The organism is Enterococcus pallens ATCC BAA-351 (genome assembly GCF_000407485.1).
GTDB lineage: Bacteria > Bacillota > Bacilli > Lactobacillales > Enterococcaceae > Enterococcus_A > Enterococcus_A pallens.
The window spans coordinates 172,472-229,340 of the sequence record NZ_ASWD01000001.1 but is presented as its reverse complement, the minus strand read 5'-3'; the positions used below and the strand labels follow the sequence as shown (position 1 = coordinate 229,340).

General features: G+C 40.0%; 63 protein-coding genes, 1 riboswitch and 1 other annotated feature (1 of these 65 only partly in view). Of the genes, 22 read left to right on the top strand and 41 right to left on the bottom strand.

Features of this window, described 5'->3' with window-relative positions; genetic code table 11:
• Positions 1-25: 25 nt before the first annotated feature.
• Positions 26-265, bottom strand: coding sequence for a hypothetical protein (locus I588_RS01175; protein ID WP_010757098.1), 240 nt, complete (start codon positions 263-265; stop codon positions 26-28).
• 213 nt (positions 266-478) lie between these two features.
• Here I588_RS01175 and I588_RS01170 point away from each other — a divergent pair, with 213 nt between their 5' ends.
• From I588_RS01170 to I588_RS01145, 6 genes are all read left to right on the top strand, one after another.
• Positions 479-910, top strand: a complete 432-nt coding sequence (locus tag I588_RS01170) for a GNAT family N-acetyltransferase (protein ID WP_010757097.1) — start codon at positions 479-481, stop codon at positions 908-910.
• 139 nt (positions 911-1,049) lie between these two features.
• On the top strand, positions 1,050-2,648 hold the full coding sequence (gene aspD / locus I588_RS01165; protein ID WP_010757096.1) for an aspartate 4-decarboxylase: 1,599 nt from the start codon (positions 1,050-1,052) through the stop codon (positions 2,646-2,648).
• A 125-nt stretch (positions 2,649-2,773) separates the two neighbouring features.
• The gene (thiD, locus tag I588_RS01160) at positions 2,774-3,595 is read left to right on the top strand and encodes a bifunctional hydroxymethylpyrimidine kinase/phosphomethylpyrimidine kinase (protein WP_010757095.1); all 822 of its coding nucleotides are present in this window, start codon (positions 2,774-2,776) and stop codon (positions 3,593-3,595) included.
• Positions 3,588-4,148, top strand: a complete 561-nt coding sequence (locus I588_RS01155) for an ECF transporter S component (protein ID WP_010757094.1) — start codon at positions 3,588-3,590, stop codon at positions 4,146-4,148. Before thiD (I588_RS01160) ends, I588_RS01155 begins: the two co-directional genes overlap by 8 nt.
• Positions 4,149-4,210: 62 nt before the next feature.
• Positions 4,211-4,879, top strand: coding sequence for an HAD family hydrolase (locus tag I588_RS01150; protein WP_010757093.1), 669 nt, complete (start codon positions 4,211-4,213; stop codon positions 4,877-4,879).
• 123 nt (positions 4,880-5,002) lie between these two features.
• Entirely contained in the window at positions 5,003-5,776 is a 774-nt protein-coding gene (locus tag I588_RS01145; RefSeq protein ID WP_010757092.1) for a DeoR/GlpR family DNA-binding transcription regulator, read from the top strand.
• A gap of 72 nt (positions 5,777-5,848) precedes the next feature.
• Here the strand turns inward: I588_RS01145 and I588_RS01140 are convergent, their stop codons facing one another.
• Together I588_RS01140 and I588_RS01135 are read right to left on the bottom strand one after the other, a co-directional pair.
• Positions 5,849-6,562 (bottom strand): DUF5131 family protein, encoded by a 714-nt coding sequence (locus I588_RS01140; RefSeq protein WP_010757091.1) that lies wholly within the window; start codon positions 6,560-6,562, stop codon positions 5,849-5,851.
• Between the two features lie 2 nt (positions 6,563-6,564).
• Entirely contained in the window at positions 6,565-7,143 is a 579-nt protein-coding gene (locus I588_RS01135) for a DUF6434 domain-containing protein (RefSeq protein ID WP_010757090.1), read from the bottom strand.
• A 208-nt stretch (positions 7,144-7,351) separates the two neighbouring features.
• Between I588_RS01135 and I588_RS01130 the strand changes: the two genes are divergently transcribed.
• The 6 genes from I588_RS01130 to I588_RS27535 all read left to right on the top strand — a co-directional run bounded on the left by I588_RS01130 (position 7,352) and on the right by I588_RS27535 (position 11,057).
• Positions 7,352-7,861, top strand: coding sequence for a hypothetical protein (locus I588_RS01130; RefSeq protein ID WP_010757089.1), 510 nt, complete (start codon positions 7,352-7,354; stop codon positions 7,859-7,861).
• Entirely contained in the window at positions 7,858-9,177 is a 1,320-nt protein-coding gene (locus I588_RS01125) for a glycosyltransferase family 2 protein (RefSeq protein ID WP_010757088.1), read from the top strand. The genes I588_RS01130 and I588_RS01125 overlap by 4 nt, the downstream gene beginning before the upstream one ends.
• A 133-nt stretch (positions 9,178-9,310) precedes the next feature.
• Positions 9,311-9,799, top strand: coding sequence for a prolyl-tRNA synthetase associated domain-containing protein (locus tag I588_RS01120; RefSeq protein WP_010757087.1), 489 nt, complete (start codon positions 9,311-9,313; stop codon positions 9,797-9,799).
• 208 nt (positions 9,800-10,007) lie between these two features.
• Positions 10,008-10,331, top strand: a complete 324-nt coding sequence (locus I588_RS01115; RefSeq protein ID WP_010757086.1) for a PadR family transcriptional regulator — start codon at positions 10,008-10,010, stop codon at positions 10,329-10,331.
• Positions 10,318-10,902, top strand: a complete 585-nt coding sequence (locus I588_RS01110; RefSeq protein ID WP_010757085.1) for a DUF1700 domain-containing protein — start codon at positions 10,318-10,320, stop codon at positions 10,900-10,902. The genes I588_RS01115 and I588_RS01110 overlap by 14 nt, the downstream gene beginning before the upstream one ends.
• Positions 10,899-11,057 (top strand): hypothetical protein, encoded by a 159-nt coding sequence (locus I588_RS27535; RefSeq protein WP_010757084.1) that lies wholly within the window; start codon positions 10,899-10,901, stop codon positions 11,055-11,057. The genes I588_RS01110 and I588_RS27535 overlap by 4 nt, the downstream gene beginning before the upstream one ends.
• Positions 11,058-11,186: 129 nt before the next feature.
• Here I588_RS27535 and I588_RS01105 read toward each other — a convergent pair whose 3' ends face one another.
• The gene (locus tag I588_RS01105) at positions 11,187-12,143 is read right to left on the bottom strand and encodes a Gfo/Idh/MocA family protein (protein ID WP_010757083.1); all 957 of its coding nucleotides are present in this window, start codon (positions 12,141-12,143) and stop codon (positions 11,187-11,189) included.
• Between the two features lie 11 nt (positions 12,144-12,154).
• Complete coding sequence (locus tag I588_RS01100; protein ID WP_010757082.1) at positions 12,155-13,180, bottom strand: Gfo/Idh/MocA family oxidoreductase; 1,026 nt, start codon at positions 13,178-13,180, stop codon at positions 12,155-12,157.
• Positions 13,181-13,344: 164 nt separating this feature from the next.
• On the opposite strand from I588_RS01100, the gene I588_RS01095 reads away from it, so the two are divergent.
• Positions 13,345-14,211 (top strand): MurR/RpiR family transcriptional regulator, encoded by an 867-nt coding sequence (locus I588_RS01095; protein ID WP_010757081.1) that lies wholly within the window; start codon positions 13,345-13,347, stop codon positions 14,209-14,211.
• Between the two features lie 50 nt (positions 14,212-14,261).
• On the opposite strand, the gene I588_RS01090 is transcribed toward I588_RS01095, so the two are convergent.
• Positions 14,262-15,146 (bottom strand): hypothetical protein, encoded by an 885-nt coding sequence (locus I588_RS01090; protein WP_034693265.1) that lies wholly within the window; start codon positions 15,144-15,146, stop codon positions 14,262-14,264.
• A gap of 531 nt (positions 15,147-15,677) precedes the next feature.
• Between I588_RS01090 and I588_RS26685 the strand changes: the two genes are divergently transcribed.
• Positions 15,678-16,205: a DUF2922 domain-containing protein gene (locus tag I588_RS26685; RefSeq protein ID WP_010757079.1), complete on the top strand. Its 528-nt coding sequence runs from the start codon at positions 15,678-15,680 to the stop codon at positions 16,203-16,205.
• 101 nt (positions 16,206-16,306) lie between these two features.
• Here the strand turns inward: I588_RS26685 and I588_RS01080 are convergent, their stop codons facing one another.
• The 13 genes from I588_RS01080 to I588_RS01015 form a co-directional block, all read right to left on the bottom strand.
• Positions 16,307-17,236 carry an ABC transporter substrate-binding protein gene (locus I588_RS01080; RefSeq protein ID WP_010757078.1) on the bottom strand — a complete coding sequence of 310 codons (930 nt, stop codon included), beginning with the start codon at positions 17,234-17,236 and terminating at the stop codon, positions 16,307-16,309.
• 11 nt (positions 17,237-17,247) lie between these two features.
• Entirely contained in the window at positions 17,248-18,036 is a 789-nt protein-coding gene (locus I588_RS01075; protein WP_010757077.1) for an ABC transporter ATP-binding protein, read from the bottom strand.
• Between the two features lie 9 nt (positions 18,037-18,045).
• Positions 18,046-19,128 carry a FecCD family ABC transporter permease gene (locus tag I588_RS01070; RefSeq protein WP_010757076.1) on the bottom strand — a complete coding sequence of 361 codons (1,083 nt, stop codon included), beginning with the start codon at positions 19,126-19,128 and terminating at the stop codon, positions 18,046-18,048.
• A gap of 6 nt (positions 19,129-19,134) precedes the next feature.
• A complete protein-coding gene (locus tag I588_RS01065; RefSeq protein WP_010757075.1) occupies positions 19,135-20,049 on the bottom strand; it encodes an urea transporter in 915 nt (304 codons plus the stop codon).
• A 13-nt stretch (positions 20,050-20,062) separates the two neighbouring features.
• Entirely contained in the window at positions 20,063-20,887 is an 825-nt protein-coding gene (locus I588_RS01060) for an urease accessory protein UreD (protein WP_010757074.1), read from the bottom strand.
• 2 nt (positions 20,888-20,889) lie between these two features.
• Complete coding sequence (gene ureG, locus I588_RS01055) at positions 20,890-21,501, bottom strand: urease accessory protein UreG (protein ID WP_211219392.1); 612 nt, start codon at positions 21,499-21,501, stop codon at positions 20,890-20,892.
• Between the two features lie 14 nt (positions 21,502-21,515).
• A complete protein-coding gene (locus tag I588_RS01050; RefSeq protein ID WP_010757072.1) occupies positions 21,516-22,199 on the bottom strand; it encodes an urease accessory protein UreF in 684 nt (227 codons plus the stop codon).
• Positions 22,189-22,641 (bottom strand): urease accessory protein UreE, encoded by a 453-nt coding sequence (locus I588_RS01045; protein WP_010757071.1) that lies wholly within the window; start codon positions 22,639-22,641, stop codon positions 22,189-22,191. The genes I588_RS01050 and I588_RS01045 overlap by 11 nt, the downstream gene beginning before the upstream one ends.
• An 11-nt stretch (positions 22,642-22,652) precedes the next feature.
• Positions 22,653-24,365, bottom strand: coding sequence for an urease subunit alpha (gene ureC / locus I588_RS01040; RefSeq protein WP_010757070.1), 1,713 nt, complete (start codon positions 24,363-24,365; stop codon positions 22,653-22,655).
• On the bottom strand, positions 24,366-24,686 hold the full coding sequence (locus I588_RS01035; RefSeq protein WP_010757069.1) for an urease subunit beta: 321 nt from the start codon (positions 24,684-24,686) through the stop codon (positions 24,366-24,368).
• Positions 24,687-24,754: 68 nt separating this feature from the next.
• Entirely contained in the window at positions 24,755-25,057 is a 303-nt protein-coding gene (locus I588_RS01030; RefSeq protein ID WP_010757068.1) for an urease subunit gamma, read from the bottom strand.
• Positions 25,058-25,350: 293 nt separating this feature from the next.
• Positions 25,351-26,856: a ribosomal protection-like ABC-F family protein gene (gene abc-f, locus I588_RS01025; RefSeq protein ID WP_010757067.1), complete on the bottom strand. Its 1,506-nt coding sequence runs from the start codon at positions 26,854-26,856 to the stop codon at positions 25,351-25,353.
• An 847-nt stretch (positions 26,857-27,703) separates the two neighbouring features.
• A complete protein-coding gene (locus I588_RS01015; protein ID WP_010757066.1) occupies positions 27,704-28,387 on the bottom strand; it encodes a beta/alpha barrel domain-containing protein in 684 nt (227 codons plus the stop codon).
• A gap of 382 nt (positions 28,388-28,769) precedes the next feature.
• On the opposite strand from I588_RS01015, the gene I588_RS01010 reads away from it, so the two are divergent.
• From I588_RS01010 to I588_RS01005, 3 genes are all read left to right on the top strand, one after another.
• Complete coding sequence (locus tag I588_RS01010) at positions 28,770-30,119, top strand: ATP-binding protein (protein ID WP_010757065.1); 1,350 nt, start codon at positions 28,770-28,772, stop codon at positions 30,117-30,119.
• Between the two features lie 411 nt (positions 30,120-30,530).
• A complete protein-coding gene (locus I588_RS27790; RefSeq protein WP_245569584.1) occupies positions 30,531-30,758 on the top strand; it encodes a helix-turn-helix domain-containing protein in 228 nt (75 codons plus the stop codon).
• The gene (locus tag I588_RS01005) at positions 30,679-32,097 is read left to right on the top strand and encodes an AcpB/EbpR/MafR family transcriptional regulator (RefSeq protein ID WP_010757064.1); all 1,419 of its coding nucleotides are present in this window, start codon (positions 30,679-30,681) and stop codon (positions 32,095-32,097) included. Before I588_RS27790 ends, I588_RS01005 begins: the two co-directional genes overlap by 80 nt.
• A 93-nt stretch (positions 32,098-32,190) precedes the next feature.
• Here I588_RS01005 and I588_RS26305 read toward each other — a convergent pair whose 3' ends face one another.
• Complete coding sequence (locus I588_RS26305) at positions 32,191-33,036, bottom strand: class F sortase (RefSeq protein WP_010757063.1); 846 nt, start codon at positions 33,034-33,036, stop codon at positions 32,191-32,193.
• A gap of 724 nt (positions 33,037-33,760) precedes the next feature.
• A complete protein-coding gene (locus tag I588_RS00995; protein ID WP_034693501.1) occupies positions 33,761-34,231 on the bottom strand; it encodes a TspO/MBR family protein in 471 nt (156 codons plus the stop codon).
• Between the two features lie 163 nt (positions 34,232-34,394).
• Here I588_RS00995 and I588_RS00990 point away from each other — a divergent pair, with 163 nt between their 5' ends.
• A complete protein-coding gene (locus tag I588_RS00990) occupies positions 34,395-34,991 on the top strand; it encodes an ATP-dependent Clp protease proteolytic subunit (protein ID WP_010757061.1) in 597 nt (198 codons plus the stop codon).
• An 80-nt stretch (positions 34,992-35,071) separates the two neighbouring features.
• Positions 35,072-35,169: riboswitch (TPP riboswitch) on the top strand.
• 63 nt (positions 35,170-35,232) lie between these two features.
• Positions 35,233-36,033, top strand: a complete 801-nt coding sequence (thiD, locus tag I588_RS00985; protein WP_010757060.1) for a bifunctional hydroxymethylpyrimidine kinase/phosphomethylpyrimidine kinase — start codon at positions 35,233-35,235, stop codon at positions 36,031-36,033.
• Positions 36,034-36,174: 141 nt separating this feature from the next.
• Here the strand turns inward: thiD (I588_RS00985) and I588_RS00980 are convergent, their stop codons facing one another.
• Both I588_RS00980 and I588_RS00975 read right to left on the bottom strand, forming a co-directional pair.
• Entirely contained in the window at positions 36,175-36,801 is a 627-nt protein-coding gene (locus tag I588_RS00980) for a class I SAM-dependent methyltransferase (protein WP_010757059.1), read from the bottom strand.
• Positions 36,798-37,448, bottom strand: coding sequence for a TetR/AcrR family transcriptional regulator (locus tag I588_RS00975; RefSeq protein WP_010757058.1), 651 nt, complete (start codon positions 37,446-37,448; stop codon positions 36,798-36,800). The genes I588_RS00980 and I588_RS00975 overlap by 4 nt, the downstream gene beginning before the upstream one ends.
• 137 nt (positions 37,449-37,585) lie before the next feature.
• Between I588_RS00975 and I588_RS00970 the strand changes: the two genes are divergently transcribed.
• Both I588_RS00970 and I588_RS00965 read left to right on the top strand, forming a co-directional pair.
• Positions 37,586-37,999 (top strand): GFA family protein, encoded by a 414-nt coding sequence (locus tag I588_RS00970; protein ID WP_010757057.1) that lies wholly within the window; start codon positions 37,586-37,588, stop codon positions 37,997-37,999.
• A gap of 520 nt (positions 38,000-38,519) precedes the next feature.
• Positions 38,520-39,527 (top strand): C45 family autoproteolytic acyltransferase/hydrolase, encoded by a 1,008-nt coding sequence (locus I588_RS00965; protein WP_010757056.1) that lies wholly within the window; start codon positions 38,520-38,522, stop codon positions 39,525-39,527.
• Positions 39,528-39,628: 101 nt separating this feature from the next.
• On the opposite strand, the gene I588_RS00960 is transcribed toward I588_RS00965, so the two are convergent.
• The gene (locus I588_RS00960; RefSeq protein WP_010757055.1) at positions 39,629-39,820 is read right to left on the bottom strand and encodes a DUF6440 family protein; all 192 of its coding nucleotides are present in this window, start codon (positions 39,818-39,820) and stop codon (positions 39,629-39,631) included.
• 354 nt (positions 39,821-40,174) lie between these two features.
• Here I588_RS00960 and I588_RS00955 point away from each other — a divergent pair, with 354 nt between their 5' ends.
• On the top strand, positions 40,175-40,693 hold the full coding sequence (locus I588_RS00955) for a hypothetical protein (RefSeq protein WP_010757054.1): 519 nt from the start codon (positions 40,175-40,177) through the stop codon (positions 40,691-40,693).
• Positions 40,694-40,730: 37 nt separating this feature from the next.
• Here I588_RS00955 and I588_RS00950 read toward each other — a convergent pair whose 3' ends face one another.
• The 17 genes from I588_RS00950 to yidA form a co-directional block, all read right to left on the bottom strand.
• Positions 40,731-42,149, bottom strand: a complete 1,419-nt coding sequence (locus tag I588_RS00950) for a C69 family dipeptidase (RefSeq protein WP_010757053.1) — start codon at positions 42,147-42,149, stop codon at positions 40,731-40,733.
• A 78-nt stretch (positions 42,150-42,227) separates the two neighbouring features.
• Positions 42,228-42,884 (bottom strand): methionine ABC transporter permease, encoded by a 657-nt coding sequence (locus tag I588_RS00945; RefSeq protein ID WP_010757052.1) that lies wholly within the window; start codon positions 42,882-42,884, stop codon positions 42,228-42,230.
• On the bottom strand, positions 42,877-43,848 hold the full coding sequence (locus I588_RS00940; RefSeq protein ID WP_010757051.1) for a methionine ABC transporter ATP-binding protein: 972 nt from the start codon (positions 43,846-43,848) through the stop codon (positions 42,877-42,879). Before I588_RS00940 ends, I588_RS00945 begins: the two co-directional genes overlap by 8 nt.
• The gene (locus I588_RS00935; RefSeq protein WP_174316928.1) at positions 43,835-44,659 is read right to left on the bottom strand and encodes a DUF169 domain-containing protein; all 825 of its coding nucleotides are present in this window, start codon (positions 44,657-44,659) and stop codon (positions 43,835-43,837) included. The genes I588_RS00940 and I588_RS00935 overlap by 14 nt, the downstream gene beginning before the upstream one ends.
• Positions 44,652-45,458 carry a MetQ/NlpA family ABC transporter substrate-binding protein gene (locus I588_RS00930; RefSeq protein ID WP_010757049.1) on the bottom strand — a complete coding sequence of 269 codons (807 nt, stop codon included), beginning with the start codon at positions 45,456-45,458 and terminating at the stop codon, positions 44,652-44,654. Before I588_RS00930 ends, I588_RS00935 begins: the two co-directional genes overlap by 8 nt.
• A 343-nt stretch (positions 45,459-45,801) precedes the next feature.
• Positions 45,802-46,044, bottom strand: coding sequence for a hypothetical protein (locus I588_RS00925; protein WP_010757048.1), 243 nt, complete (start codon positions 46,042-46,044; stop codon positions 45,802-45,804).
• 174 nt (positions 46,045-46,218) lie between these two features.
• Positions 46,219-47,361: an IS200/IS605 family element RNA-guided endonuclease TnpB gene (tnpB, locus tag I588_RS00920; RefSeq protein ID WP_010757047.1), complete on the bottom strand. Its 1,143-nt coding sequence runs from the start codon at positions 47,359-47,361 to the stop codon at positions 46,219-46,221.
• Positions 47,362-47,759: 398 nt separating this feature from the next.
• Positions 47,760-48,545: a tryptophan synthase subunit alpha gene (gene trpA, locus I588_RS00915; protein ID WP_010757046.1), complete on the bottom strand. Its 786-nt coding sequence runs from the start codon at positions 48,543-48,545 to the stop codon at positions 47,760-47,762.
• Positions 48,542-49,735: a tryptophan synthase subunit beta gene (gene trpB / locus I588_RS00910; protein WP_010757045.1), complete on the bottom strand. Its 1,194-nt coding sequence runs from the start codon at positions 49,733-49,735 to the stop codon at positions 48,542-48,544. Before trpB ends, trpA begins: the two co-directional genes overlap by 4 nt.
• Positions 49,713-50,330 carry a phosphoribosylanthranilate isomerase gene (locus I588_RS00905; protein ID WP_010757044.1) on the bottom strand — a complete coding sequence of 206 codons (618 nt, stop codon included), beginning with the start codon at positions 50,328-50,330 and terminating at the stop codon, positions 49,713-49,715. The genes trpB and I588_RS00905 overlap by 23 nt, the downstream gene beginning before the upstream one ends.
• Entirely contained in the window at positions 50,327-51,085 is a 759-nt protein-coding gene (gene trpC, locus I588_RS00900; protein WP_010757043.1) for an indole-3-glycerol phosphate synthase TrpC, read from the bottom strand. Before trpC ends, I588_RS00905 begins: the two co-directional genes overlap by 4 nt.
• Complete coding sequence (trpD, locus tag I588_RS00895) at positions 51,085-52,098, bottom strand: anthranilate phosphoribosyltransferase (RefSeq protein ID WP_010757042.1); 1,014 nt, start codon at positions 52,096-52,098, stop codon at positions 51,085-51,087. The genes trpC and trpD overlap by 1 nt, the downstream gene beginning before the upstream one ends.
• Positions 52,082-52,657 carry an anthranilate synthase component II gene (locus I588_RS00890; RefSeq protein WP_010757041.1) on the bottom strand — a complete coding sequence of 192 codons (576 nt, stop codon included), beginning with the start codon at positions 52,655-52,657 and terminating at the stop codon, positions 52,082-52,084. Before I588_RS00890 ends, trpD begins: the two co-directional genes overlap by 17 nt.
• Positions 52,654-54,015 carry an anthranilate synthase component I gene (gene trpE, locus I588_RS00885; protein ID WP_010757040.1) on the bottom strand — a complete coding sequence of 454 codons (1,362 nt, stop codon included), beginning with the start codon at positions 54,013-54,015 and terminating at the stop codon, positions 52,654-52,656. Before trpE ends, I588_RS00890 begins: the two co-directional genes overlap by 4 nt.
• A 322-nt stretch (positions 54,016-54,337) precedes the next feature.
• Positions 54,338-54,566, bottom strand: a binding site (T-box leader).
• 67 nt (positions 54,567-54,633) lie between these two features.
• Positions 54,634-55,737: an NADH-dependent flavin oxidoreductase gene (locus I588_RS00880; RefSeq protein ID WP_010757039.1), complete on the bottom strand. Its 1,104-nt coding sequence runs from the start codon at positions 55,735-55,737 to the stop codon at positions 54,634-54,636.
• 97 nt (positions 55,738-55,834) lie between these two features.
• Positions 55,835-56,173, bottom strand: a complete 339-nt coding sequence (locus tag I588_RS00875) for an iron-sulfur cluster biosynthesis family protein (protein ID WP_010757038.1) — start codon at positions 56,171-56,173, stop codon at positions 55,835-55,837.
• A gap of 68 nt (positions 56,174-56,241) precedes the next feature.
• Positions 56,242-56,869, bottom strand: partial view of a sugar-phosphatase gene (gene yidA, locus I588_RS00870; protein ID WP_010757037.1) — the 3' portion only. The gene runs 185 nt beyond the window's last position; only the last 628 of its 813 coding nucleotides appear in the window; its start codon lies beyond the right edge, outside the window; the stop codon is at positions 56,242-56,244.

Below are 56,869 nucleotides of genomic sequence, written 5' to 3'. Positions count from 1 at the left end.
GAATTCGGATTCTTCAAGCTTAAGCTTAAATAAATCCGATAACCTTTTGCCATAAGTTGCCTACAAAATCTGTTGCCTGCTGCCATAATCCGCCTAAATTAGGTGAAGCCAAAAAAGATTGAATGTTAGTAATCATTTGGTCCTTATAAGTGTATAAAAGGAACAGTAAAAATAAAACTCCGGCAATACGCCACAAGAACGAGCCAACTTTAACAACAAAATAGACTAATAAGCCAATAAATACTAAAGCAATTATTTGATCCATGACGATCCCTCCTACAAGAACTATTATCGCTGTTTTCCCATTTTTTCTCATGGGTCCTGCGCCCGATTTGTTCTAAGTCTTTCATCAGTCTCACTAGTTTATGCTGAAAAAGTGAATTTTCCTAGAAATCCAGCTTGGTTTTTCCTTAGAATGTTTTCGGCTGGTTTGATAGCAAGCTTTGTGAGAAAATGAAGCACGGAAAGGATGATATATATGTATTACCGGTTAGCAGAAAAAGAAGATTATCCTGTTTTGGTTGAATTATGGGAAAAGTCTGTTCGCGCTTCTCATACCTTTTTAAATGAACAGGATTTATTGGCAATCAAGCAAGAACTGCCCACGTATTTCCCGCAGGTTACTTTAAAAATTTGGTATGATTATGATCAATTGGTTGGTTTTAGCGGAACTACGGAGCATCATTTAGAAATGCTGTTTTTGGCTCCTCAGCATCGGCAAAAAGGATTAGGCAGTCAAATTCTTCAGCAATTAATTGAAAAAGATCATATTCGTTCAGTGGATGTGAACACTCAAAATGAAGCTGGCTTGCATTTTTATCTTAAACAAGGGTTTCTAGTGACTGGAGAAAGTCCCTTAGACGGTCAAGGACGTCCCTACCCTCTCACCCATTTAACCTTAAAAAAATAAGTAAAAATACGCAAAGAAAAACAAATTATTTATGAGAATTCCTTCACCTAGATTCTTTGGAAGCTCTTAGTAGATTAACGGTATTTTTCAAAACTAAGGGTTTATTATAAAAGTATAAATCGTAAAGTGAGGAGAAATTATGCCCATCGCTACCGAGAAAAACCTAGAAGAATTAAGTCCTTTTGAATTAAGTTTATTTTTAGAGAAAAAGGTTCATGAAGAAAATAAAGGCAAAAACTTATTGAACGCTGGTCGCGGGAATCCTAACTGGACGGCTCCAACGCCTCGTGAAGCATTCTTTTTATTAGGACAGTTCGCTACACAAGAAACGCTTCATGACAATGGCGAACTAACCGCTGGTATGATTACAGCTAAAGAAGGTCGCAGCCAAAGATTTATCGACTTTTTGACTGCACATCCTGGTAAAGGCAGTAATTTTTTAAAAAAAGTCTGGTATTCTGATAACAATTACTTAGGACTGCCTAAAGAGGATTGGCTAACTGAAATGTTAGACCACATTATTGGCGATAACTATCCTAATCCAGTACGCTGTCTAACAGCCTGTGAAGGACCAATTAAAGCATATTTGAACCAAGAATTATTTGCAGACTCTACAATCCCCTTTGATATTTTCGCAGTAGAAGGTGGAACTGCGGGCATCTGTTATATGTTTGATACGTTGATGAACAATTTTCTGTTGCATCAGGGAGACAAAATTGCGTTGATGCTGCCAACCTTCGCACCTTATTTGGAAATTCCTGAATTGCCGCAGTACGATTTTGATGTGGTGAAAATTCAAGCCCAACAAACCGTACTAGATGGTAAATCTAGTTACCAGTTCCCTGACAGCGAAATCAATAAGCTGCGGGATACTACTATCAAAGCTGTTTTTGTAGTAAATCCCAGCAATCCAACAGCAAATGCGATTTGTCAGCCAACAATTGACTTAATTAAAGAAATTGTTGCGACTGATCATAAAGATTTAATGATTTTGACCGATGATGTTTACGGGACCTTTGTACCTACGTTTAAATCCTTGTTTGCGGAATTACCTTACAATACTGCTTGTATTTATTCTTACTCTAAATATTTTGGTGCCACCGGTTGGCGAGTTGGAACGATTGCCGTGGCAAGAGACTCGATTTTTGATCAATTGATTGCGAAACTGCCAGATGAATCTACCGCTAAATTAGCTGCGCGATATGCTTCTGTGTCCAGCGATCCTGGTTCGATTCCTTTTATTGATCGAATTGTTGCTGACAGCAGAGACGTGGCATTGAACCATGCCGCGGGATTATCTTCTCCGCAACAGGTTATGATGACTTTATTCAGCCTATATTCTTTGATGGATGAAGGACAAGCCTACAAAGATGAAGTAATGGCAATCTGTCATGAGCGGGAAAAATTATTGTTCCACACACTCGGCCTAGAAGAACCCTTAGCTTCTTTAGATACCGCCTATTATTGTGAAATTGATTTTGAGGAGTGGGTCCGCAAGCGTTATGGGCAGGCTTTTGCAACCTACTTAAAGAAATCCTGGACAGTGACTAAAATTTTGACTATATTAGCAGAAAAAGAACAGCTGATGCTCCTAAAAGCCAATGCTTTCGGCAGTGGCGAATGGGCAGTTAGGGTATCTTTAGCTAATCTTTCTACCAACCAATATGCTGAAGTAGGCGAGCGAATCATCCACTTAACGGAAAGTATTCGTGATGAATGGTTGAAGGAAACTAAATAATTAGTAAAAGCAGGCATTTTATTGTCTGCTTTTTTGAATTGGCTGAGGAAAAACAAAGCCAATTGGCTGTTTTCTTTCCTATTATTTTACTTTATTCTTGAAAGAAAGTTGAAAGGAGTCATTCTATGGAAAAAGTATTAACCATTGCTGGTTCGGACGCAACTGGCGGCGGCGGATTAGAAGCCGATTTGAAGATCTTTCAAGAATTTGGTGTGTTTGGTTTAGCAGCAATTACTTCAATTGTAACGATGGAACCTAAAACCGGCAAACATACAATGAGTCCACTAGCACCTGCCCTCATTCAGCAACAAATTGATTCTGCTTTTGCTGGACCCATTGATAGTGTCAAGACTGGCCTGCTGCCGAATAAGGAAATCATCGAAATGGTCAGTCGCAGCTTGACGTCTTACCAGAAAAAGATTGTTGTGGATCCGGTAATTGGTGGTAAAGGAACAGATGAATTCGTTCATGCTGAATCAGTGGAAGCGATTCGTAAACAGCTTTTACCGCTAGCCTTTATCACAACCCCAAATTTACGGGAAGCGGGTATTCTTTCACATATGGGCAAACTGAACAGCAAGGAAGAAATGAAATCAGCAGCCGAAATCATTCATTCTTTCGGTGTAAAGCATGTAGTGATTAAGGGCGGTTCACAGTTAAATTTGGATCAAGCCTATGATCTTCACTATGATGGAAGTAACTTTACCTTCTACCCTCACCCGTTGATTCATACTAATTATAATCACGGCGCCGGCTGTACCTTCGCTGCCGCAATTACTGCTGCTTTGGCTAAACAATATTCGGTTACTCAGGCCATTGATTTAGCGATTCAATTTGTGGAAGCAGCGATTCGTGCTGGTATCGCCATTAATCCATTTGTGGGACATGTTTGGCACGGTGCTTATACCCACGCAGAAAAACGATTGGAGTTGACAAACAATGAATAGTGATAAAAAAGTACAAACACTGGTCCTAATTTCTCTCTTTACCGCCTTGACGATTGCTGGAACGATGATCAAGATCCCTTTACCTACAGGCGCGTTTATCCATTTTGGAAATGCTGTCGTCTTACTAGCAGTTTTGTTAACCGGCTATTGGCAGGGTTCCTTGGCTGGCGGGTTAGGTTTTTTCATTTTCGATTTACTTAATGGTTATGCCAACGAAGCACCTTACTTTCTAATCGAAAGCTTTGTCGTTGGAGCTGCAGCCTATACGGGATTTATGTTGTTCAAAAAATATCCCAAGGCTGTCTGGCAGGTGGTAGTAATTGGTATAATGGCGGGAGTTGCTAAGTTTATTATGTCAGTAATCAAAGCAACTATCATGAGTATGATTGCTGGAGCACAGCTAAAACCAGCCTTTTTTGCAGCTTTAGCAACGATGCCAGCAACAGTCATTAATATTTTTTCTACTATTATAATTGTCAGTTTGCTCTACTTCCCACTGCGGCGAGCTATGCAAACCATCTTTCACAATCAGCCTGTTCACTCCAAACCGTAAAATCATTGATTTTACGGTTTCTTTTTATGGTAAGATTAAAAGAAAACAGAGGAGCTGTTTAAATGAAATGTGCCATTTTTGATATGGACGGAACATTGATTAATTCTGAAAAGAAATATTTTGCTTGTTGGCAAAATTTGATGCAGCATGAAGGTTATGACTTAACAACCGATTTCTATCGAACTGTTTTAGGTAGTCCTATCAACGAAATTAAACCATTGTTTCTTAAAGAATATGGGAGCGCTTTTCCTTTTGACGCTTTGCTGGAGCAAGTACTTCAAGTGCGAGAAAATTACGTGAATAACGCACATTTTGAATTGAATTGCGGAACAGCTGAATTTTTACAAGCTTGTCGCCAAGCTGAAATTACTTGCGGATTAGCAACCTCCTCCTCACAAACAGAAGCACAGCTGATTTTAGAAGCCTTAGATATTTGGGATTATTTCGACTTTACTGCTTTTGGAAGTGAAGTGTTAAAAGGTAAACCAGATCCAGAAATTTTTCACTTAGCAGCTGCACGTTCAGGCCATCCTAAATCCGATATTATTGTATTCGAAGATTCCACAAACGGCGTTCTTTCAGCTTCAGCAGCTGGTCTGAAGGTTTATCATCTGAATGACTTTATCCCGATTGCAGAAGAAATAGAAATTCTCCCTTTAGCTAGCTATCAAGATTTTACAGAAATTATGACAGCTTGCCAAAACCACCCAGCTTTACTTACAACTATTTAGCATTTCACACTTTAGGTATAATTAACTTAAATAAATTATAAGGATATTCACCTTATGAGCAAACTTTCTCTTTTTAAGGTACAATAAAAAAGAGAGAAAACGAGCGAAAGTGAGGATGGAAAAGTGTTAACAGAAGAACGCAGAGCCAAAATACTTAATAAAATTGAAGAAAACCAGTTCATTTCGGTTAATGAGTTAGCAAAGATATTTGCAGTTCACGAGACAACTATTCGCCGTGACCTAGATGAATTGGAAGAACAGGGATTAGTTTCACGCATTCATGGAGGTGTTGTCCCCGTAAGTATCAAGCGCGATGAACCAGATTTTGAAGATCGAGAAACTGAATGTATCAATGAAAAAATTCGTATTGGCGCTTATGCTGCTAAGATGGTAAAGGATTGCGAGTGTATCATTTTAGATTCCGGAACAACTACACTGCAAATTGCTAAGGCATTAAACGAGAGTACTCACTATCAAGCACTAACTGTTGTAACAAACGATTTGAATATCGCCTCCGTCTTACGACAAAACCGTCGAATTACAACCATTGTAACAGGGGGAACTCTTTTCCATGACAGCTTTATGCTAAATGGCCAGATTACTAATGAAACGCTGGAAAAGCTGGATGTGGACAAGGTTTTTGTAGCTACGCCAGCCTTAAACATTGAAAAAGGACTAACCCACTTCAATGAACTGTTGGTTCCCGCGAAAACAAACATGATAAAGGCTGCGAAAACGCATATTGTTGTAACCGACCATACTAAAATCGGACATCGAGCATTGTATACCTTTTTGCCGATTAATCAAATGGATGTTCTAGTAACTGACCAAGGTCTTGAACCAGCCTTGGAAGAACAATTACGTACTAACGGATTAAGAGAGATTGTGAAAGTATAAAAAACTAGAATTCGCCTTAATGCTGTAGCTGGCGAGTTCTAGTTTTTTGGTTACTTTTTTTATCCCGTTAAACTATGGATACCAATTAATCCCTGCTTTTTTTGCTTGGCCAAATAGTTGTCGATAATTTAACTGATACTTTTGCCCGTCTTTAACAAAATGAGTGCCACATTGTCGAAATTCAAAGGCTGTTTGATGTTCTATACATTCTTCTCTTAGATTTAAAATCCACTGATAGTCTAATGGTCTAGCATTTTGGTGATATTCACCACCGGCTACAACTAATTCTACATCAGAAAGATGGTCGGTTAAGCTAACCGGACCTATTAATGGTTGACAAGCAATGCTTTTATGCTTGATTGGTAAGGTTTGAAAGTAGCTAAGTCGTTGATCGGCCATTTGTTGATTTTCTACTGAAACACCAATGTTTACATTGTCATAGCCTTCGCCCCAATCTGCTGGTATCACCTCTTCAAAACGTTGGATTCGTTTAGTCAAAAAGAAAAAATCCAGATCAGAACGTTCTTTCATCATTTTCCAGCAATCTTTCCGCCAAGCATCGGCAGCCTCGATGAAAAAGTCGCTGGAGAAACAAACAAAGACTTGCTGATTTGCTTTCATCTTATACTTTCCTTGCTTTGTTTTCTTAATTGGTGCATCAAACTGTGCAGTTTGTTCAATTATACTGGTATCTTGTTTGCGCTTTTTGTCTCCTTCATGAATGAAGCAATGACGACACCCCTCACTTACTCGGTGACAACCACGCCATGGATTCCATATGGCCACTGCTACTCTCCCCCTTCCTTCAAGATTTCCATATCCTGTATTTCAAATTCATTCGATCCTGGTTGGGTCTTTTTATAATTCCAACAAGTAATCGCCTCTGACAACTTCCTGCCTTTATTTGCTGCAAAGAATGAGCGAATGTAGGCATTGTATTCGAATTGCTGAGCAATTTGAGTAGGCTTTGCTTTCTTTTGCGCCAAAATTTCTTGATAGGCGGTTACTGCTTCCTCGTATGTTTTGCCAGCATTTTGCTTCAGCCATTTTTGAAACAGGACATTGAAGGAAAACTGTGGACCAATTTGCTCTTTAAAAAAAGCACGATGGATTTCTGAGCAAACGATATTTTCTTCGATTTGCTCTGATAAACGAATGGCTGTCCGAGTATTTTTTTTAGAAAAGCGTTGAACCGTCTGCCTTTCTCCTGTCGTTAAATAATGAGCAATTCGGTCCGTTAGTTCCTGCTTGCTGCCAGTAGTTTGCAAATGTTCTTGACGACAAAAACTGATTAAGTCTTCTTTTAAATAGTAATAGTGTCGAAATTGCTTTTCTGTCAGCTGCTTTGATAGTTTTTGTATAGTCATTTTCTTCCCCCGTTGTTCTAATTATACCACAAAAAGAACATTTGTTCTCTTTTTCGTTGAGTTTCTTTCGCTAGCAATTCCTTGTTATTCTCTTATGGTTTTAATTTTTTTTGTTATATTGACGAATTACAAGCCTATTTAAAAGCTTTTAAGCTCAAAATGTCTTATACTGTGCATACCTTAACATTCATGAGAGGAAGTCTAATTTATGAAGAAAAATATTAGTAGAGACGAGGTCAGTAAATTATTAGTTACAGACCCTTATTTTGAAAAAAAACATTTTGGGTTGAAAATAGTTCAATCGTCAGTCGCTATTGTAGGATGGATGTTAGTTGTCCTTCCATTTGTTTGGGTATTATCCCCACTTTTTTTGGGAGATTTAGCTCACAAGCTCAATCTTTTTACTTATGTTGAAGAGATCCAAACCCTTGTTTTCTTAATGATTTTTCTATCAATTGCTTTTTTGGTAATTCTTATTTTTTCAATTATTTTGACTATCTGGAATAATTATCGCTTTAGACATTTATTGCAAAAAAAAGAGATGTATGATGCCAAACGTGTTAAAAAACGGCAACAATTATTGAGTGATGACTTTGAAAAGCGTTTTGGTCCCAAGGAAGAACGTGAAGCCGCTTGTTATTATTTGGTAAAGGAAGAACAAAATTTAGACACTCATTATGTTCAAGACCTTTATAAGAAAGGGGATGTTGATTTATGATCACCCTGATCCAAACAGGCCACCCTGTTTTAGATGCTTTTTTAACGGTTATTTTTCTTATTTTAATCACTTATCCGATTATTGGCAGTTTTTATTGGTTTATCGGTGTATTCTGTTACGGTCTGTTGTTTAAATATCGTCAAAAAGACTGGGATGTTATTCCAACAGAAGTAGAACCCTTTGTGACCATCATGGTTCCTGCTCATAATGAAGAAATCGTGATTGAGAAAACGATTGATTACTTAATGACAAAAATAAATTATGAGAATTATGAAGTATTGGTGACTGACGATGGTTCCACCGATCAGACTCCAGAGATATTAGCTGAGCTCCAAAAAAAGTATTCTACTTTGCGTGTAATACGAATTGAAAAAAATAAAGGAAAAGCGCATGCTTTCAACATTGGCTTAGGCTTTGCCAAAGGTAAGTTGATTTTGAGCAATGATGCAGATACAGTACCTGAACCGGATGCATTGAATCGTTATGTGAATTACTTCTTGAGGCCTGATGCTACTAACATTGCTGCTGTAACTGCTAATATGGATGTACAAAATCGCTCTCGACTAATTGCTAAATCTCAAACGGTTGAATTTTCTAGTATCGTTGGTATTATCAAGCGGACGCAAATTGGCGTTTTAGGCGGGATTTATGCTTACAGCGGTGCCAATACTATGTATCGAAAGGATGCTTTAATCGATGTTGGTTTATTTAGACAAGATCGAGCTACTGAGGACATTAGTATTGCCTGGGATCACCAAATGGATGGTTGGTTGTCGTTGTTTGCACCACAAATTATGTTTTTCATGGAAGTCCCTGAGAATCTTCGGATGCTTTATCGACAACGGAAACGTTGGGCTAAAGGTGGAACTGAAGTATGGTTGACGAACTTCAAAAAAGTATTTTTGCATCCACTTAAAAATATTGGTCGGACGATCATGTTTGTTGATCAATCCCTTAGCATTGTTTGGTCCTTCTTTTTCTGGATCTCAAGTATTCTTTTTGTCCTTTTGCTTATCCACTTCCTGCTTGAAGGAAATACTGAGCGGATTTACCACATGTTCACAATGGCTTTTGTTTTTGTTTGTTTCGAAATGCTCTCGGGTACCTTCCAATTGCTGGCCTCATTGATCGCAGATGATGGCAGCCGCAAGTTGAAGTACTTATTTTTCGCCCCTTTATACATGCTCTTTTACTGGATGATGAACGCTCTAACAATTATTACTACCTTTATCCCTGCTGTAAAATCTATTTTAGGGTTCGGATCGGGGACTTGGAAAAGTCCAGAAAGGCAAAAAAGGCCCGCGAAGGAAAATTAGATGAGGCTTTAAAGAGTAGTCTGACAGCAGCAACTTCTTTGGTAAGAGTAAATAATTTTTGATCAGTTCATTTATCCCCGCTTATCATTATGATATAATTTAACAAACATGAAGGTTGTAAAGGGGATTTTTTATGAATAAGGAAGAAATTTTCAATTTTTTAAATGAAAAAGACTTTTGGCATGAGATTACTGAGCATAAAGCTGTTTACAATATGGAAGAGCTTAGCGAAGTTGATTTACCTTATCCAGAAGCGGATGCTAAAAATCTTTTTGTTCGTGATGATAAGAAAAAAAACTTTTATATTATTAGCGTTCAAGGAAATAAGCGCGTGGATCTAAAAGAATTTCGAGCGAAAAATGGAACCCGTCGACTATCTTTTGCTTCAGAAACTGATCTGATGAATGTAATGGGCTTAATTCCAGGAGCAGTGTCGCCTTTTGGCATGTTAAATGATTCCGATTGTATGGTTCAATTCTTTATTGATGAAGATTTCTTAAAGGAACCAGGTCTGATCGGTGTACATCCTAATGACAATACGGCAACTGTTTGGGTAAAAACAGAAGACTTGATTGCTATCATTAAAGAGCGTGGCAACCAGGTTCACGTTACACAAATTTAATTCGCAAGTACTGCTGTGACTTCAAGGTCACAGCTTTTTTATTTGGAAAGATATGCACTGACTACATAGATTATCAAAAAAGACTCTTAGTACTAAATAATTATACGACACGCTCACTTCTTTCAGCGTTTTCTAATAATCGGACTTTAGTCCTATAGTCGGCTTATACTATGTCATGTATAGTATAAGGTATAGAAAGGTGATGCACATGAATAGCCAATTAAAAAAAGGGCTGATTGAATACTGTGTTTTGGCTGCACTAGCTCATCAAGACTCTTACGGCTATGAAATTGTCAAGCAGATCAATCACCAAATTGAGATTACTGAATCCACCCTCTATCCGATTTTGAAGCGTTTAGAAACGAGTAAGCGAGTAACTACCTACTCGAAAATTCACAATGGCCGGCTGCGAAAATACTACCAGCTGACTGATGAAGGACAAAACAGTATCCAACAGTTTTTAAACGATTGGAAACAGGTAGAAGCTATCCACCAATACATTAAAGGAAGTGTCAAAAATGCAGCGAGTTGAATTTATTAAGGAATTGAGCAATTATCTAGCCTATGAGGTACGTCCAAGTGAAGTACAACGGCTAATCGAGTATTACGACGAAATGATTATGGATTTAATTGAAGATGGGTATACTGAAGAAGAAGCAGTCGCGAAAATGGGCGATCCACAAGCCTTGGCTTACGAGGCCGCAGGTATTCCACAGGAAATCAAAGTGCCTAAACGCTTTAGTCCTCTAATTTTATTGTTATTGATTTTAGGATTTCCACTTTGGGGTAGTCTGGCTCTTGCCGCATTCTGTGTGGTACTAAGCTTTTATATTGTGATCTGGTGTATCCCCTTCACCTTTGCATGTTTGGGAGGCGGACTTTTGTTAGGTGGTTTAATCGCTACGTTGACTAGTCCATTGGCAATCATGAATGTTTTCTTCATCGGCGTAACTCAGCTAGGTGTGGGTATGCTGCTCTTTGGAATAGGAATGTTCTTCCTTTGGGCAACTTACAAATGTAGTGCCTTCTTCATCAATGGTCACCGCTGGATGACCCGCAAAATTCGTCAATCCGTATTCCAAAGAAAGGTGGTAAGCGTATGAGATCAAAATATTTAATTCCTAAAATCGCCAGCTGGCTGATGCTCTTTGGATTGATTATCTCTATCATTGGTTTTACTTTATCCGGATTTTCTTTAAACCGTTATGCCCAACATGAGCGTCGTTGGTTTAATGTTGTGAGTATCTATAATGAATAGAATATGATTGATGCTTAAATTTTGACTTCAATGAAAAAAGGAATGGATTGCGACGATTTCCCAAGTGTAAGTTTTCTTAGACTAACAATGGAGAATCCGCTGCAATCCCTTCCTTTTTTGCCTCGATAATTAAATTCTGGCTTTTTCCAGCACACTCATTACTTCCAGACTATGACGCATCTGCTGATTGGCAAATACCACATCATGCTGATCAATTGCTTTAGCAAACCGCTGGAATTCCTCATACATTCGATGAGGATGGACATTCTGTTTTAGAACGTGCTGTTCGCCGTTGCTCAGTTTTACTGACCCTAAAGGCAGAGAATTGGTTGGGCCATTAATCATCAACTCCCCGTTTTCTCCTTGAATTCGAACGTAGCTTTCGCCATCCATATCCTTTGAGCCTACACAAACTGCTTTGGCCTGTCCATAGTCCATCACGATTACTCCAGACGTATCCACTGCTCGCTGATAATTAGGAAAATACCTTGCGATTCGCGGAGTCCCTAATAACCCCACTACAAGATGCAAATTATAAATATTTATATCCATTAAGGCGCCACCACCAGCAGCTGGATCGAAGGCCAAGGGAAGCTCCCCTTGCTTGAAAGCGTCATAACGAGAAGAATATTGTGAATAGTTGCAGGAAACCATATGAATAGGAGCAATCTTTTCAATAAAATCCTGCATTCGCCGAAAATTACCTAAGTATTGATTGGTAATTGCCTCAAATAGTAGTAAGTCTTTTTTCTTAGCTAAATTGTGCAAAGTCTCTAGCTCGTGCAAATGCAAAGTAAAGGGCTTTTCACAAATGACATGCTTGCCCGCATCCAACGCATCATAAGCATATTGAAAATGTAGATGATTAGGCAATGCCACATAAACGGTATCAAAATCCCCCGCTCGTAAAAAATCCTGATAGTCAGTAAAAACTGCACCAATCCCATACTCAGCCTGCAGTTCTTTCGTTTTAGCTAAGCTGCGTTCTGAAGACAAAATTGCCGAAAGTTCAATTTGCGGCAGATCAGGCGTAATAGTCAAGAAATCCTTTACGATCATACCTGCCCCAGCGATTCCTAATTTCATCTCTTTTCCTCCTAGTGGTCTGCCAGCATTTTAGCAATTCCTGTTTCTAAAATTTCCATTTGCAGAATAGTTTCTTCATCCTTCACAATTTTTTCCTTGCCATGAATAATCGCCTGATAAACACCTTCATAAATCCGGCTGTAATCCCCTACTTCTGAGACAACTTTTTCTTCGTGATAATTCTTTTCATTATCCAAATAGGTTAACACACCATAATGTTCAGGAAGATCAATCCCGAAGTCTGCATGATCTGGCATATAAAATACTTTCAAATGCTCTTCCTGGCGATCTTTGGTTTGCTTCACAAAGGATCCTTTTTTACCATAAATCACAAAACTTGGGCGTTCCTTTAAACGGAAATAGCTGGATTTTACCGATACTTTCAGCTTGCCGTAGTAAAAGTCTAAATCAAAGTAATCGTTCATCCGATCGTCACCTAACAACTGACGTACATCGTAATGAATATGATCCGGTTCGCCAAAATAGCTTAGAACTTGATCAATCGTGTGACAGCCATGACCGTACAAATAACTGTCCTCTCGTGAAAAATGTTCTGCGCTCTCAGGTATCTCTGGACGAAAATAATCATAATGCATTTCCACTTCAAGTAAATCTCCCAGCTTACCGCTTTCAATCACTTTTTGAACCGTTAAGAAATCTGAATCGAATCGCCGATTTTGATAGCATTGCAAGAACAGTTCTTTTTCTTTGGCTAAAGCAAACAGCTCCTTAGCTTCATCTGAAGTTTCGGTAAAAGGCTTTTCCAATAAAACATTCTTCCCAGCATTTAAAGTCTTTTTCGCATACTCATAATGAAATTTTACTGGTGTTGTAATAACCACTAGTTGAATTTCTTCGTCTGTCAAGATATCATCTAAATCAGTGGTATAATGAGTGCCATCAAGGGGTGTCCAAGCTTGACGTCCAGAAGGAGAAAAAATAGTTTTTACGTTGATTTTGTCTCCTAGCTTGGTAGAAAATGGTAAGTGGTAACGGTTCGTACTTTTTCCATTACCTAAATATGCAATAGTTAACAAGTTATCAGTCCTCTTTCTTTTATTGATAAACTAATTATAACTACTTCTCAAAACAATTACATTTAAAGGCACGACTTAGCAACTGATGTTCACACTTTTGTCTATCTAGAGCTAAACAATGAACATGATGTTCACGAAGAACCCACTAGAAAGGAATTTGTCTCATGCTTGTTATCGAACGGTTGAAGCAACAAGAAAACTTTAGTCTGGCAGAAAAACGTATTGCAGAATACATACTGGGGAACTTGGCAGATATCCCCACTATTTTTATTCAAGACTTAGCCGAAAAAACCTTTTCCTCCCACTCTACAATTGTTCGTCTGGCTCAAAAGTTGGGATACTCCGGTTTTCGCCAATTCAAAGATGCACTTGCAGAAGTGGTATATGCTCAGCTTCACTCAGCTGAAGAGGTTAATGCTAATTTTCCTTTTCATCACTTAGATACACCCGCAGAAATTGCTAAAAAAATGGCCGACCTAACAATTAGTACCGTCCGCCGTTCTCTAATTCAACTAGACGAAGCCGTGCTAAAAGCCTCTGTAGATACCTTGATGAATGCTGACCGGATTTTTCTTTATGCTCGAGGAGACACACAAATGCGCGCACGCAGCTTCCAAAACAAATTAATTAAAATTAACAAATTTGCTATTCAGGCTGAGGAATATGCCGACACCGAATGGACTGCTGTGGGTATAACTGAAAAAGATTGTGCCTTTTTCCTATCCTATAGCGGAATTGTTCAGCCTTATAACAAAATCATGCACTATCTTCATGAAAAAGGAGTCCCGATCATTTTGCTAACAGGCAATCCTGATTCTCCGATGGTCCCTTTTGCCACACATTTGCTGCTAACTATGCAAGAAGAATATGATTTTGCTAAAATTGCGACCTTTTCTTCGCAAACTGCCTTTGAGTATGTTTTGAACACAATATATTCAATCATGTATACTAAAGACTATGAAACAAACCTGCGCAATTTAAAAGAGAACCAGCAGCTAATGCAAACTGGTCTGTTAGCAGATCACGAATGAGAAATAGAATCCTTTAGCGATTGATTCATAATTGCTAAAGGATTTTTCAACTATTTTTTAAAATCATCGCTTCTTTTCAAGGCTAAATCTCTCACCGTTTTTAAAGATAAATCGGTGTATTCTGCTACCTTTTCCAATAAAAGCCCGCTTGCTAACAAATTGGAGGCAATCTCTCTCGCCCTCAATTCACTGCCATTACGATAGCCTTTTTCCTCTGCCTTTTGCTCCTTATTAGACAATCTCCCCTTCCTCACAAGTAAGCCATCTTCAATCGCTAGGGTTAACGTCTTCTCCTCTTCACTTAGATTAGAAAAATCAACTAGCCTTTGCGCCTCTTTCAAATATTCAGGGGCTCCATCTTCAACTTCCCCTGTTCTAAAAAATTGCTGCCAATAGTAAATCGGACGATTCTTTAGAAGATTGCGGTTTTTCAAACTAAAATAGCAAAGCGTAAACAGCTCTTCTCCTTCCTCGACTTCAACAAGTTCATACGTATCCAGATCAACCAAACCTAAATAACGAACAGCCGGACTAAAACGATCAAACAATGCGTCGTTTCCTAGGCTAATTAAGTAAATCGCTTCAGAACTGTTTTTTCTACGAGTTATAGCGTCCCTTAGACCAAGGGGATACCATAATTCGTCCAGAGAATCCAACAAAGAAGGCGGTTTAAACTGTTCCTGGACTTGCAGCTCAATCTTCGCAGGTCGTCCAGTTCGGGTAGTCGCTAAAACCCCAATTTTTGTCACAGGCATCAGCTTATTTTGGTTCAGCCGTTGACGATACTCCTCGAAGCGGTAAGTCTCCAATGGAGTTAAATAGTAAAAATCCCGGTACAATACATCTTGCATAAAGGCTTTTAAAAGCGGCTCACTTCCCTCTGACGTAAACAGCTTGCGAAACAACAAATCATTAGTAGGCAATATTTTTCTCATAGCTTCTCTTCCTTTCGTTCCCAAGAGAAATTCTCCCTTAGACTTCTCAATAAAAAGGTACGCAAAAGAAAGCAAAACTGATGAATATAGTCGAAAAAAGGGAAATCCCATTGTTGTCACTAATAAGTTTTCAGATAAATTCGTTATTTTAATTATAGGTATAATAAACCTAATTGCAATGAACACTGTGGTTGAGGGATTTTTGGAAAATAGCAATGTTTCCAAATACCCCTCAATGTTTCCAAAGGTAAAATTTACTGTGCGAGTATATCAGCATTATTGTGTTTGGAATTGGAAACATTGTATCGTTTTTGGAAAGATTGACATTTTGTTTTTTTATTCTTATAGTATATCGTTTAGTCACCGGCCGGAATATTGGTTTTCGAAAAAACTGATCACGCTGATTGAATGAACCGCTAAACCATTTCTAGCCAAAAATTCATAGGCTAGAACTTTCAGATAATGAATAACGGTACCTATTCAAAAATCTGTAAAATCACACTTACGAAAAAACTAAAGGAGAAAAAAACTATGTTAAAATTAATAGTCGTATTTGAAGACGCTGCAGGCAAACCCCATCGCTGGAGCTACAATGAGCCCGATCCCAATAAAAGTCCTGAGGAAATCAGAGCATTATTAGAAGCGATGACCCAACTGAATCTATTTGAAAAGAATGGCGTTAAGCAATTCCAAAAAGTTGTTTCTGCAAAATTTGTCGAAACGATTAATACGCCACTTTTTGATGCATCAAAGCAACTACCAGAAACATCTATTGCTGATACAAACAATGTATTTGCAACCCAAATTAATTATGATGAAGTTTCGACAAACCAAACAGAACCTGTTGAAGCAATCTATGAATTACCATCAAATAAGGACACAAAAGACCCCGATACCGTACTAAAACAGTCGAAGGAACTGGAGAACGTGATCAACCGGTCAGCAACGAATGATGCACAAATTCAAAGGCCTGTGAATCAGAAAAAAGCTCAAGTGGATCGTGTGCGAGCCTATCACGAAGCGAGAAAGAAGAAAAAAGGCAAAAAGAAACGAAGCTAGATTGCATTTCTAGCTTCGGGTATCCATATAGAGATGAGTAATTTTTGAAAAAGCTATGCGCGCAGCTTCTTCAAAAATTAAATAAAATTGAGCATTCAGCTTTATTTCTTTTGAAAGCCCTCAGCCAACAGTTCAACGGTTTCTGCTAAACGTGGTCCTGGTAATGCATTCTCAAGACTCATAGAAACAATCCGGTTTTTTTTGACTGCTTCTAATTGAGAGAGCGCTGGGTCAGCCTTAATTGCTGCAATTTTTTCATCGAGAGACGGCTGATCATAATCATGAACCAGGATCACCTCTGGTTGACGTTCAAGAACTTCTTCGCTACTAACAGTAATCCAATCTTTTTCCTTTTGATCCTCAAATAGATTGATTCCGCCAGCTGCTTCGATCAAACGAGACTCATAATTACTGCCACTTGCTGTGAAGATTCCGCTGTCGCCACTGTCATACACCAAAACCTTAACTGGTTCATTAGGTGACTTATCTGCCACCGTTTGAAGCCGATCTTTTTGCTTTTGAATAAAGCTTTCAGCTTGCTCTTCTACTTGAAAGATGGTTCCGATATCGGTGATTTCCTGATACACCTCATCAATTGTTTTTGCACTGTTTTGATAAACAGTCATGCCATTTTCGGACAATTCATCTAAGGAAAGACCTTCAGACCCAAATTCCCAATCAATACCGTAAATGAAATCTGCCCCACTGGATAAAACAGCTTCTCGAGTCGCTGAGCCATGGGTTAGTTCAGGAATTTTTTCATAGTCTTCCTTGTATTCTGGCAAGGGTCCGCGACTATGGTTGTTTAACGTGTTGCCAATAACTTTGTCTGCCAATCCCAGTTGACAAAAGAGCTCTGTCGTATTAGGACCCATAGTAATTACACTTTCCGGGACTTTATTTATCTGAATCGTGCGATCGTAATTCTTGATTGTTTGCTGGTTTTCATCAGCGGTTGTTTGGTTAGCATTGGAGTCACTGCAGCCAGAAATGGTCAGCAGCAACAAAAAGCCGAGCACAAGCTTTTTCACAAAATTCCTCCTTATATCTGACCTGCCAGCAGGTAATTTTTTGGTAAATAAGTAATTATTGGCCGTTGTATAACCGGATGTAGTTGAATCTCAGCATTGACTTGAAAAACCTCATAGAGCATTTTTTGCGTTATCACTTCAGCAGGTGTACCACTTTCCAGAATTTCTCCTGCCTCCATCACATACAAATAATCACAATACATAGCGGCAATATTCAAATCATGTATGGCCGAAACTACCGTCAACGGCAACCGATTTAACAATTCAAAAATCTCCAGCTGATAATGAATATCTAAATGGTTTGTCGGTTCGTCTAATATCAGCAAATCAGTATTCTGGGCCAAAGCACGCGCAATCAACGCACGCTGCTTCTCTCCGCCTGATAAATGCTGGAAATTCCGTTGAGCTAGATGAGTAATGCCTAACTGTTCCAAAGCTTTGGCTACTAGCTGTGCATCTTCGGCTGTTTCGTTGTCAAAGAATTTTTTCGCAGGATAGCGTCCCATTTGAACAATTTCCTCCACTCGAAAATCAAAGGGCAAATCATTTTCCTGTCCGACAGCTGCCATTTTCTGAGCACTTTCTTTGTACGACATGACCTTTAAAGGCCGATCATCGAGATGAATTTCCCCACTGTCTGGCTTTAAAGCACGATAGATGGTCTTCAGCAACGTTGACTTCCCACTACCGTTCGGTCCAATGATCCCTACAAACTGTTGATGATGCGCCTCCAAAGATAAATTGCTTACTACAGTTTGTTTCTCATAGCTACAGTGCAAGTTTTTAACATGTAATTCCATCGCAGCCTCCTAGTGTTTTCGATTCCTCTTCAACAGTAAAATGAAAAAAGGTCCTCCTAAAATTGAGGTTAAAATGCCCAGCGGCAATTCTTCTGGTGCCAACACGGTCCGAGCCAAAACATCTGTCCATACCACCAAAATTCCACCAATCAAACTAGCCACTGGTAATACCTTACGATGATCACCGCCGACTAGCAATCGAGCAAAATGAGGACAAATCAAACCAATAAAGCCAATCGTTCCACTTACAGCAATGGTTGTCCCTGCTAAAAGCGAGGTAACAATTAACAGCATTTTTTGAAACATTCTTACTGAAATTCCTAGCGTTGCAGCGGTTTCCTCTCCCATTACCATCAAATTCAATAAACGGTAATTTAAAGTTAAGAACGTACCACAACCTAGCATCATTATGGTAGGCAGACCTAGAAAACTCCATTTCGTATTGGCTAAGCTGCCTGACATCCAAAATTCAGCATTGTGAAGACCTAACGCATTCGGAGCGCTCAAAACGATTACTTTTGTGATTCCTTGAAAAATCATAGCCACCACCACTCCAGAAAGCAGCAATTGCGTAATCACCAGCTTATTTTGAACACGGCTTAATGTATACACTAGTAGTAAAGAAAATGCTGCACCTAAAAATGCTGATAAGGATAAAGAGTAGCTGCCTAGAAAACCGAACACCCCAAAAAGCATCCCTAACGTTCCAAACAACTCTGCCCCCGAGGATACTCCCAGCAAAAAAGGATCAGCCAACTGATTACGAACCAATGCCTGCATGGCAACCCCCGCAATTGCTAACGCTGCCCCCACGACAAAGCCCAGCAAGACTCGCGGAAGTCTTAGATTCCAAATGATATTTTGCTGCAGCAATGTACCACTGGCTGGGTGCAGTCCTCTAGTTAGACGATTAAGAACGACATCTAAAGTAACGTTGGCTGGTACATTGACTGCACCCAAGCCTGTAGCCAGGATCATTGAAGTGATAGCAAAAAAAGCGAGCACCAGCAGTAAAGGTTTTAACCGTGGGCGGCGACGAATACCGGCTTTAAACCAAGCAACAGAGCGAGGAATATCAAAACGATGGAGCATCAACACTCACTTCCTTACCAACAATTTTTCAACAATTAAAATAAACCAGACAGCTATTACAAATGAGAACGTTAAGACCGGCAAACCGAAAACACCCAATACCGCTGGTAAAGCGAAATCAAGACAAACGGTTATAACTCCGCCAGTCAGAAACAGCACACTAGTTACTCGCGAGTTTTGTTTGACTAAAAATAAATCCAAAGCTAAAAATGTCAAAATACTATTATAACTGTATAAACCTAAAGATAATGTATCCAGGTTACCACCTAGAAGATACGCTCCAGCTAAACTAAGAACAATGGCTCCAATTGTCAAAGCTCCCCAGCGAACATTGGCAATAAAAATGGCCGTTAAAATTAATAAGGAACTGATGCCATTATTTAACAGGAAAATCTCTCCGACACCCTTGATAAAAATATCAGGAAAGATCAGCGACCCTTCACTAGAAATGGCCTGTGGCAATTGTGCAATACGACTGGTAGTTATCCAACGGCTACTGAAGCTAAGCAGCAGGAAAAACCAAGTGATTAAAATAAAGGGGAAGGTTAAGCCAGGCAGTCCCTGCTGCCCAAATAAGTAATTAATGACTAAAGTCGCAAAAATACAGAGAGCACTGCCGATTAAAGTAATTGGCCAAGCTGCCACTCCTCCTACAAAGGTGCCTGCGGCTATTCCTATTAAAACCGGACTAAATCCCATCAAGCCGCTTTCGATCTGAGCTTGATCAACTTTAAGTAAATGAGCAGTCACATTAGCGACTAAGCATCCGCACAAAGCCAAGGCTGCCAACTGCAAATCCGCTACTACTAGTGCTAAGAAAATCATGGCACCACTAATTGGATGCTCAATTAGCATCACTTGGGAAAAACTGGGTAAAATGCCCTTTAACCATGTAGTTTTCGTTTCTTCGGTCATTTCCATCCTCAAATCCCTCCTAATACTTCCGTGTATGCAGCAGTCTATTTTGACTAAAAGCCACATTATAATGCTGGTAGCACTTCTGAATTAATTGCTCTAATTCCTGCGTATCATTTCCTAAAGCCCTCAGACTATATCCGTTAATCGGTAACTGTGACAGTCCAACCTGCAGATCAGGATAAGCTTTTTGTAGTTCTTTATGCAGCTGAATAACGTAATCTTCATTAATTTCTGGATGGACCACCAGCAATGAAGCCACTTTTTTAAAGCCTTCCAACATGCCAGCACCTGCCAAATTTTGCTGCTGCGGCTGCAACAGCATTCGATCCATCATTACTAATCGTTTTTCCAAATAGATTCTCGTTAATAAATTGACCTCTCGATAAGTAAAGCCTCGCTCCGATGAATCCCAGCCCGGCGTAACAATTTCCGAAGCAAAATAACGAGCATCAGCTGCCAAATAAATGTTCTGTTCCTGATAATAAATACTATTTTCATAAGGAATAATAGGATCTGGCAGATTGATACATTCACCTCTTGGTCCTATTGTAATGTGATTAATCTGCCTCACTTGATCCTTGGGTGTCTGATAAACCTTGGTAGCAGATTGTGTCGTCAAATATAAACTTGCCTCTGAAGAAACATCTACCGTCAATGCATACCGATCACCATCCAAATAACCGCCACCAGGATTCAAAATAAAATAAGTCACCTGACCACTGTCGTCTAAGTATTGCGGGCGCATGACCTTCAACGCCCCTTGATAAAAAATATGTCCCGGTACTGTGCGGTCATCCCGCTGTTTTACCGCTAGCTCTAAAGTTCCTGTCATTGTTTCCATAGCTAAACTCCAATAAAGGCATGCTTTTTCACCCAAGCAACTACTTCATCAAGTCCTGTACCATCTTGTAAGTTAGTAAAAATAGTTGGTTTTTCTAACCGATATTGTTTGGCATCACTAGCCATAATGGATAAATCCGCATGTACAAATGGAGCTAAATCAATTTTATTTATGACAAATAGATCGGACTTAATCATCCCTTGACCGCCTTTACGAGGTATTTTTTCTCCCTGGGCCACGTCAATAATGTAAATCGACAGATCCACTAATTCTGGACTAAATGTGGCTGCCAAATTATCGCCGCCACTTTCCACGAAAATAACCTCCAAAGCTGGAAATCGCTCCTCCAGTTCTTCAATCGCCGCTGTATTCATTGAGGTGTCCTCACGAATAGCCGTATGAGGACATCCACCCGTTTCAACACCGATTATCCTAGCTGGATCAAGAATACCCATGTTAATTAAGTATTTTGCATCTTCTTTCGTATAAATATCGTTGGTGACAACCGCCATTTCCACCTCATCCTGCAGCTTGCGCACAATTTGTTCAATGAGAAAGGTTTTTCCAGCACCAACTGGTCCGCCCACTCCTATTTTGATTGTATCCATTGAGATCCTCCTAAAGTTTTCTACGACATGAAATTGCGAGCAAATAAAAATTCATGCTGCATTTGAGCAATTTCAATACCGGGGGCTGTCGCGCCAAAATGATCATTTGACAGGTTACAGATATTTTCTGTCATTTGGGGAATTTCCTGCGACAGCCTATAGATAATTTTTTGTCCAGCTACCTGGCCGATGGGCACTCCTCTTACCGCATTTTGGACCATGGCAATCGTCGTGTTCAGCAAATAGACCGACAACGTTTCAGTTACATCAGCCTGCGAACAGTAGGCTAACAAGCCAAATACAATCGCCGGATGTGGGGCCAGCTGCTGCTCCTTCAGCTGCAGCTGGTAATTGTTTAACAAGGCCTCTTCCATCAAGCTGTTTCCAATGTTTAAAAACTGCTGCCCCATCTTTTTATTGGCTTGACGCATTTCGCTAGGTAGAAGCAACGAATTCAGCTCACGATTGATTTCCAGAACATCCGTAAGACTCTCTCGCTCTAAAGCTTCAAAAGATTTACGAATAGCTAATCCATCAGTAGAAAGAACCTGATGAGTGAGAAACTGCCTTAACCAGGCTTCGAAGGCCTCAGCATCTTTAATTCGTTCCTGATGCAGATAAGTTTCAAAGCCATAGGAATGACTAAATGACCCAATGGGAAAATTAGAATCATTCATCTGAAATAAAAATAGATTAGTGATCATGGCTATGTCCTATATGACGAAACGGATGAGGCATTTTTATCTGCTTGCGCTCAAAGGAAACTTCCTTGTGCCCCAGCAAATGCTCAATCAAATAATCATATTGCACCACCATCGTGTCGTCGATAAACTGCGCAGGCAAATGACGGTTTCCTAGTTCATGAGCAATCACGCCCATTTCATGAATTGAAGTTGGCTTGATGACTAGCACATCCTCAGGTAATACATCCACTATCACCAAGGTATCGTCTGTCTCTGCCAGAATATCCCCCACATGTAAATGCTTGCCTGGAGATAGACGAACACTAATCTCTCCATTTTTAGCAGTGTTTAGATGGTGTACTCGTTTTGCCAGGGCCTCATTTTCTATTGACACCCAATCTTGGGTTTTATTTTCTGCTGCGGGGTAGCTATTAATATTGCCGATGATTTCTTTTACGATCATTAAATCACTCCTTAGAATAGGAAATATTTTTGGGCTAATGGTAAGACTTCTGCTGCTTCACTGGTTACCATTTGTCCATCCACTGTTACTTCATAGGTTTGCGGATCAACGGTAATTTCCGGTGTTTCACCATTGAATTTCATGTCTTTTTTCGTTAATTTGCGAACACCTTTAACTGGCAGAGTGTCTTTTTTAAGTTGATATCTTTCTTTGACATTCTTGTCTTGTGCTGCTTGAGAGACAAAGGTAAAGGAGCTTTTCTCTAAAGCTGTACCTATGCTGCCAAACATTTCCCGATAGAAAACTGGCTGTGGTGTTGGAATGGATGCGTTAGGATCGCCCATTTGAGCGACTGTAATCATCCCGTTTTTCAAGATTTTGCTTGGTTTCACTCCGAAGAATGCTGGATCCCACAACACTAAATCGGCAATTTTACCTACTTCGATTGAGCCAACATACTCCGCAATTCCATGAGTAATTGCTGGATTGATTGTGTATTTGGCAATGTAACGTTTCACTCGGAAATTATCATTGCCTTGCTCATCTTCTGCCAGTGGTCCCCGCTGTTTTTTCATTTTGTCAGCGGTTTGCCAAGTCCGTGTCACCACTTCACCGACTCGCCCCATCGCCTGAGAATCTGAGCTCATCATACTGAAAATCCCCATGTCATGCAGTACATCTTCAGCAGCAATCGTTTCTTTACGAATCCGCGAATCGGCAAAGGCCAAATCCTCAGGAATATCCGGATTCAAATGATGACAAACCATCAACATATCTAAATGCTCGTCTACTGTGTTAACAGTGTAAGGCATTGTAGGATTGGTGGAAGATGGCAGCACATTGGGTTGACCGGCAATCTTAATGATGTCCGGCGCATGTCCCCCGCCTGCTCCTTCTGTGTGGTAGGTGTGAATGACCCGATCACCAAAGGCTTCAATCGTTCGTTCTACAAAACCGGTTTCGTTTAGCGTATCGGTGTGAATTGCCACTTGAACATCGTATTTGTCAGCTACCTCTAAAGAATGCTGAATCGCAGAGAAGGTGGTACCCCAATCTTCATGAATCTTCAAGCCAATCGCACCTGCTTCAATTTGTTCAGCTAATGGCGCTTCGATTGCCGCCTGTCCTTTTCCAAGAAATCCTAAATTGACTGGCAACCCGTCAGCAGCTTGCAGCATCCGTTCTAGATTCCAAGCACCTGGCGTAACTGTCGTGGCATTGGTTCCTTCTGCAGGACCGGTTCCACCTCCGATCATCGTCGTCACACCATTATGCAAAGCCGAATCCACTTGTTGTGGAGAAATAAAGTGAATATGAGTATCAATTCCGCCAGCTGTTAGAATTTTGTTTTCACCAGCTAGAATCTCTGTGGCAGCACCAATAGGGATATCGATGTTATCCATAATTAGCGGATTGCCAGCTTTCCCAATGGCTAAAATTTTACCATCCTTAATGGCCACATCTGCTTTAATTATTCCACTATAATCGACAATCGTCGCATTGGTGATAACTAAATCAGGTGCTCCGCCATCACGAGTAACTAACGGATCCATCCCCATCCCTTCACGAATGACCTTTCCGCCGCCAAACACTACTTCCTCTCCGTAGGTAGTGTGATCTTTTTCAATTTCAATAAACAAATCAGTATCCGCCAAGCGAACTTTATCTCCCACTGTCGGTCCGTATAATTCTGCATATTGTTTACGTGAGATTTCTAAACTCATTTAGTCCGCCTCCTTGTCCAATGGCCCATTGGTTTTTTCATTCAGACCATATACTTCTCGTTTACCAACTAAAGCTACCAGCTCGACCGTCTTTTCATCTTGTGGCTCAAAACGAACCGCCACTCCAGCTGGAATATTCAAACGAAAACCATATGAGGCCTCCCGATCAAAGCGCAGAGCACTGTTAACTTCAAAAAAATGATAATGAGAACCAATTTGCACTGGGCGATCCCCTGTATTGGTTACTGTAATTTGCTTAGTCTCACGGCCAAGATTGCATTGAATCGGTTCCGTACCGACAATAATTTCTCCAGGTTTCATCTGTTTCCTCCTTGAATTGCATTTTGAATGTAGTAAATGAATTGGATTATTAATAAAAAGAAGCCAACTTAACGAATCGGATTATGCACGGTGACTAATTTTGTTCCATCTGGAAATGTGGCTTCAACTTGAATATCGTGAATCATCTCGGGTATTCCCTCCATTACATCCTCTACCGATAAAATAGTGGCTCCATAAGTCATCAACTCAGCAACACTCTTCCCGTCACGAGCCCCCTCCATTACTTCATACGTAATTAAGGCAACAGCTTCTGGATGATTGAGTTTCAATCCCCGTTCTTTTCTACGTCGAGCCAAATCAGCGGCAACAACAATCATTAATTTTTCTTGTTCTCGGGCTACTAAATTCATTGCGTTCCTCCTTGGTAACAATTTTGGAAATATTCTGTAAATTTAAAATGAGTTTATCATTGAATTCTCATTTTATCTAGTATCCGCCGCTATGTAATGTTAAGTTTTATTACATATGTGATTAAATCAACTGTTAAACTTTCTTTGGAAGCAACGTTCACTATCATGGCTTGTCAGAAAAACCACATTTTCTAACAAACTGCGTAACAATTCCTTACATCTGCCAGTTAAACTCACAGTTAAAGCAAAAAAAGAAGCCGTCTCTTTAAGAAACGACTTCCACAATCACAAATTTATTCTGAAGAGAGTTTTAAGTTTTTTGTACTGACTGACTCGATAAAATGCTGATCATGTTCGATTACCAGCATCGTCGGACGAACCTGCAACAACAATTGAATAATTTGCTGCTGATTAAATACGTCCAAATAATTAAGCGGCTCGTCCCAAAAATAAAGATCCGCTGGTTGAGAGAGAGATTTTGCCAACTCAACCTTTTTCCGCTGCCCCATACTCATGTGTTCAATCCGGTTTTCGAAAACATTGCGCTCCATCCCCAGCTTATGCAGATTATTCAAAAACATTGGATAATCCAAGCCTTCTTGTACAGCAAATTCAGCTAAAGTCCCTTGATTATCTTCGTATTGTTGCCGAACATAACTGATGGTTAAGCCTTGAGCTATAAAAATTTCTCCAAAACACTCCCCCGAAAAGGTTCCCAGCAATGCCTGGATCAACGCACTTTTTCCACTGCCGTTCTTTCCGGTGATTGCCAAACACTCCCCACGGTTCAATTCAAAACGCACTTTTTCAAATAGCAAATGTTCGCCATAAGCTAAGCGTAAATCTTCCACCTGAACCAGCCGGCGATGATGTCCTGGTTGCCAATTCATTGAAAGTCCTTCAATGGTTTCAAAGTTCTTTAGCAGCTGTTCTTTTTCGCTAATTTGACTTTCCACTCGTTGTAAAATGGACTTGGAGCGTTTCATCATCCGTGCCGCGTCCGCTCCGATTGCCCCAGGACTGACTCGGCGGTATTCAGTGTCGATGAACCCTTTAGATTTATTCAGCTTATCCGTCTCCCGAGAAGCCGACCATGCTGCTTTCTCCCGAGCAGTTTTTTGCAAACGACTAATTTCTTTTTTTAATTTGAGATTTTGCGATTGTTCAAACGCATCCTGGCGCGCTTTTTGTTTTTCATAAGTAGAAAAATTTCCTTGATACAAGACAACTTGACTTTTTTCAATCGCTAAAATATGATCGACTGTTTCATCTAAGAATCGACGATCGTGACTAACTAAAATATACCCTTGTTTCTTTTTCCTTAAATAATCAGCGACCTGTTTACGACCTAAACTGTCTAAATGATTAGTGGGTTCATCAATCAAAGGAAAACGTCCCTCTTCCGTGAACAGTATAGCTAACAGCACCTTCGTCTGTTCTCCACCTGATAAGGTATAAAAAGGACGCCATAAAACATCCGGATCACACGCTAACAAGTTCAACTCACGTTCCAATTGCCAGAGTTCAAACTCACCTTGCTCCTGCAATGCGTGAAAGGTTAACTGGGTCGGATCAGCGACCTGTAAAGGGAAATAAACAAAATCCATCGTATGATTAATCGTTCCTTGGTAAGGCAGCTGATCCTGCAGCATTCTCAGCAAAGTTGTCTTTCCTCGTCCGTTACGTCCCACCAATCCCAGTTTCCATTGTTCATCGACAATCAACTGAACATCCTCAAACAAAAGTGTTCCTAATTGATCGTAACCGAACGTCACATGATTCATTGTAATATTACTCATCTGGATAACACCTCGCAGTGACCTCTTTCAGAAGCCAAAAAAACCGTCAGTCCTTTTCGACAACTGGCGGTTAAGCTGATCCATAATAAGAAACGTAAAAATTTGCAGCAAAAAAATGCAGCATTGTTCGTCTTAAAAAGGATTCCCTTATCTCTTCACCAATTGTACGAAAATCTGCACACTGCTCCCTTGGTCAATCCACGGTACAGTCTAAATGCAGCTTCTACTTATTTGGTGAAATTACGCATCGGGATCCCTCACTTTCTATACTATCACTATAACAAGAAAACGATTACAGGTCAAAATAATAAATGGCATGGTAAAGAGGCGATCAATCTAATGGAAAAAAAAGAAAAAGTTAGCTGGGAAAAGCTTCAGATAAATCTAAATATCGAAAGACAAAAAGGATTTATCAAGAGCATATTAAACTTATGACCTAAAATTCATCCAGCTGATTTAATAAATCTAGCAATAGAAGGTGAAATAGGTTCTCTTAATTAAAATGATAACTACCCTTAATCTCCCAAATTAAACCAAACTCTAAAAAGACTTTTAAAAACCTTTACCAAAAAGAAGAGTCTACTCCAAGAAACACGCTCAAAACAAGCACTTTAAAAGAACAATATTTGCAATGAAAATCCTCGTGCGAGTCCTGCTTCGAGTGTATATTCTTTGCTATTATTAAAAAAATAACTAGCTACAAATACCACCAAACAAGTTTAAGTCTTTTTAGAATCTTTTGAAAATTTTTAATGATCAGCGTATTCTCCCTATATAAAAAAACATGCATAGAAAATCCGCAAAAAAAGACATCCTTGACAGGATGTCTTTAACATAATTCTAAAAGTTACATTTGACGGTATTGCTCCATCTTTTCTTGGAAATACTCTTCCGTTTTCCCGTAGGTTGTATAGGTAATCGCATTTGCTCCTGCTTCAATAGTTGCTAATATTTGTTCATCCGTTCGTCCACCCGAAGCAATAATAGGAAATTCTGGAAACTGCTCTCTAATCCAGCGAACAAGATTAGTGGTTTCCTTGCCGCCAGCTACATTAAAAATATCCACTCCATTATCAATCATCTCTTGCAGATTTCTTTTGTCATTCACGACAGTGTAGATAATTGGAATGTCAACCGTTTCATTAACAATACGAATCGTGTCGAGATCACACGGACCATTTAGAACTACACCAAAAGCCCCATGTTCTTCCGCAAAAGACCCTAAGCGAGAAGAGCGGTTTCCTGAGGTTAAACCTCCACCAATACCTGCGAGAATTGGTACTTGAGAGACAGTAGAAACGGCGGACAAAATTCGAGTGTTGGGTGTCCACGGATACACTGCCAAGATAGCATCTGCATCATTATTGGCTATCACTGCTACATCCATTGAATAAATAATACTTTTAATCAGCTTGCCATAAATTTGAATACCAGAAGACTTTTGAATGACTTTCGGCATTTTGATAATGCTCTGTCTGAGCTCAGAATACAATTCAGGGACAAATTTATCAGTTTTTTTTTGTTCTTCCATAGGAGATTCCCCCAGTCATTTAGTCTGATGATGAAAACACTAGCCTGTGACATAATAAATCTAATTTCGATGGAACTAGAACATCATTACCTTTACCAAGCAAGAAAAAAGCTTCAAAGTTTTGTGATCTATTGTAGTCTATATCGTTATCGCAACTGTTAAAAGAAAGAACTAGAAATCATATCCACCCTTTGCCTTAGACTACTTCTTGATTTAACAATAATACAGCTGTTCAAAGATGTCAAAGGTCATTTCAAGTTGAACAAACTGTTTTTTTATCTTCGAAATTTCGAGAAACAGGATTTTAAAAAAATATAGCAACCGTTTGCAGGATAATTTGGTGTATACTTGAATAGATGAAGGAAACGATAGGAGTGATTCCATGTTGCTGGAATTTGAAAATATCGCAAAAGTTAAGAAAGCGGCCATAGAAATGACAGATATTACAGTGATTACTGGTGTAAATAACTCTGGTAAAAGCACTGTTGGTAAGTTGGTTTACGCTTTGTCGGCAGGTATTGCGCTTTATCAGGGAAACTATTTATTCAGTTTAAAATACACATTAATTATGGAAGAATTGGAAAATCTAGAGCGTTGGGTAGACAGCGAAACCTTTCCTGCCGTAAATGCTCTTCGTCGTGAATTACAAACCGTTCTTTATCGAATGCAGCGAAAAGCTAATGAGCTGGAACAACGAGAAGTTTTTGCAGAGGATGCGTATTTAGCAGAAAAAATCGCTCAGCTGTTAAACATGCTTCAAAAGAAGATGGCTACTTATTTAAAATGGTCCAATCGTCCTCAACTGGCTGCGATTATCAAGACGATACAACAACAGCAGCGTAGAGATTTCTTGGATCAAAAAGTAACAGCTGCCTTGTTTGATCGACTGCTGAGGCAAGAATTTTCTAATTATCTTATCAGTGACGTCTCTTTTGCAAAATCAGCTGTTCTTTCCATCAAGGAAGAAAACAATGATCAGCTGCTGCTAAACTATAAAAACAATCGCTTAGATGAGTACCAATGTCTCTTCCAATTATCACAGCCGTATCAGGAAGCCATTTATTTAGATGATGCTTTTCTGTTGGAAAATTTATCTTCATCTATAGAAGAAAAAGTGTTTGGTGCTGCGCCTTCTGAAAAGCTGCAGCTCGTCAGTGAAGCACCGCATCGCCGCCGTTTATTAGAACAAATAAAACACCGAAAACCTGAGGAGAAATATTTGCGGGATAAGCGCATTAAAGCCATCTTTGCGGAAATATTGTCTGGTGGACTAATGCTTAAACATGGAAGCTACTATTTCTTTCAAAAAAATGCAGCGAAGGGCATTCCTTTCGATGCTCTGTCTTCCGGAATGAAGACCTTCGCTGTTTTACAGCTGATTATTGAAAATGGTCTAGTGATGGACAGTGACTATTTGATTTTGGAAGAACCAGAAGTTCATCTGCATCCCCAATGGCAGGTAAAATTAGCTGAACTGATCGTATACCTATCAACTGTATATTCGACAAAAGTACTGGTAACCTCTCATAGCCCTTACTTTATTGAGGCATTATCTATTTATTCGGCAAAGCAAAAGCAGCCCACCAGAATTAAGTTTTATAATGCTCAGCTGGATAAAAAGGAGCTTGGTACTAGTACAATTGTCGATGTAACTGATCAACTAGAAACTATCTATGCGGAAATGTATCGCTCCTTGATTTATTTAGAAGAATTACGAGCAGAGCTTGATTGAGTCAAGCTCTTTTTTTCTGCCGGTTTATAAATTCGTAAAAAAGCTTTTCTTTTTACCTTTTTGTCATCTTTCAATCGAATTTTCTAAAAAAATGCAAGCTCTTTTCTGCCCTTCTCCCTTCATTACTTTATAATCCCTCCTTATTAAATAAGCTTTCACAAAGACAATTCCTCTTAAAATGCTTGTCATATGCTAATTTTACCGTTAAAATTGTATAATAAAAGAAATATTCGGGTTACAAAAGGTAAATTTTTCTTTTGTTTATCGTAATCTATACTTAATTCTTGTAAAATAGTCGTTTTTACAAATATTGGAAAACTCTCATAATTTTTTGAATATTTTGATGATTTAAAGATTAAAAAAGGGTAAAATACTTATGTACCTATACGCCTTTAAGAAAGGAAAAATCCTATGAAAGCCTTGCTAAGTACCGCTATCTATCGCAAGATAACCCTGCTGGAATTTTTGGATAATTTTTCTACTTGGTGCCCTACTAAAGACGTAACGAATTTTTTAGATTGTTCGGCGAAAACCTTGTTAAGCGACATTGATTATATCAATGAGTTTTGGGGGGGAGTATGTTTATGTAGAGTATTCAAAGTTTCAAGGAGTCCGCTTAAACAATTTAGCCTCCAATAAAATGGGCAATGTCTACAATACTGTTTTTCAAGAATGTGATGAGTTTCAGTTCATTGAAAAGCTGCTTTATACTCCTGACGAGGATGCCGAGTTTTGGATCAATGAGCTGTTTATGAGTGAAGCTTCTTTTTATCGGATGGTAAATGCGGTGGAAGCTTTTTTAGAAAAACGCGGCCTAACTCTGGAACGAGGACCATTTCGCGTAACTGCTCAGGATGAACGCTGGGTACGAATTTTTTATCAGCAATATTACATGGAAGCCTATGGAATTAACAATTGGCCGTTTAACATTAATCAACAAGATACTTTTTGTTATGTCATGCGAGCATCAACAGATTTTGATGTTTCACTAGATGATCGCGAAGTTCAAGACGCCGCGTTTTTACTAGTGGTAACTTTGATTCGCATGAGCCAAGGCTTTACTTTATCAGATGAAGTTTGTAATGAGCCTGATGATACTATCGATAAAGTGGTTGAATATAGTGAAGAATTGGTAGATAACTTATTAAAGAATTCCCCTTATTCACTAACAGATAGTTGGTATAAAGAAGTCTCCCGTACAGTTTTTCATGAATTTTACGGCTGGGACAACCAACAACAGATTGTGCGCATTCACAAAAAACTCAATACTTTTTTAGATAAAATGGTGAAGGCTGTTGACTTCCCATTACTAGAAGAAGATCGGAACAAAATTATTCAACAAATGATGATCTGGTATGTACAGTACAATTTTTATCCGTTTAAGCGAATTATTTTGTATGATAAGCAGCGCAAGTTCGCTCACGATGTTCACCATATGTACCCTGTATTTTCAACCTTGGTAACGCTCTACTTAGAGGACATTGATAAGCGCAATCCTAGCCTTTGGATTAACGTCCGACTGTATGATGTTGTAGCACTTTTGATGAAGGAATGGAGTCAATTGCCGATTCAATTGGAAAAAATGCGCAAACAGGTTTCCGTAATTATTGTTAGCAATCTTGGTAAAAAGCATGCCGAAATGATGCGGGACTTTCTCTATTCCCAATATGGTGAAAAGCTTAAGTTGTCAATTTACGAATCGACAGTGCTCTTTTCTGGGCCAGAGGATTTCGAAATATTAAATGATTATGATTTAGTTATCAGCAATAATCCTATTGACTATTATCAAAAGGAAAACTGTTTGATTGTTAACAATTTCATTTCAGCATCTGATCGGGAGAGCATTGAAAATTGGATCTTAAGTGTCCAACAAAAAGCCTCCTTAGATTTTATTCGCAAAATTGGTTATTCGTATTTAAGACGAGCAAAACAAATTTACTCGTACCCATATATCCCTAATCCAAAGCAAGTCAGCTGATCCTGTTAAGCTATCATTTCCCTTGCTTCTGGTAAAGTAAAAAGCGCGATAACTGTTCCTTTTTCAAGGAATAAGTCATCGCGCTTTTCGCTTTTAAGCGGCAAAAACAATTAAGTTTTGGAAATCATTGATACAGGTTTGTAAGGTTAAGCGTTCGCCTCCACCAGTTCCGGTAATTTGATTCCAGTAATCCGTACCATCTAGTCCATAAGCACTGTCATCAACTGTGACAATATTTTGAACGGTATAGGTACTAATTTGACCTGATGCATCTGATACTTCAATTGTTGAACCTACCCCTAATGAAAAGAGTACATTGAACGCACCTGGATTGTGACCGATAATATGCGTGTTCATTCCGTCGTTTCCTGATTGAACCGAAGCTCCACCCCAAGTTGCTGCAGCTCCGTGATCAGCATCAATAACTGCTTGACCGGAACCTTGTCCTGCGTTGCTATAAGGGATATATGAACCGGCGATTTGCAGCATGTTTGGCTGCAATTGCGCAGCAGGTTCAGCTGCTGGCACGGCTTCGGCTGCAGGAGGCTGTGTTTCTACTATTGTTTCTTCAATAGGTTCAGTTGCTGGTGCTGCCTCTTCAGTTACTGGTGCCGGTGTTGCTTCTGCTTGCTTGACTTCTGTTGCTTGGGTTGTGTCGGTTGTTTCCCTCGGTGTATCGGCTTCTGATGCTTTCGCTTGTTCAGTACTTGGTGCTGTGCTTTCAGCCGTTTTACTTTCTTCGATTGATTTGCTAGTTTCCGCTTCTTTTTCTGAAGATTGTTCTGTTTTTATGTCATTTTCAGATGATGCAGTAGTTGTCGAAGAAGTGGTAGTTTGGGCTGATATGCTTAATTTCGGACTTTGAAACATAACCAAATTTCCGAACAAGGCCAGTGACGTCACTGCCGCGATGACGGCTATCATTTTTTGTAGAGTCATTTTATACCCTCCTCATAAATTACAAGGTTCTTCTCCTTGTGTTTTAATCATAAGGGATAAAGATTAATTTTTGAAAAATGCTGTTCCTTAGATAACGTCAACAGAGGTAAAAAAAGTAAATAATTGTTGATTTAAAAGCATTTATGTGATTCTTGCATAATTTATTATTAAAAAGAAAAAAGTGATCGAGCATTTTAAGCTGTTTTTCTTTCTTTCATAAATTTGTTTTTTTATAAAATGATCGATTTACAAGTCAAATATCTTGTGTTTTTTAAAATTGGTGGATTTCATCAAACAATTAAAACGATCCTTGTGAAAAATAACACGATATTCCTTTAAAAGGAAAATTGACTACTTGGTATACTTATATACACCAAATAGTCAATTTTTTACCAGTTAAAACACGGCCTCGCATTATGTGTAATTCTTGGTAATCCCATTCACTGTGACAGGTATCTTTCATTGATCTATTTCTTTCCTTTTTTTAAACCAGTCATCTTTCCTACAGTTTAACTGCATTCCATTTGATTAATTGGAACCTTTCTCTCAACGGTAGTGTGCGAAATATACCCTGTTTAGCTTAGCTGATCTAACTCAACATCAAATTTCTCTACAAATGCGTTGCCGTAGAAGATACAGTAACAACTGAATTATTGCTATAGTAATTGCCTTGTTTTATATTAAAAAACCCCGACAAATGTCAGGGTTAGCTTTTTTGGAAAAGTTAGTTCAAAATAATAATGCTGTAGTTCAAGACCATCGCGAAGGTTACCCAAAGGAAATACGGTCCCATTAACCACATAGCAATAGGCTTGTGACGTAAGTAAAACAATTGTTGGATAATCAAAACGATCCATAAGGCTGTAATGTCAATAACTGACAATAGGTTGCTTTGCAGTGCGAAAAATAGTGGTGACCATAAAAAGTTCAGAATAAATTGAACAACAAATAAAGGAATCATGGTACGCCGCTCTTCTCTGACTGGATGTGTCCAAATGAGATAAAAGGTAATCCCCATCAAAATGTATAAGATAGTCCAGACCGGGCCGAACAACCAACCTGGAGGAGCAAATGATGGCAATTCCAATTGCTGGTAATAGCTTTGGGCATTTGTAGTAAATAGACCCGAAAGCAAACCTAGTAAGGTTACACCAATCGTACATATCCAAAAGCGAAAGTCTTTTAAACTGTTCATCATAGTTCTTCCCTCCTTCCATGAATCCACTCTACCACGATTTATTTTATCAGACGATAAATACGCTCAAAGCTCCATTCTTCTAGGATTTAAGAGGTATAACCCACTCTTTTTTATCACATGTGTTATAATTAAAGTTAACTAAACGAAAGCAGGTGTCTGAATGTTTTACTTAGATGAAAATGAAGATAATGAAAATAAAACCAATGAAATTCCTGATGTATACCGCAAGAAATTATTAGACCAGCGGACTGTGTTAATCTACGGTGAAATCACTCAAGAATTAGCCAAAGATATCACTTCACAATTGTTGCTTTTGTCAGCTTTGAGTGATGATCCCATCACAATTTATGTGAATAGCCCTGGCGGCCACGTGGAATCTGGCGATACCATTCACGATGTCATCAAGTTTATCAAACCGACTGTTAATATGATCGGTACAGGTTGGGTAGCAAGTGCGGGTATTACAATCTTCTTAGCTGCTGAGAAAGAAAATCGTTACAGCCTGCCAAATACACGCTATATGATTCACCAACCAGCTGGCGGTGTTAGTGGTCAAACAACTGAAATTCAAATTGAAGCCAAAGAAATTATCCGAACTCGAGAACGAATCAACCGCTTGATTGCTGAAGCAACTGGCCAGTCAGTAGAAAAAGTGGAACAAGACACTGACCGCAACTTCTGGATGTCTGTGGATGAAGCCAAAGATTATGGCATCGTAGGCAAAATCATCTCTACTTCTGACGAAATTGGAAAATAAGTGCTTGTTCTAGGTCTCTTTTTGGTATACCATTAAAACAGCAACATTGGAATTGCGTCACTGTGACGATTAACTGAATATTTTTTTTGCGGGGGGACGCTTGGCGTTGAGAAGGTAAAACCTGACCCTTAGAACCTGTTGGTTAACACCGTCGGAGGGAAGCAAGTCTAAGATAACATGTGATGGGCGTCCCCTTTTTTAAGGTGGCGCCCTTTTTATGTACGAAGGAGGATATTTTTAAATGAAAAAAGCTTTAACGATCGCCGGCTCTGATTGCAGCGGTGGTGCTGGGATTCAGGCCGATTTGAAAACCTTTTCGGCTCATGGTGTATTTGGTATGTCAGTGGTTACTTCGGTTGTTGCCGAGAATACTGTTCGCGTTATTTCATACCAAGATATGACACCACAAATTATTCAAGAACAAATCGATGCAGTCTTTGAAGACATTACACCTGATGCTGTTAAAATCGGAATGCTTTCTACGGTGGAAACCATGCGAGCTGTCGCAGTCAGCTTAAAAAAGTGGCAGCCGGAAAAAGTCGTGCTGGATCCGGTTATGTATGCTAAAAACGGTTGTGCATTGATGGATCCAAGTTCAATTGATACTTTGATTGAAGAAGTTTTGCCCTTAGCAACACTGATTACCCCAAATGTCCCAGAAGCAGAAAAAATCAGTGGACTTTCGATTCACTCCTTAGAAGATATGCGAACTGCTGCTAAAAAAATCTATAACTTGTGCGGCGCTGCTACTTTAGTTAAGGGTGGACATAAAGTTGGCAAAGCTACCGATGTCTTGTACGATGGGCAAGACTTTTCTGAGTACACCAGTGAGCGAATCGATACCAAAAATACACATGGTACCGGTTGTACCTTTTCGTCTGCCATTGCGTCTCAATTAGCTTTAGGCAAGGAAATGGATCAAGCGGTTGATCAAGCGAAAAAGTATGTAACCACAGCGATTCGCCATTCTCTGTCTCTTGGTAATGGTCACGGACCAACCAATCATTTTTACGATTTGTATCAGCATGGATTGAAAGAATGAATGTTTAAGCGTGAAACTTTTTATATTAGCAACTAAATACTATATTGCTTTTTCCTATGTAAAAAGCACAGGTAATCTTGTAGTGACCCCAAAAAGTTAGACTTTTTCGGAGTGGAGAAATCCACTCCGTTTTTCTGTGCTTTAATTGGTTTTTTCAATCTCATATCTGACAAATCCACCAGCTGTTTCCATTGATACAATTGTTAAATTTGATATGGCTAGAAACCGTTGAAAGTTGTCTGTTTCTGTTAACTCAGGCAAATAGATTTTTATTTTGCTAAACTCGCAGGCCAGCAGCAAACGTCCTTCTGGTTTTAACAACCGATTGATTTCGGTGAAGGCTTCCTGCAGCTTTTCCCAATGAAAATGAGTCTGAAAAGCACAAATCAAGTCAAACTGATTATCAGCGAACCTAGTATTTTCGATAGCTTGAACTGTAAAATCTACTTCATGTCGCTTGAATCTTTTACGGGCTTCTTGAATGGCCTCCTCAGAAATATCAATCCCATACAATTCACATTCAGGAAACTGTCGATTCAAATATTCTGATGAAAGTCCGTTTCCAATACCTACATCTAGAATTTTCTCACCGGCTGTTTTATTGGTGGTTTGAAGCGCCCATCTTATCATTGGAAAATATGCCTTGTTCCAGGTTTTCATCATTAACTTACCGATCCAACCTGTAGGCTGCTTTGATTGCTGAAGCAGGTTCTTGAAAACAAGTGCTGCTGCAATAATCACAAGAGAAATGATAATGAAAATGGTCATATTTTTCCACCCTTTTCTAGTTCGCTTCTCACTTGAGCAGTTAGCAGTTGTAGAACTTCTTCACCGTTTAAGTCTTTAAGACTAGCTTTTTCTTTACCGATTATTCCATAAAGAAACAAATAAATTAGATCTTGACTCAATTTTTCCCTATCTTGTTCTTCATCTATTGTCAAATCATTAACGTTAAGTGACTGTAGCAAAAACAAAATGGACTGCTTATCAATAGCAGCAGGAATAGCTCGAAGTGCATAGCCAAGATCAATAAACTTCACATAGATCTCTTCCTTGCGCGTATTCACCGCTTGGAAAATCAACGCTAGCAATTTAGGATCAGCCAATGATTCTGGACTAAAATAATGCTCAACAGCTTGGGCTATTTCACTATTGCATACTTCAAACGCCTTAAGCAATTTTTCTTCGTAAGGAAGCTCTGAAGAATAAATTTGCTCGGCAGCCGCCATTACTTTGTCCATTAAACCCTGCACAATTTTCTCTACTAGTACTTCCTTATTTTCAAAATGATTGTAAATCGTTACCTGTGATACTCCTGCCTGCTGAGCGATTTCCTTAATACTAACCTTCGAAAAACCTTTTTGCCCAAACAGCACTAATGCTGCCTCAATGATCCTAGTCTTTTTGTCTTTCATCCAAATCTACCTCTCTCTTACAGACAATACTATACTAATTGATACTAGATTTCAATATTAGTGAAATATTTCGAAATTAGTTACATCAGGAATGCCTCTATTTCATGTTACAATAAAAGAAAAAGTGGAGGTAGTTTATGGAGAATATTCAGGGAACATGTTTATGTGGAAAAAACCAGGTATCAATCAAGCGCTACGGGAATTTTGTTTACAGTTGTCATTGCGACATGTGTCGAAAAATGACAGCGGGTCCAGTTATGGCCGTTGATCCTGAGAAAAGTGACAACGTGGAGCTAAAACTTGATCCAGCATCAGTGACCTTTTACAAATCTAGTGAAGAAGTAGAGCGGGCTTTTTGTGCCACCTGTGGTACTTATCTTTTTTGGCATCATCTGGAGCGAGACCATTATTGTTTGAATGCTGAACTATTTCCAGATATCATCGCAGAAGCGACGTTTGGTTTACAAGTCTTTTACGATCGTAAACCCGCTTATTATGACTTTGCCAATGAAACTAAAAAGTTTGACAGCCAATGGCAAGAAGTAGAGTAAACAAATCTTACTAATTAATTTAATAGACTCCAAACAAAAAACTCAAAGCTGATTTTGGTTGCCTCTTTGAGTTTTTGTTGTATCCAAATCCTTCTTCGACTAACAAAATGATAAGTCCAAAGCTAATTACATAAATTATCTTAGATTTTGAGGTCAGCAGCTTATTCGCTAAATAGCGGTGAAATTCTATATACTCCCACTAAAAAAGTTTTACTAAGACCACCCTACAATACGCGACTTATACCGTAAAAATATAAATTGATTATTCATTCTCCTTTCTTTTTTCGTATACAATTGACAAAATTGCTGAACAGGTTCTCGTCTTTCGACTAAAGCTTCTCAAAGAGTCAAACTCCCCTGCTCAAAGCTGTTTAACAGCATCATTATCAATGTGACCAAATCAGCTCTTTCAATAAAAATTGAAAACGATTCTCATATTATTCAATTGCTTATAAATTTTATTCCATTAGACTAAATCTAAGGACGTCGACATCCTAATACAAATTAGGAGGCTTTACCTATGCAGCAACTACGCTTTCAGGGCGATCATTATTCAATTGGTCGAACTTTCGGCACTACGTTAAAACAAAATAATCAACACTTGTTAGCCATGATTCCTTTCGAACTAGATGAACAGAGGATTCAGTTTGTTCAAGCTTGTTTACCCATTTATCAAAAATATTTCCCAGAAATTTTGGCGGAAATTCAAGGAATCGCCGATGGACAGGAGATTGCGCCACAACCGCTGCAAGCTGTTTTGTTTGGTATGTATTGCTTGATGCCAGGTTCTCATTGTTCCAGCTTTCTTGTGAAAAATCAGCGAGGCTGTTTTTTAGGTCGTAACAGTGATTTTCTGACAGTAACTGAAGAGCATTGTTTAAACACTAAGTATGAATTTACTGATCGTCAAGGCTTTAATTTCTTAGGGAATACGACTGCTTTTGTGGAAATGGAGGATGGGATTAATCAGCATGGATTAGCTATCGCCTTAACTTCAGTAGCACCTTATAAAGTTCAACCGGGATTAAATGTGGGCATGTTGTTGCGATTAATTTTAGAGCGCTGTAAAAACGTTCAAGAAGCAGTCGCCTTAATTAATGAGCTTCCTCATGCTGGATCTGGAACGTTGGTCATCGGTGATGCAAATGGGCAAGGAATTTTAGCTGAAATAAGCCCTGACAAAACAACAATTCAGCACTTAACTGAGTCAACCAGTTTTTTGATTGCTACTAATATGTTTAATACACCTGAAATGGTTGATTATAATCGTTTGCCGAAGGATACTTGGCAAGCAGAAGAACGGTATGAAACAATGGGCGCTTATTTACAAAAACATGCAGCTACAATCGATAGTAAAGAGTCTCAGCAGCTGCTGGCAGGCGAATTTGGCTTCATGTGTGACTATGACCGCAGCACCGGGAGAGATACAGTTTGGTCCTGCGTATACAATTTGACTACCTCCCAGGTGTATCGTGCTGCTGGGAACCCAGCAAAGAATGCTTTCCGTGAGGATAACTGGCTTAAATAGGACAAGGCTCGTTTGACTTAAAAATATCCGAACCTGCTTGAAAACTAACTCATTTATCAAGCGTTCGGATATTTTTATTTACTTATTATTTGTCCTCTGATTTATTTCTCTGGTATTTCATTTTTAGGTGTAACCACTGGTTTACCTTCTTGATCCAAAAGAACAGTCAGTCCCCCTGCGTAGCCCATTTTCGCGGCAACATAGTTCACTCCTGTTTCCTTATCGATAAGAATAGTTACTACGTCCGCAGTTCCTTGACTATATACCTTTACAAATCTTTTTTCTTTCGCCATTTCCGCACCCCCTTTTTTGTTGCATTGCGGGACTTTTCTACCTTTGCTAAAGTTAATCTTTAACCATCTATTCAATTACTTTTTATGTGACTAACTGCCGCTGCAAAAGCTCATAATCCCTAATAAAATCATACTATAAGTAAGCGATTTCTTCTAGGTAGAATATAGGATTGTTCTACTTAATTACCTGTGATATGCTAATTGTAAGAAAAATTCCACAAGGAGTGATCCCATGAGGCTCGTAATTGCTGCCGCTTCATACAAAGTCTGCGGGCAATTTGTATGAAGCAATGAACTTACCCTGCCCAGTTGGACTTTGTCTTTTATTGATTACAAAGTAAAGGAGAAAGTACTATGTCTAAAAACTTTGAAAATAAATATCTTATTGAAGAAATTGATCTAACTGCTTCTGGAATTTTCTTTACTGCTAAACCCTTGCTAATTGGCGGCTTAGCTATGGAATATTATGGGATTCGAGAACACGGAAGCGACATTGATTTTATTATTACTGACGAGGACTATCGGACGCTAGCAAACCTCTATCCTGAAGATCAACGAGATAAGTGGGGGGATTTATTTCTATCCGTGGCTCCTTATGAATTTCTGCGAAGTATTTTCCGATTGGATTATGCCTTTCTATCTGACGGAGCGATTGAATACGAAAATTGTAAAGTAATTTCTTTGGAAAAATTATTCTTTATGAAGGTACTGGCTTTTGACAATCAGCCAGAAGTAGAAAAGCATGAAAGAGATTATAAACTGATTTTGGACTATTTTTTGCAAAGATTCCAAAACAAAGAATTTGTGGCACAAGCAGAAAAAAATGTACCCGAATATCTTAAAGCATCAGACGGGATTATCTATCCTAAATAAAACAAAACGGTGAGGACGCGCGTCCTCACCGTTTGTTTTAGTCATTTAAGCTATATCGCAGCTTCATATGATTGGAACCGAAAATCACCATGTCTCCTAGCAGCTTTGTAGCCTTTTCCATAGAAACTTTTGCCAGTTCTTCATTGACTTGCTCAAGATAAGCTTGCTTCTCTGCAGAACTTTTATCCTTGTTGTCTTTGATTTCTTGATCGGCTTTCGCTTGAATTCCACGAAAGGCTGTCATTGCCTGCAAGACAAAGGTATTTCGGAAATCTGCGTACATATCATAATCGGTGTCTCCCAGCAAAGCCGTTGTGCTGCTTAACCAGTACATTTTATTCAGATCAAAGGTTCCATCCGCATCACGGTAGCTAACTGGCGTGTCATTAACATTGGCATAAAAGGGTACAACCGTGTTAAACGTATTTGCTCCGTATGCCAACCAATGAATCCCTGCAATCTCATTTGGTACATGATTACGTAATTCTAAAATGTGCACATTATGGTTTCGGTTAATTCCAATTGGCCGGAACAGCGCCTTTTGCTCTTCTGTGCCATTTCCATAAGGATCATATACGGTATTTTCGAAATGTGAGCTAAGGACAAATTTCACATCCTCAATGGTAATTTTTCGTTTTGGACGGCAGATGAACGGTAAGTCCTGATCCATCGGGTCTTGGTCTACATCTGGTGTAAAATACTTTTGACCATACCAAGCGCGCGGATTATTGTATACCGTATCCTTCACAGTTGCACTGCCAAAAATATGACGCAGGTTGACTCCCATAAAATCAGGATTCAATTGATGCTCTTCAATCATGTCTGGCAAATCATCTGAGTATAGCGTATCTTTTGAATTAAAATTGTAGTCATCAATATTCATGCGATTAGGTGCAACAACATAGGCATCATCAGGAATACGAATCGCTGCCCAATGGTGACCACCAATCGTTTCCAACCACCAAACTTCATTTTGATCGGAAAAAGCAATACCGTTTGGTTCATAAGTGCCGTACTCTTTCAGCAATGCGCCTAGTCGCTCAACGCCTTCACGTGCACTATGAATGTACGGTAAAACTAATGTTACTAAGTCTTCTTCGCCAATTCCTTTTTCTTCATAAGGATCAATACCCAAAATCCGTGGATTTGTAGTAATTGTTTCTGTTGCAGACATTGCTACATTTTTACTATTGATGCCAGCAGCCGGCCAGATTCCATCCGTTAAAATGGCATTTGGCATTGACGTATACCGCAGCGGATTATCGGGCAAATCAATCGTTACCTTGCTAATAACAGATGTGTATTCACGGGGCTGTTTGTCAGGAGTAACTACCACAAAACGTTGCGGATCGAGTGCTTCATGACCATCGTCGTTTCTGGCAATAATCGTGGAGCCGTCAATCGATGCATCCTTCCCAACTAAAATAGTCGTACAGGAACCTTTTCTTCTTTGCATAACGAAACACTCTCCTTCACTGATCTACCTCTACTATAGCACCATCTAACCAAACTGCAAACCAATTCCCTGACAAACTTAGGCTTTTATTTTTTTATACAGATAGCTGCCTGCCACTTGAACCAGTTGAACAAAAACAATCAAGATTAGTACAGTGCTGTACATTACGCGGTCATCAAAATTCTGATATCCATAAGTGATAGCTACTGCCCCCAATCCGCCAGCTCCAACCGTCCCAGCCATTGCAGTGTAGCCCAATACAGATATTATCGCTAAGGTTAAACTAGAAATTAGGCTGGGGAATGCCTCTACCAGCATCACCTTCAAAATGATCTGGCTATTGCTGGCTCCAAAAGATTTCGCCGCATCTATGGTGTATGGATTTACCTCCAGCATATTGTTTTCAAACAAACGTGCCACATACGGAGTCATCGCAAAGGTTAACGGAACAATCGCTGCAGTCGTTCCAATCGTTGTACCGACTAATGAACGAGTTACCGGCATCAAGGCAACCATCAAAATAATAAAAGGAAAAGAGCGGACTACATTGATCAGAAAATCCAAGACACGATAGACTGAAGGATTGGGTTTTAACCCTTGTTTGTTGGTTATGATTAAAACGGTAGCCAACAAAAAGCCTAAAACTGTCGAAAGCAGCGCTGAACAGCCGACCATAATCAAGGTACTGACAAAATTGGGCCACAAAATTTGGGTCATCAATTGTTCATTACTCATAAACCTCTCCTATCTGATACTGAATCAAGGATGTATCGGTTAATTGCTGAGCATTGCTCAGTTCAGTTGTCGGCAGCATGAGTGTCAACACAGAAACATCTTCCTCGCGAAAACGTTCGGTTTGAGTGTGTAGTATTTGATAGTTTTGAATCCCTTGATGCTGAAGAATTTGCAGTACATTGATCTTTTGCAGGTCGGCCACGATTCTTACAATAAAGTGTCCAGGCTTTACTGCCATTGGCTGATGAGTTTCTCCAATAATAGTTGCCAAGACTGGTGAATGATCCAAAAAGATTTGTTTCACTGTACCCTGATCCGCGATTTCTCCATTACTTAAGACAGCTACCTTGTTGCAAATTCGTTTGACTACTTCCACCTGGTGAGTGACAACTACGATGGTCAACTGGTATTTCTGATTCAATCGCCGCAAAAGATCGACAATTTCATTGGTTATACTAGGATCCAAGGCTGATGTCGCCTCATCGCACAGCAAAATTTCAGGATCCAAGGTCAACGCCCGGGCAATAGCTGCTCGCTGCTTTTGTCCACCTGATAATTGCTTTGGCTTCATCTGAGCTTTATCTAAGATACCGACTTCCTTTAGCAGCTGGTTGACTTTGGTATTAATCTCTTCCTTTGAATAACCGCTGCAGGTCATCGGTAACGCAACATTTTGAAAAATGGTCAGCTGCTCCATCAATGAATTGCCTTGAAAGATCATCCCGATTTTTTTCCGTAACATCCGCCAATCTTTTTCAGACAGCTCCGTACTTTCTTGTTGGTTAACAAACAGTTTGCCATGATCAAAGCGTTCCAATCCGTTGATGCAGCGCAGCAATGTGGATTTCCCGGCACCACTTACTCCAAGAATCGCATAAATATCGCCCTTCTCAATGGTTAAGGAAACATTTTTCAGCACCGTCTGCGGTCCAAAGGTTTTGGTTAAATTCTCAATCCTGATCATGTACTCGCCCTTCCCGCTTCACGCCTTGATAGGCTCCTCGGAAATAGTTTTCTCTTTTGCGAACATCATAAAAATCGGCTTCATCATTGTCCGCGGTTTTCTTAATAATTTGCCGCTTCTTCTCTAAAAGCTCCATCGGATTTAAGGTTTGCTCCAAGCCATCGATTACCTGCTCAAATTTATGGTAAGGAATACCGATGCACAATTCCTCATCCTTCCAGCGAGCCACGTAACGGGTTCCTGAACACATCATCGACACATTGATTTCGTCCATTTCGAAAGGATAAGAGGTTGCTTCCTGACACAAGGCCTGCATTCCTGTCATTTTCATTTGCTTTACCTGTCCAAAATGGAAAGCATTTCCTTGCAGGATTCGCATCGCATTGTAGGGCACGGTAATCAGCAAAACAATATCGGGCGCTTGGGTCCAAGTCTCAATTGGCTCAATCGCGATTCCATAAGCTGCTTCTTGGCGATAGACCATATCATCAGCCACCTGCTTGCTGACTTCGATGTCTTTGTAAACCTTCATGTTCGCGTGTTTTTCTCCGCTAGCACTGTAGTCATCATTGTCCACTAGCCCCATCGCAACTGCGGAAGCCGGACAAGCAAAATTGCTTAAATCCAGCTTCATTTGTTCTCCCTGTGTTGCTTTTTGTACCGCACCACAATAGGGAATCAGCTTTTGATATTTTGGTGCTGGGTGCTGTAAGAAAGCTTCCCTTGAATGTAAAAAGGTAATGCCTACAACCTGACGTTCCAGATTTAACAAGTAATTCAAGCGTTTGTTCAGCTCTTTAAATTTACTCATAGAAGGTGAAAACTCCTTTGAAATGATCATTGATGCCCTTCTTACTTTCCTTAGTTGTAAATGAAGCATTGATATCCTTTGCCCAATCACTGTCTTTGTCTTCATCACGAACAATTAAACTAATTGGAAAATCTTCTGCATGCTGATCACGGATTAAATAGTTTTTATAATCTTCTCCAGAGTTAAACATAAAGGTGAAGAAGCAGGTTGCTGCATCCAGATCCTCTAAACTGCGGACAGTTTGAGCCTGTTCAATTTCTACAAATTCAAAATTCTTCGGATTCTCAACAATATCCAAGGAAGTAAAGCCCGAATCCTTTTCATCCGTCAGTTTGATTAAACCAGCATCCTCCATCATTATTAAAGAATTGTCTCGGTTCATCGCATCATTCATGATGGCAATTTGTGCACCATCTGGCAGCTGATCCACTGCATCATATTTCGTCGAGTACAAGCCAATACCTGTATAATAAACATGCGGTGACATCATGGCTAGCTTACCGCCTTTTTGCTCATTGAAGGATTTCATAAACGGCTCATGCTGTGCAAAGGAGGCATCCACGTTTCCGTCATTCACTGCTTGTAAGGCTTCGATATTGTTTGAGAAAGTAACAAACTCTGGCTCGTAGCCTTTTTCTTCCATAGCTGCCTTAGCTGCTTCCAGCGAGTTAATTGATACTTGATTGCAGGCAATTTTAATTTCTTTTTTATCTGACTCTGTTGCTTCTTTTGGTTGCGACCCGCAGCCTGCCAATAAAAATAATGTAGCTAAACCTAACATGATTGTTCCTTTTTTCATCCCCATAATCCCCATTTCTGCTATTTTTAGACACACAAAATAAACATACTTAAATAAGCATGCCTTCCTCGCAAACAGCTGATCATGTGATGTTAATCACTTATATCATCAAATAGTTGGAGGAAAAAACTGGTTTTCGCCGGCTTAGAAACTCTAAGACCTAAGCTATGTCAAAGTCACCGTTGAAATTGCCACATTTTTCCACCTCCTAAAAAGTTAAAGTCTTTTTGCTTTAAGCCCTTTCATAAGTATAGATCAAAAACTCCTTAATAAACAACCATTATTTTTATAGAAAATAAAAAAACCTCTTCTTAGAATGCCGTTTTCTAAGAAGAGGCCTAAATTACATTACACGAATTGTATGGTAAGCTTCATGGATAGCATCCATAATTTTTCGGGAAGCTACGGCATCCCCCACCACGGTCACATCTACATAATCTTCAATGGCTGCTTCCAGTTGATTGACTGGATTATAACCAGCAGCAATAATCACAGTGTCTGCAGGAATTTGTTTTTCCTTTCCATCCTGTGTGATTATCACAGCAGCTTCAGTAATTTTCTGTACTGCTGCACTTGTTGTTAACATTATTCTCGCAAACCTGTAGTGAACTACTCGCCACTGAGCTAAACCGATTGGTTCTTCACGCTTGAAGTGGGAGCTTCTTGGGAACAGAGCTTACTTACTTGCAGTTGTCTTTGCTTGCAGCGGTTGCTCTTTTTTACCAAGCTATCCCCGTAGTTCCTACGGTTATTGATTTGATTATGCAAAGGCTCGCATACGCAGCCCTTCGTTTAGAATGTTGATACTGGCATTGATGTCTCGATCATGGTGGGCATGACAAATCGGGCAGGTCCACTCTCGAATCTGAAGTGGTTTCTTACCATCCTTGTGTCCGCATTCGGAACAAAGTTGACTAGATGGATACCACCTGGCTACCTGAATCATTTCTCGTCCATACCAGTCGGCTTTGTACTGGAGTTTCGTCACAAAGCTAGACCAGGAAACATCCGAGATACTTTTGGCCAATTTATGATTACGCAATAGATCCTTCGTAGGTAAGTCTTCGAGACAGATCACATCGTGGTTTTTGATGAGTTCAGTACTTAACTTATTTAGAAAGTCGTTGCGTTGGCTTTTGACTTTTTCGTGCAATCTTGCCACTTTGCGTTTTAGTTTTTGGTAGTTCTTGGCTTCACTTAGCTTTTTTCCCGCTTTCTTAGCTTGTAAAGCCCGACGAGAAAGCTTCCGCTGTTCACGGATTAACTTCCGTTCCATTTCTGCGGTAAAGTGTTGGTTGTCAATCTTTTGTCCGTCTGAAAGAATGGCAAAGTCTTTAATCCCCAGATCGATGCCAATAACCGAATTCGTTTTAGGAAGCTTTTGTATATCTTCTTTGCACAACAAAGAAAGGTAGTAGTTGCCGCTTGCATGACGAGAGATTGTTGCGGATCGAATCTCTCCTTTTGGTTGGCGATGGCGTTTAATACGGACAAGGGATTTTAGCTTGGGTAGTTTGATGTATTTGTTATCCACTAGAGAAATGGTGCCGTTTTGATTGTTGGTGGTATAGCTTTGAACCGGACTGCTTTTGCTTTTGAATTTAGGGAAACCGACACGGTTATCGCGAAAAAAGTTGTTGTAAGCCTTGTTTAAATTAAACTGGGCATTCGCTAAGGCAAGACTATCCACTTCTTTCAAATAAGGATAGTCGTTCTTGTATTTCGCTGGGGTAGGCCTTTTCATTTTTTTGGAAGGATCATTCTTCATTGACGCATAAGCCTTCATCCGCTCATCCAGCATCAAGTTGTAGACTTTTCGAACACAACCAAAAGTCTTGGCAAAGAAGACGACTTGTTCTTCTGTTGGATAGATGCGGTACTTGTACGCTTTTAGTTGTTCCATGGGATCCACCCCTTTGTTAGTTCCGAGAACACGAACACGTGTTCTCTAGGTGATTATATCATGCGGAAAATCGCGTAGCAATAGCTTTTTGTCGTTTTTTAGTTGCACCGTCTCCTAAACAAAAAAAGGCATTCATCAACCACCTATAGAGGCTGGGCGACTTCTGCCTGAAATTCTGTTAAAAATGGCAGCTTTAATCGAGAGCAGCAGGTTATCAGTGCCTTAGAAGCTATGTTTGATGTTGATCCTGCTTACTCAGTTCAGTCAATTCGGCGAACATTAAGCTGCAAGGATTTTGAATAAAAAAAGCTTGAACCAATTGTCATGACCTTTTTCAGGTTGCTGCAATCGATTCAAGCTTTTTTATTTATAAGTGTTGCTTCTTTACTCTCGGATGATTATCCAGCACTGACTTGCTCAATTGAATTAGTCAGAGAATAAACCAGCTTGCCCGTTTCTGCTATGCCCTTATCCTGCAGACTTTTAACGATCTTAGAACCAACGACTACGCCATCGCAACAGTTGTTAAAGCGTTCCACGTGACTGCGATCTGAGACGCCAAAGCCAGCCAAAACAGGAATCTTACTTTCCTTCGTGATTAAAGCCAGATGTTCATCCAGATTGTCGCGATAATTCTTACCGGTTCCTGTTGTTCCGTTAATGGTTACCGCGTAAACAAATCCTTCTGCTTCTTCTAATAAGGTGCGAATACGTTCCTGAGGACTGGTCAACGAGATCAATGTGAGCAACGCTAGGTCCGCTTCGTCAAAAGTCGGCAACACCAAGTCACGATGTTCATAGGGCAAATCGGGGATGATAAATCCTTTGACATCCGTATTTTCCAAATCCTTGACTAAATTTTCTAAGCCATAATGGAAGAAGGAATTACTATAGCCCATGAAAATTAACGGGACTGGTGAATCAAATTGCTGCAGCAGCGCAATAATTTTTTTCAAGGTAACTTTATTGGCTAAAGCTCGCAACCCGGCTTCCTGAATAATTGGACCATCTGCTACTGGATCAGAAAAAGGCACACCAATTTCAATGGCTGTCGCACCATTTTTCGCCAGCATCTTGATTTCATCCGGCAAAGACTCCAATCCTTGAGCGCCGGCCATAATATAGGGAACAAATAATTTTTGTTTTTCGGCTTTTTTACTTAAATAAGTGGTCAAAGTTTTCATTTCGCTGCCTCCATCCGATCCTTGATTTGCTGAACATCTTTATCTCCCCGGCCTGATAGGCAAAGAACAATGCTTTGATCTTTTTCCATTTGAGGAGCCAGCTTCATAACATGAGCAATCGCATGGGAGCTTTCCAAAGCAGGGATAATCCCTTCTACACGAGACAATAGATGGAAAGCCTCAACTGCTTCTTCGTCATCAATCGTGACATATTCAGCTCGTTTTATACTTGATAAATAAGAATGTTCTGGTCCAACTCCTGGATAATCCAAGCCAGCTGAAATGGAATAAGCCTCAATGACTTGTCCATCATCATCTTGCAGCAAATGCATCCGGGCACCGTGCAATACACCAATGTCGCCTTGGGTAATCGGTGCTGCATGCTCATCGGTGTGAACACCTTTTCCAGCAGCCTCTACTCCGATTAATCGAACCCCTTCATCCTCAACAAACGGATAAAACAATCCCATGGCGTTACTGCCGCCACCAACACAAGCAAGTGCTACATCTGGTAATTTTTCTTCTGCCTCCAAAATCTGACGGCGAGCTTCGTTACCAATCACACTTTGATAATCCCGCACAATTTCGGGAAAAGGATGCGGTCCTAAGACAGATCCCATTACATAATGGGTATCTTCTACATTCGCAACCCAATACCTCAGTGCCTCGTTCACAGCATCTTTCAAGGTTTTACTGCCAGAGACTACACTTTCTACCTTTGCGCCTAACAGCTCCATCCGGAAGACATTTAATTCCTGACGCTTAACATCGACTTCTCCCATAAAAACGATACACTCCATGCCGAACAAAGCAGCCGCAGTTGCGGTAGCCACTCCATGCTGGCCAGCACCTGTTTCAGCAACGATTTTATTTTTGCCCATGCGTTTTGCTAATAATACTTGACCAATGGCATTGTTGATTTTGTGGGCCCCAGTATGGTTCAAATCTTCTCGTTTTAAATAAATCTTAGCGCCGCCTAGTTTTTCAGTTAGACGTTCAGCGAAATACAAGGGATTCTCTCTTCCTACGTATTGAGTTAAATAATAAGCCAATTCCTTTTGAAATTCCGGATCGGTTTTAGAGCTTTCGTAGGTTTCGGTTAATTCCTGCACGGCATACATTAAGGTTTCTGGGACAAATTGTCCGCCGAAATCCCCATAAAATCCTTTAGTGGTTGGTTGCTGATACATGTGTTTCCTCCTTCACTGCTTGGCAAAAGGCAGTTATCTTTTTATGATCTTTTTTCCCATTGGTTTCGACGCCGCTAGAGACATCGACAGCCAGCGGTTGAAAATACTGAATAGCCGCTGCAACATTTTCTGGGGTTAAACCGCCAGCGATGAAGAGTGTTTCTTGCGGCAGCTCATCTGGATTAACTGCCTGCCAATCAAAAACCTCACCGTTGCCACCCATATATTTTGCGGGCGGGGCATCCAATAATAAATATGCTTCAATTCCTGTTTGCGGCAAAGCCTCCGACTTGCGAATGCTAACTGCTCGGATGATCGGAACACTAACCGCTTCTGTTAAGGGTTCACCATGGATTTGCACCAAATCCAAGCCTGCTGCTTGAATGGTTTTCTCCACCTCGTCTCGACTCGGAGAAACGAAAACACCGACTTTTTTTATCGCTGCTGGGACGTTAGCTGTAATTTTTTTAACCTGCTCTGCTGTTACCTGTCGCGGACTTTTAGCAAAAACAAACCCTAAATAATCAGCGCCACCTTGTACGGCTGTTTCTACCGCTTCCGTTGTCGACAAGCCGCAAATTTTTATGTGGGTCATGTTCGCTTCACTCGCAATTCCTGAATTTTTTCGGCAATATTTTCTGAACGCATTAATGTTTCTCCCACTAAAACAGCTTGATAATCTTTGGCAATCCGCTGAACATCCTCACCAGTTTTAAATCCAGATTCGCTAATGTAGATTCGGTCAGTTGACGGTTGAGCCAAGGCCTCACTTGTAGCAATCGTCACGTCAAAGGTGGTCAGATCACGATTGTTTACACCAATAATTTGAGCATCGATCCGATGAGCGGTGTTTAGCTCCTCTTGGTTATGCGTTTCTACCAATACTTCCAAGCCGAGGGTTTTAGCTGCTTGATAAAGCTCCGACAAGCGTTCCTCGGTTAAAGCTGCTACGATTAGCAAGACGATGCTCGCCCCGGCGTTTTTTGCACGAACTAATTGTCTTTCGTCAATAATAAAATCCTTGCATAAAATCGGCAGCTTCACCACTTGAGCAACCTCTTTCAAATCTTCAATCGTTCCTTTGAAAAAGACTTCATCTGTCAGTACTGAAATAGCACTGACTCCTCCTGCTTCATATGACTTGGCTTGTTCTAAAATATCCACATCGGTTTTGATATCTCCTTTTGAAGGAGAGGCTCGTTTGATTTCACCGATTAGATGCACGGTTTCTGGTGCTTCCTTCACTGTTTGGTAAAAGGATGGCCGTTTCGTTGTTGTTTGCACTTGCTGTTCCGACAGCTGCGCTACCTCTTCAGCCTTTTTTTCTAAAATAGTTGCTAGAAAATCCATTAAGCCACCGCCTTTTGTTCTTGTGCCAATTTTTGTAAGCAATCCATAGCTGCTCCAGAGGCAAGAGATTGCTTAGCTTCTGCAATTCCAGCTTCCAGCGTTGCTACTTTACCGCTGGCTAAAAAGCCTAAGCCGGCATTTAATAAAATTGTGTCATGGTAAACAGAGGATTCATCCCGCAATACCGATAACAAAATATCGCGGTTTTGCAACGCTTCCCCACCGACGATGGCCTCTAATGGTGCTCGCTTAAACCCGTATTCTTCCGGTGTAAAGGAGAAGCTGGAAACTTTGCCGTCTTGATAAATCGCACAGTTGGTTGTACCAGCTAAATTCGCTTCGTCCATACCGTGAGCGCCGTGAACGACGATGGCTTTCTTTCGGCCCATTCTGCCTAAGGTTTCTGCAGTTTCCATCAATGAATCGCCAGCGAAGGTTCCCATCAATTGATTATCCAGGCGGTAAGGATTAATAATTGGTCCAATTAAATTGAAAATGGTTGGTGTTGCCAGCTCTCTACGAATTCCCATCACATATTTCATAGCTGGATGCATGGCTGGTGAGAATAAGAAAGCTATTCCTACTTCTCGCAATAAATAGTCGATTTTTTCTGGCGATACAGTCAAATTAATGCCTAAGGTTTCTAATACATCAGCACTACCTGAACGGCTGGAAATACTGCGATTGCCATGCTTCGCCATTGGAATGCCGCCGCCAGCTAAAACGAAAGCGGCCGTGGTACTAATGTTAAAGCTGTTGCAGTGATCGCCACCTGTCCCGCAATTGTCCATCACACCTTTTGGAGGAGTCAGCATTTTTTCTGCTTTGCCTTGCATGATTGTAGCCAAACCGGTCAATTCTTCAGAAGTTACACCTTTTAGCTTTAGAGCAATCAGCAAAGCACTAATTTGCGTATCGCTTAAATTACCTTCAAAAATATTGGTTGAAATACTTGTCATTTCTTCCGTAGTTAAATGCTGGCCTTGATAAACCTTTTCAAATAATTTTTGCATGCTTTTTCCCTACTTCCTTTATAAATTGATCAATCAGCTGTTGACCCTTTTCAGTTCCAATCGATTCTGGATGAAATTGCAGCCCGTAAACGGGATATTTTTTATGTTGTAAAGCCATGATGCAATCGTCGCATTCTGCAACGATTTCTAATGCCTCTGGGAAATTTTCTTTTGCGACAATCAAAGAATGATAGCGCATGACCTCCAGCGGGGTTTGAATCTCTTTGAAACACCCCTTAGCTTTAAAAAAGATCGTTGATCGTTTGCCGTGCATAATTTGAGGTGCGGCTACTACTTTCCCGCCGAAAACTTCACCGATTGCCTGATGACCTAAGCAAATACCAAGAATCGGTTTGTCCCGATAAAAGCGGCGAATCACTTCTTCCATTAATCCCGCATCAGCTGGTTTACCTGGTCCCGGCGAAAGAACAATTCCATCAGCCTCTTCTGCCAGCTGGAACAAATCTGCTGCATCATTTCGGACAACTACCAAATCATCGTCAAATTGGTGAACCAAGTTATACGTAAACGAATCATAATTATCAATTAATAAGATCATTTTCCTACCTCCAGTAATGCATTGGCTTTTTGCAGTGTCTCCATATATTCACTCGTCGGGTCGGAATCATAGACGACTCCGCCGCCAGCCTGAACATAAGCTTTTTTGTCCTTAACAACCATCGTGCGAATCGCAATGGCAAAGTCGGCTTGGTTGTCACAAGATAGATACCCAACCGCTCCAGCATAGATGGAACGCTTAACAGGCTCCCATTCATAAATTCGAGTCATCGCTCGAATTTTTGGTGCGCCGCTGACTGTTCCAGCAGGTAACGTAGATTTCAACGCGTCCATCGCTGTTTTGTCTGAGCGCAGTTTTCCTTCGACTAAAGACACGATGTGCATCACGAAACGATACCGCTCAATCGTCATAAATAGTGGAACATGGACACTGCCAATTTCAGCTACCCGGCCGATATCGTTGCGACCAAGATCAATCAGCATTTGATGCTCGGCTATTTCTTTTTCGTCATTAATCAATTCTTCGGCTAAATGATCGTCTTCGCTGTCGTTTAATCCTCGTCGACGTGTCCCTGCAATCGGATTGGTTGTAACCGTGTCCCCCTTAACTCGTACCAAACTTTCAGGCGAACTGCCGATTACGGTAACATCTGGAAATGGCAGATAATAGAGATAGGCTGAAGGGTTGGTTACCCGCAAGTGACGGTAATAATGAAACGGATCAACAGGAAAATCTGCTGATAAGCGCTGCGAAGGAACCACCTGAAACAAATCGCCTTCACGAATATATTGTTTAGCCTTTTCCACTACTGCTTCATATTCTGCTTGGGTAAAATTGCTGGTAAAGCTTAGCTTGATCGGTTCTAACGGAGCATTCTCACTTTCTTTAAGGGTAAAGATTTCTTCCTCAATTTTGTTAATTCGCTGCTGCAGCTGAGCTTCCCCACACTGACTGTATAGATCACTCGCAACAATATTCAATGTTTGCTTTTGGTGATCATAAATTACAAAGGTTTCAAACAAGTAAAACTGCATATCCGGCAGCTCCAACGCATCCGCTGGAATCTGACCTAAATCTTCATAAAGGGCCGCAATATCGTAACCAACATAACCAATTGCTCCACCTTCAAAGGGCAGCCCCTCGATTCGCTCTTCTTTTAGCACATATTTCTCTAATTCCTTCAACGGATCGGTGCAGGTATATCGGGTTTGATCGATTTGAAATTCCTCCGCCTGAAACTGGATATGATGGACCGGATTAAAAGCTAACAGAGAGTACCGGTTGCTTTCAGAATCTCTCGGAATACTTTCTAACAAACACTTTGACTCCCCGCTCAAGCGGAAGTATAAAGACACTGGCGTTAAACAATCAGCACTTAATTTTTTTACAATCTTCATTTTTTCATCCCTTTCAAAAGAAAAAAGCCCCCAAGCTGAACACAATCATCCAGCTTGAGGGCGCAATTTGCACGGTACCACCTCAACATATGCTTAAAAAAGCATGTCTCTCTCGAATGTCCAACAACATTCTTCCTCTATAACGGGAGTTCCCGTCATCCCCTACTCTTGTTCAAGGATGCTCCAACAAGCCCATTCATTTGGTGAAAAGCGCTTCATTCTCATCGGCGGAAGCTTTCTGTATCTTTTCGTTTTCCAAATTACTTCTCTTGTTTCTGATTTTTATTCATAAAAAAAGCCCCCAAGTCAGACGAATGTCCAACTTGAGGGCGGTTAATCCACGGTGCCACCTCAATATATGCTTAAAAAGCATCTCTCTATCAGCTGTCTAACAACAGCCTTTCTCTGTAACGGGAGTTCCCGGAGATTCCTACTGAGCTTCAAAATCTCGGTTCAAAAGTCCATTCGCATCATTTTCCTTACTGATTCACAGCACCATCAGCTCTCTGAAAAGAGAAAATCATGTTACTACTCTTTTGTCTAACCTGTATTTTTTTAAAATAATACGCTTGTTTATTAAAAGAGTCAACACTTTTATGAAAAAAAGTTTAGATTTTTTTAATGTAGGCGCTCAGGCATCATGCTTTCTAAAAAGCCCCAGACACCATTACTGATCTTCAATTCATCACAATCAAAGCGTGAAAGCTCCTGACGAATCAACTCTTCTTGCCCATTGACCGCCTTCGGCAACCAGTTCGGGTCCATCAACAAAGCTTTACCTATAGCTACGCCATCAGCTTTAGCCAAGATTTCTTCCGCGTCTTGACCCGTTCGTACATCCCCGACACCGATCAACGGCAAACGTCCAGCAAGCTTTTCATAAACATAAGCCATCATTGATTTCTCTTGATAATCCTCACTAGCTGAACGCTTATCTGCTTGATTTAAGGAAATGTGCAGATAATCCAACGGCATATCTGCTAAATGATCTACTAAATACAAAGTATCTTCAAAACGAATTCCCGGTGTTTCATATTCTTCCGGAGAAAAACGATAACCAACGATAAATCCATCAGCTCCGGATTCATCCACTACAGCAGTCACTGCTTTCACCAATTCTTCTACAAAATGGAATCTTTTTTCTAGACTGCCACCCCATTCATCCTCACGTCTATTAGAATGTGGAGAGAAGAATTGTTGAATTAAATAGGTGTTAGCTCCATGCAACTCTACCCCATCAAAGCCAGCAGCAATTGCTCGTTTGGTAGCGGCGGCGAAATTACTGATTAATGCTACCACTTCTTCACTTTCCATCGCGCGCGGCACTTCAGCATTTGGCCGTTCAGCTGCCACCGCACTAGCAGAAACCGGTTGGACTCCTCGTAAAACCTGACTATTTGTCATACGACCGCCGTGAAAAATTTGAAGAATAGCCTTGGTACCATTACGTTTTATGCCTGACGCCAGCTTAGCCAATCCCGGAATGAATTTATCATCGTAAACGCCCAGTTCACCTTCCCATCCCTTGCCGTCTTCCTGGACATTGGCTGCACCAGTAATAACTGCTCCAATTTCACCAGCTCGCATACTATAATACTCAATTTCATCTTGGGTAACGACGCCATCATAAAAACTCATTTTAGTAGTCATTGGGGCCATAAACACGCGATTCTTCAAAACTAAGCCGCGTTTGAATGTCAACGGTTCGATTAATTTAGTCATTGCTTCCACTCCTTTTTCTTTTAAGAATAGCACACAACAGAAAAAGAAGGGTGAAAAAAGCAACCCTGTGATCGATTCACAGGATTGCTTTGATAAGCTAATTCTTCAATAAAATATTCGGATCTAACGTGCCGCTTTCATTCTTCAAAGAGAAAGTATTCAGCCGTTCGTTAAAATCGATAATGACCTCATTTCCTAAAAAGACTTTTTCTTCATCGGAAATATATACTTTAAAACGATCACTGTCCAATACCTCTTGAAACTGGCCTGTTGGACCTTCAGTAGGGATAATCTGGAATTTATCTCCGACGGTACAAGAGCCGCCAACGGTTGAGAATTGATTGGACCCGTCGTTCAGTGCCAAAATAAATTCTTCATTGGAACCAAGTTTACCTGCTAAAGCTTTTGCTGCTTGATCGCGAACGATTAATTTCATTACTATCTCCTCCTCTTCTAGAAGTATACCCCGTAGAAAAAAGAGACGAAACTAATCTGCTCAACAGCCTATTGCAAAACCCAGCGCTCTAAAGCTTCTTTTACACCGTCTTCCTGGTTAGAAGCTACTTCAAATTTAGCAGCAGCCTTAACCTCTGGTGTGGCATTGCCCATGGCTACTGAGACACCTGCGAATTTAAGCATGGATATATCATTCTCTGCATCACCAATGGCCATAACCTCTTCTTGCTCGATGCCTAAATGAGCAGCTAATTCTCGAACTGCAGAACCTTTGCTGGCATCTTTATTTAAGATTTCTAAATAGTAAGGCGAGCTGGTTACCAAGGTGTATTCTTCAAATAGGTGCTGAGGAATTTTCTTGATTGATGCCTCCAAAATTTCTGGTTCATCAATCATCATTAACTTAACTGGTGTTACCTCATTTGCAATTTCTTCTGGTGTCCGGTACTTCAACGGAAGATTCACCATATGCGCTTCATTTACTGAATAGCGGCTAATATCACGGTTTGAAGTATAGATTGCATCACGACTAACTGTATGAATGTGGACCCCAATTTTACGTGCCAGCATATCAAAATACAAATAGTCATCTCGCGTTAGGCCATGCTGCAAGACAACGTCCCAAGTGTTGGTGTTTAAGACTAAGCTGCCATTATAAGAAATTACATAATCATCC

Coding starts and splice junctions, on each gene's coding strand:
- I588_RS01065 (WP_010757075.1), bottom strand. CDS start 20,049: ATGGAAATGACCGAAGAAACGAAAACTACATGGTTAAAGGGCATTTTA.
- I588_RS00945 (WP_010757052.1), bottom strand. CDS start 42,884: ATGAGTAATGAACAATTGATGACCCAAATTTTGTGGCCCAATTTTGTC.
- ureC (WP_010757070.1), bottom strand. CDS start 24,365: ATGAGTTTAGAAATCTCACGTAAACAATATGCAGAATTATACGGACCG.
- I588_RS01035 (WP_010757069.1), bottom strand. CDS start 24,686: ATGAAACCTGGAGAAATTATTGTCGGTACGGAACCGATTCAATGCAAT.
- I588_RS00880 (WP_010757039.1), bottom strand. CDS start 55,737: ATGACTAAATTAATCGAACCGTTGACATTCAAACGCGGCTTAGTTTTG.
- I588_RS00935 (WP_174316928.1), bottom strand. CDS start 44,659: ATGAGTAAATTTAAAGAGCTGAACAAACGCTTGAATTACTTGTTAAAT.
- I588_RS00940 (WP_010757051.1), bottom strand. CDS start 43,848: ATGATCAGGATTGAGAATTTAACCAAAACCTTTGGACCGCAGACGGTG.
- I588_RS01155 (WP_010757094.1), top strand. CDS start 3,588: ATGAATAGTGATAAAAAAGTACAAACACTGGTCCTAATTTCTCTCTTT.
- I588_RS00905 (WP_010757044.1), bottom strand. CDS start 50,330: ATGACCCACATAAAAATTTGCGGCTTGTCGACAACGGAAGCGGTAGAA.
- I588_RS27790 (WP_245569584.1), top strand. CDS start 30,531: ATGAAAGCCTTGCTAAGTACCGCTATCTATCGCAAGATAACCCTGCTG.
- I588_RS01105 (WP_010757083.1), bottom strand. CDS start 12,143: ATGAAATTAGGAATCGCTGGGGCAGGTATGATCGTAAAGGATTTCTTG.
- I588_RS00950 (WP_010757053.1), bottom strand. CDS start 42,149: ATGCAAAGAAGAAAAGGTTCCTGTACGACTATTTTAGTTGGGAAGGAT.
- I588_RS01010 (WP_010757065.1), top strand. CDS start 28,770: ATGTTGCTGGAATTTGAAAATATCGCAAAAGTTAAGAAAGCGGCCATA.
- I588_RS01070 (WP_010757076.1), bottom strand. CDS start 19,128: ATGCTCCATCGTTTTGATATTCCTCGCTCTGTTGCTTGGTTTAAAGCC.
- I588_RS00955 (WP_010757054.1), top strand. CDS start 40,175: ATGTCTAAAAACTTTGAAAATAAATATCTTATTGAAGAAATTGATCTA.
- I588_RS01170 (WP_010757097.1), top strand. CDS start 479: ATGTATTACCGGTTAGCAGAAAAAGAAGATTATCCTGTTTTGGTTGAA.
- trpA (WP_010757046.1), bottom strand. CDS start 48,545: ATGAAAACTTTGACCACTTATTTAAGTAAAAAAGCCGAAAAACAAAAA.
- aspD (WP_010757096.1), top strand. CDS start 1,050: ATGCCCATCGCTACCGAGAAAAACCTAGAAGAATTAAGTCCTTTTGAA.
- I588_RS00995 (WP_034693501.1), bottom strand. CDS start 34,231: ATGAACAGTTTAAAAGACTTTCGCTTTTGGATATGTACGATTGGTGTA.
- trpC (WP_010757043.1), bottom strand. CDS start 51,085: ATGGATTTTCTAGCAACTATTTTAGAAAAAAAGGCTGAAGAGGTAGCG.
- I588_RS01130 (WP_010757089.1), top strand. CDS start 7,352: ATGAAGAAAAATATTAGTAGAGACGAGGTCAGTAAATTATTAGTTACA.
- I588_RS01090 (WP_034693265.1), bottom strand. CDS start 15,146: ATGAGAAAAATATTGCCTACTAATGATTTGTTGTTTCGCAAGCTGTTT.
- I588_RS01175 (WP_010757098.1), bottom strand. CDS start 265: ATGGATCAAATAATTGCTTTAGTATTTATTGGCTTATTAGTCTATTTT.
- I588_RS00930 (WP_010757049.1), bottom strand. CDS start 45,458: ATGAAAAAAGGAACAATCATGTTAGGTTTAGCTACATTATTTTTATTG.
- I588_RS01120 (WP_010757087.1), top strand. CDS start 9,311: ATGAATAAGGAAGAAATTTTCAATTTTTTAAATGAAAAAGACTTTTGG.
- abc-f (WP_010757067.1), bottom strand. CDS start 26,856: ATGAGTAATATTACAATGAATCATGTGACGTTCGGTTACGATCAATTA.
- I588_RS00975 (WP_010757058.1), bottom strand. CDS start 37,448: ATGAAAGACAAAAAGACTAGGATCATTGAGGCAGCATTAGTGCTGTTT.
- I588_RS01115 (WP_010757086.1), top strand. CDS start 10,008: ATGAATAGCCAATTAAAAAAAGGGCTGATTGAATACTGTGTTTTGGCT.
- I588_RS00925 (WP_010757048.1), bottom strand. CDS start 46,044: ATGTTAACAACAAGTGCAGCAGTACAGAAAATTACTGAAGCTGCTGTG.
- I588_RS00875 (WP_010757038.1), bottom strand. CDS start 56,173: ATGAAATTAATCGTTCGCGATCAAGCAGCAAAAGCTTTAGCAGGTAAA.
- trpD (WP_010757042.1), bottom strand. CDS start 52,098: ATGCAAAAATTATTTGAAAAGGTTTATCAAGGCCAGCATTTAACTACG.
- I588_RS01030 (WP_010757068.1), bottom strand. CDS start 25,057: ATGAATTTAGTAGCCCGAGAACAAGAAAAATTAATGATTGTTGTTGCC.
- I588_RS00960 (WP_010757055.1), bottom strand. CDS start 39,820: ATGGCGAAAGAAAAAAGATTTGTAAAGGTATATAGTCAAGGAACTGCG.
- I588_RS00990 (WP_010757061.1), top strand. CDS start 34,395: ATGTTTTACTTAGATGAAAATGAAGATAATGAAAATAAAACCAATGAA.
- I588_RS00980 (WP_010757059.1), bottom strand. CDS start 36,801: ATGACCATTTTCATTATCATTTCTCTTGTGATTATTGCAGCAGCACTT.
- I588_RS01050 (WP_010757072.1), bottom strand. CDS start 22,199: ATGATCACTAATCTATTTTTATTTCAGATGAATGATTCTAATTTTCCC.
- thiD (WP_010757060.1), top strand. CDS start 35,233: ATGAAAAAAGCTTTAACGATCGCCGGCTCTGATTGCAGCGGTGGTGCT.
- tnpB (WP_010757047.1), bottom strand. CDS start 47,361: ATGGAACAACTAAAAGCGTACAAGTACCGCATCTATCCAACAGAAGAA.
- I588_RS01045 (WP_010757071.1), bottom strand. CDS start 22,641: ATGATCGTAAAAGAAATCATCGGCAATATTAATAGCTACCCCGCAGCA.
- I588_RS27535 (WP_010757084.1), top strand. CDS start 10,899: ATGAGATCAAAATATTTAATTCCTAAAATCGCCAGCTGGCTGATGCTC.
- thiD (WP_010757095.1), top strand. CDS start 2,774: ATGGAAAAAGTATTAACCATTGCTGGTTCGGACGCAACTGGCGGCGGC.
- I588_RS00965 (WP_010757056.1), top strand. CDS start 38,520: ATGCAGCAACTACGCTTTCAGGGCGATCATTATTCAATTGGTCGAACT.
- I588_RS01110 (WP_010757085.1), top strand. CDS start 10,318: ATGCAGCGAGTTGAATTTATTAAGGAATTGAGCAATTATCTAGCCTAT.
- I588_RS00970 (WP_010757057.1), top strand. CDS start 37,586: ATGGAGAATATTCAGGGAACATGTTTATGTGGAAAAAACCAGGTATCA.
- I588_RS00890 (WP_010757041.1), bottom strand. CDS start 52,657: ATGATCTTATTAATTGATAATTATGATTCGTTTACGTATAACTTGGTT.
- I588_RS01005 (WP_010757064.1), top strand. CDS start 30,679: ATGAGTTTTGGGGGGGAGTATGTTTATGTAGAGTATTCAAAGTTTCAA.
- I588_RS26685 (WP_010757079.1), top strand. CDS start 15,678: ATGTTAAAATTAATAGTCGTATTTGAAGACGCTGCAGGCAAACCCCAT.
- I588_RS01075 (WP_010757077.1), bottom strand. CDS start 18,036: ATGGAATTACATGTTAAAAACTTGCACTGTAGCTATGAGAAACAAACT.
- I588_RS01015 (WP_010757066.1), bottom strand. CDS start 28,387: ATGGAAGAACAAAAAAAAACTGATAAATTTGTCCCTGAATTGTATTCT.
- I588_RS01125 (WP_010757088.1), top strand. CDS start 7,858: ATGATCACCCTGATCCAAACAGGCCACCCTGTTTTAGATGCTTTTTTA.
- I588_RS26305 (WP_010757063.1), bottom strand. CDS start 33,036: ATGACTCTACAAAAAATGATAGCCGTCATCGCGGCAGTGACGTCACTG.
- trpE (WP_010757040.1), bottom strand. CDS start 54,015: ATGAAGATTGTAAAAAAATTAAGTGCTGATTGTTTAACGCCAGTGTCT.
- I588_RS01135 (WP_010757090.1), bottom strand. CDS start 7,143: ATGACTATACAAAAACTATCAAAGCAGCTGACAGAAAAGCAATTTCGA.
- trpB (WP_010757045.1), bottom strand. CDS start 49,735: ATGTATCAGCAACCAACCACTAAAGGATTTTATGGGGATTTCGGCGGA.
- I588_RS01150 (WP_010757093.1), top strand. CDS start 4,211: ATGAAATGTGCCATTTTTGATATGGACGGAACATTGATTAATTCTGAA.
- I588_RS01060 (WP_010757074.1), bottom strand. CDS start 20,887: ATGGAAACAATGACAGGAACTTTAGAGCTAGCGGTAAAACAGCGGGAT.
- I588_RS01095 (WP_010757081.1), top strand. CDS start 13,345: ATGCTTGTTATCGAACGGTTGAAGCAACAAGAAAACTTTAGTCTGGCA.